This window comes from uncultured Shewanella sp., from assembly GCF_947495455.1.
Classification (GTDB): domain Bacteria; phylum Pseudomonadota; class Gammaproteobacteria; order Enterobacterales; family Shewanellaceae; genus Shewanella.
Map to the genome: position 1 here is coordinate 1 of NZ_CANLZC010000033.1, position 49,166 is coordinate 49,166.

Here is a 49,166-nt window from a genome sequence, read left to right on the forward strand (position 1 = left end):
GTTATGTGCTGTATAACTTGGCTCACTTCACAATCAGTATTCATTGTTTATGAGCCAGAAAAGTGGGGATCCCTCAGCACCCGGAATACCTTGTATGGCTGGAATCGCCACATTTCGCAGATATTCCGTAATGGTCTCTTGAGACAAAGTCTCACTGGTACTCGAAATGAATACTATGCCGCTTGTCGCGGCGGAATTAGGGTCAATTTTAAGAATTTCTGGACTATGGACCCCTTCAGGCAATTGCCACAACATACTGTTTATGCGGCTATTGACTTGAGCCAATAAACCATCGATATCACGACCGATATAAAAAGAGAGAATAATATTGCTTTCTCCCGCTTGATCGTTAGCACTCATATAGTCCAGTCCATCTAGGCCGGATAAAATACTTTGTATGGGGCGCGTCACAAAAGCAGACATCACCTCAGCGCTCGCACCGGGAAAAACCGTAGTGATGCTTATTTCATAAGCTGGTAATAATGGAAAATGACGAGAGGGCAACTGTTTATAGGCCAGAACGCCAAAGAGGAGCAATAATAAACATAGGCTAAAACTTAATATCGGCCTTTGAATAAACCTTTTTATAAACATATGGTTAACGTGACCTTATATCGATGGAAGAGGCTCTGACACTGACCCCATCGAACACTTTACGTAAACCCGCTGCAATGATAGTGTCCCCTTCTTGCACTCCAGATACGATTTCGACATTCCCATTTCGTCGACGACCGATTTTTACGGCTGTTTTTTTGGCTTTTTGATCAACAACTAAGTAAACAAAATCACCATACAAAGAAGCCATCAATGCCGTTTCAGGCACAGTTAATACTTTTTTCTTATCTTGTAATTGCAATACCGTATCGACATAACTACCGGGATATAAGTCCGTAGCTGAAAACCTTGCACGAAGCGTTACAGTCCGTGTATCTTCATTGACTAGAGGGTCAACCGCATAAACCTTAGCCCCATATTGATAAGGCGATGGTATTGTTTGCACTAAGTGCTCTCCAGAGTGCACTTGATGCATCAATTCTCGCGTGATCTTCACTTCATCACCCAATTGAATGTTGGAGCGATACTTCTGCGGTACTGTAAATTCGACTCTTAATTCTTCCGTCGACTGAAGTGTGGCAAGGGGATCGCCAATAGCCACCTCATCGCCAAGCTCCACTTGCGTCAATCCAAGTATACCGTCAAATTCAGCAATGTTAGTGGCCAAAGCGAGCTCTTGCTCAATGGTCACCAGTGCTGCTTCGTCATTATGATATTGACTTTTAGCTTGAATAAGCTTTTCTTCTGACACAGCCCCTTTTTGAAATAACTTTTGTAAACGTTCAAACTCAAATTGACTACTTTCAAGCTTAGCCTGAGCCTCATTCAATTGCGCTTTAAGCACTTCGGGATTAATTTCAAATAATCGATCCCCTTGCTTGACCGACTGACCCGATTGCAGCGGGATTGCGGTAATACGCCCCGCTATCTGAGCTCTCACCGTGATCCCTGCAAATGATTGTATTGTCCCCACTGCTGGAATTTCTGTGCCCCAATACTGAGCACTCACTTTATCTAAAATAACCGCAACGGCTGGAGTGGCTTTAAATTTAGATTGGAACGTATTTTCAATAAAAAATGATTTAGCCAAATAAATGCCTATAACACAGGCAATAATAATAAGAGTCGCAATAATTATCTTGCGTTTTTGAATCATTGCAGACTTATCACTTCGAGCCAAACAATATCCTTATCAATAGTATGCTTACATTCATAGAGTGTAGATGGGCTCCCTCAATTATCAAGATATCTTTGATTATTCAACACTAGAATCGATTATAAGGTTACTGAAAAATGGCTTTCTCAAATCAATACTTTTAGGTAATTGTGACCCATAGCCTATATTTGTAGGGCTATTGAAAGAAGGCAGTGAATAGATATTTCCACCAACAGGGAAATTGAAAAATAGAGTGCTTCATCAAAAAAGTCGTGCCCGTTTAATTTTTATCATAGCGCAACTTTCTAATACGAAATCATCAACAGGCGACCATCATTTTATGAGCTATTTTTTTAAAAAATGACTAACCAACATATTTGCGCATATTTATGTGTGTTATTTGTCGAAATTAAAGATATCCATATTTCATCACCGACACTGAAGATAGAGCAACTCACTGAGGCTTTCATCTGCTCACATCAGAAAAAAGCGAACCTCCTCATTCATTCTATAACAATATCTCTAGGCCTCATTGCATTCTTTAGTTTTTTACACCAACTATCCTTATACCTTTTTGGCTCAAATGTTATTTCGAGCATATTCATTGTTTTTTATGTGCTCTTCTTGTATTACACCACTTCCATTCATGTCGCTACAGCAAGTTGCTTTTATGTATTACCCCTATATTTTTGTACACTTTCTATTTTCTTTTCTAAGCCCAACCCAGGCCTGTTTACTCCTTATAATATGCTACCTAGTTCAAGAATTAAGTCATTATATCTATGACGTAATAACAGGCGTGAAATTTAAAGACAGCGAAAGAATAATTCAAGATCAATCAAAGTATCACAATGTGCTCATACACCAGATTTGACAATAACTCAGCTCATAAAACATTGATGCTGTTTTTGACAGAAACTAAGTTCTTCCTAACTATACAAATCACTTACCCTTTTCCCAAACTCCTTTTCAGGTGCTCAAATAATTGCTTTTTAGAAACATTATGACTCATCATTTGATTGTGTTGACAAGAAATTGGAACCACAGATATATCAGAACACACTTTTCTGAAACCTAATCCATCGGATTGAATGGCTTGATATGTATGCTTTATCTCAACACAAGGCTCAGTACATTGATATATGGTCACTTTTCCTTTATATACAGGCAGTTGTAAATTTGAATACCACTCATCCTTTTGCAGCTCCAAAGACTCATCAGAAAACCAAGACGTAACCAAGGGGTCCATCATAAAAGCATGATTGACAGCTATGCCACACGCCTGAAGTTTCACCGCAACAAAATAAGAAAGAACAGCACCGAAGCTCCATCCAAGAATTGAACAATGTCCCTCTAAACACAGATTGTCATTGATAATCGTTTCAGCCAATTCAGTCGCCCAAGTGTCAAAGTCTGTAAATCGATTCTGTCTATCTGTGTCAAATAAAACCAAATGAATATCGGATGGCATTTCTGGGATCAGGGTATTCAACCACATCTCATAACCGATGCCATTTAAAGGAAGAATAATCAGCGTTTCTTTAGCATCCACAGCTCGGTGATACTCAACCCAAAGTTTTTGATTCTGGATCATCGCGTCGGATGGAGTATGCCTTCCTCCTTGCGAACCTTGATAACATGCTACTTCAGTTACCGTTTGAACAGCTTTTTCAAATGATTCAAAGAACACCTTGCTATTTTCCTCATTCAGCTGTGAGCTAATATGGAAGCCCAACTGCCCATTGTACACTGCACCATTAATATTTAAGAGGCAATTATCATCATTTCCTTCAAACACACACTGGCCAGTGGAGTCATTGGTCAGTTGCCACAACGAATCGTCATCATGATGTTCTAGCTGTCCTAAGTAATTGAAACTTATTGGTGGTAGCCCTTTGTGATATTGTCCAGTCTGAGTAAGCGCACCATAACCAATGCCCTTGTCTGGTATCGCCCTGAGCATTTCCTTAGTATGGATAATTGTGGCTTCAACGCTATCTTTTTTCGATAAGAGCACTGGATACAGAGTGGTAAACCAACCTAAGGTACGAGAGACATCGAGGTTTTGCGCAATCACTTCCCGGCCATGCCCTTCTAAAGTGATGAGAACATGCTCACTGTTAAAGGTGATACTTAACGCAATTGACAATGCACTCAGTAATAAGTCATTAATTTGTGTGTGATAGCCTTTTGGGGCTTCTTTTAATAATCGACTTGTCAAGGACACGTCCCATTGTAGGCTGTGCATCGACCTAGAATAAGGCTCGGGCCAGCTTATGGCCATGTCTGTTATTTGCTGCCAGTAGTTTAACTGCACTTCATGTTTCGCAGCATAATCCGCTACTGCACTCACCCATTGGCGGTAACTGCTAGTCTTAGGTGCCAGTATTTGCCCTGTGATCAAAAAATGGATATCATTAGATAAAATGCGACAAGAGACGGCATCAATGATGAGATGATGTGCCATAAATACCAATCTAGCAGCCCCATCTGCACATCCATCAAGATGTACAACCCGCCACAAGGGGCCCATTTCAATATTTAGGGAAGCTTGAAAAGCTGTGAGCTGCTCACTAAGTTCCACTTCACCCATGCCTCTAACATTCAAAGTGAAGAGAGGGGCTTGGGTTGGATGTTCACAATACACTTGCTTCCAATTGTTCTCGATGTAATGATAACGCACCCGTAACATGTCGTGATGAGCGGCCAACGAGTAGAGCATTGTTTCAATTTGTGTACCTGTAACCTCAGCTGGAATACATAATACAAAAGCCTGATTAAAGTGCTGGGGCTGCGCGAATTTAGCCTCAAAAAACCACTGCTGAATGGGTAACAAATCAAATTCCCCCGTTAAGAGCCCTTGCTCACTATCAATTTCAACTTTTACAGACTCTTCAATTAATTGCATGGATAGCAAGGCAATCGTCGGCTTATCAAAAACATCCTTAATTTGAATACTAAAACCATCGCGGCGCAGCCGTGATACCAACTGAATACTCACAATAGAGTCACCACCAATACGGAAGAAATCATCCTGAATACCCACTCGTTCAAGCCCCAATACTTGTTGCCAAACCTCACATAATTGCTGCTCGATATCATTACGCGGCGCCAAATATTCATATTCTTCAGCTTTGATAAACTCAGGCTCAGGTAACGCCTTGCGGTCGAGCTTGCCATTAATCGTTAAGGGCACGCGATCAATCAAGGTAAACGTCAAAGGCTGCATATAGTCCGGCAGCATACGGGCCAACTGCTGACGAATGCGTTCCAGCTCAAGATCAGTGTTGAAATCGGTATCTGTATCAATCGAGTCTGTAATCACGTACGCGGTAAGATATTGACGGTTTTCACTCTGCTCTTCAGTATTACTCTCTTTAGCACGTTGACGATATATCACCACCGCCTGCTTAACCCCCTTGATTTGACTGAGCGCCGTCTCGATCTCACCTGGTTCAATGCGGTGACCGCGGATTTTTACCTGACTATCATTCCGCCCTAAGAATTCCAAATTACCATCGGTTAAATAACGCACCAAATCCCCTGTTTTATAAAGGCGGGTATACCCCTTATCGATATCGTCTGCGGTCGTAAACGGATTATTAATAAAACGTTCTGCGGTTAAATCTGGCTGATTTAAATACCCTCTAGCAAGACCTGCGCCGCTAATATAGAGCTCACTAGGAGTGCCGATAGGAACGAGTTGTAAATACTCATTCAACACATACATTTTGGTATTATTTATCGGGGTGCCTATATTTGTGGCAATATCTCCCTCTTTAAAGGTGTTGGTTGTCACACACACAGTCACCTCTGTGGGGCCATAGGAATTAAACACCCTAGAGATTTGACTAAAAGAAGTTAATACTCTCAAAGAAGGAGACTCTCCACCTGTAATTATCGTCTTTAACGAGGAGAACTCACTCGGTATTAATTGATTGAATATCACAGCAGGAAAAGTAGCGACATTAATGCACTCTTTCTGAATTAACTTGGAAGCACTTACTACATTTTGCTCTTGTTCACCACACAGATACCCCGTTTGTCCACTTAATAAGCTAAGAAATAACTCAGATACTGAAGCGTCAAACACATAGGATAAAAACAATAATGCCTTGTCCCTCTCTTGCGTATTAAAACGTTGAACTAAAGCCTTGACAAGGTGTACCACACTTCCATGCTCTACCATCACCCCTTTAGGTTGGCCTGTGGTGCCCGAGGTGTAAATCACATAGGATAAGTCATTAATTTTATTTATGTTAGTCGTGTTATATAAAGGCTGTGAGCTCAACGCGGTATCATTAGCCTCAATAATATGAATACCTAGCTCAGCTTCATATATCCAATCCTTCAACTGGGTTTGATAATGCGCTTGAGTAATCATAAAAGACGTATCTGTATCCTCCAACATAAACACAGTACGAGCTTGCGGGTACTCTGGGGCAATCGGCACATACGCCCCGCCCGCCTTAAGTACCGCTAAGATACTGATTATCATTTCTAGACTTCGATCTAAGTACAGTGCAATCAAGGTATCTGGCTTAAGTGGTGTGTGGAATTTATCTTGATATTGCTCCCGTAAATAATGCGCCAGCTGATTAGCTCGCTCATTTAACTCCGCATAAGTCAACTGTATATCTTCAAAGACTAGAGCAACATTACACTGTGTTTGCTCCACTTGTTCTTCAAACAATTTCTGCAAAGTCTTATCCCTTGGGTAAGCCTGCTCTGTTTGATTCCAATCATGCAATAAAGTCTGTTTTTCAGTACTGGATAATAAACAAATATCACTCAGTTGCTGTACTGGTGCCAGTAATCCCATTAATGCTCGTCGATACATACCACTGAAACGCTTGATACTCGCCTCACTAAACAAGCTTATGGCATAGCCCCACTCAATCTGCAATGATGCATGACTGTTATCAACAGACACCCCCAAATCATATGTTGCTGGTGCATATAATGCCTTATCACCATGTGTTACAGGGTAAAATAATCGCTTCATCACATCTTGTACATTCACTTCAGCACCAAATTGCTGCACACTAAACATCACCTGAAATAAGGGATGTCGAGACAATTCTCGCTCCACACTCAGCTCACTCACTAACTTCTCAAACGGGAGCTCTTGATGGATTTTCCCATCCTGTATACAATGCTGAACTTGCTCAATCAGAGCAGGCACACTTAACCCCAGATCAAGCCGTACTCTTAACGGTAACACATTAACAAAAAAGCCGATTAAATCTTGAGTCTGAGGATGGTGACGGTTATCTGAAGGCGTCCCTAAAATAATATCTGTTTGATTACTCAACTGACTTAACAGCACATAAAAACCACTCAGCATCACTGTATAAAGGGTAGTGTTATGCTGTTTCGCCAACTCACGTAACTCGGCTGATAACATAGGTGTGAGCCTTTGTGTTAATTGCGCACCACGATAATCTAACTGGCTCGGCCTAGGATAATCTGTCGGTAACTGTAAAATTTCACATCCTGCTAGCTGCTCACGCCAGTAGCTAAGCTCGCTATATAATCGATCACCTTGGAAATATTCTCGCTGCCAGTGAGCATAATCACCGTAGGTTATCGATAAGTTTGCTAAGTCTGCCTCTCTATCGTTTAGCAACGCGCTATAAATCTCAATGAGCTCCTTAAATAGCACCCCAACCGACCAACCATCAAAGGCAATATGATGTAGTATGATCAACAGATAACGTTCACATTCTCCATCCTTTGTACTGACATCATAACGGTGTAAACGCAATGGCGCCTCAGTGGATAAATCAAACGGACGGTGAAGGTGTTGCTCTATCAAAATGTCTAGCTCACTTTCTTCACTCTCTTCGATCTTAGGTTGATCACACAGCTGATAATCATCATATTGAAGCACTTGTTTTAATGGCTGCGTATACCCCTCCCCCTCAGCCGTTTCATGATAGGTACTGATGAGCACAGGATGCCGCCTAGCGATCACATTAACACTCTGTAGTAAAATAGCCTCATCGACACCTGTTCTAAGCCTAACCAAATAAGGCATATGATAAGTGTCAGTTCCTCCTTCGAAGCGCTCAATAAACCATAAACGCTCTTGAGCAAAAGACAGCGGCCAAGTCTCAACGCCTTGTTCATCTTCTGTGGAACAACTAGGCACTTTAGGAATAATAGTGTCAAGAGTATCTGTTAATTGTAACGATAACTGGGCTATCGTCGGGGCGTTAAATAATGAGGCCAGAGGCAATTCAATATTAACCACTCGCTTCACCTGCGCACTTAAGCGTGTCGCGCTGATGGAATCGCCACCGATGCGAAAAAAATTATCATGAATACCCACTCGCTGAAGGCCAAGCACCTGCTGCCAAATATCACACAGCTGAACTTCAAGCTTATTGCGTGGCGCAACATAAACATTCTTATCAATGAAATCAGGCTCAGGTAAAGCATGACGATCCACCTTACCATTTAGGGTTAACGGAATACTGTCAATTTGAGTGAAACTCAGCGGCACCATGTGATCCGGCAGGGATTGAGACAAAGCAGTACGTAACATATCATCATTCACTGCTGCTTCTCTATTATCAGTACTATGAACGGGAACGTAATAAGCCGCAAGATATTTACCCTTATCGCTTATTTTATCGCTCTCTTTATCAATAACCACCGCTTGCTTAATCCCGTCTATTTGACTAAGTGTCGTTTCGATTTCACCCAGCTCAATCCTAAACCCTCGAATTTTAACCTGACGGTCTAAGCGGCCTAAATATTCTAAGTTACCATCGGGCAAATAACGCACTGCATCACCTGTTTTATACAAACGGGTATAGCCTTTCTCTATATCTTTTTCAGTGGCAAAAGGATTAGTAATAAAACGCTCAACCGTTAATTCAGGTCGGTTTAAATACCCTCTCGCTAATCCGGCGCCACCAATATAAAGCTCACCCTCAACACCGATAGGCACCAGTTGTAAATATTGGTTTAATACATAAAGGCGAATATTGGTAATAGGTTTACCTATTATTGAATAATGCTTCTTACCGTGCTCTCCTCTATACCAATAGTAAGTCGCATCAGCACCCACTTCTGTTGAACCATATAAATTGAATAAACAGCTTTCAGGCAAACATTCAGCAAAATACTGTAATCGATTTAATTGAATCGACTCACCACTTGATATCACTAAACGCAATGATTGAAGGTAAATCCCCTTTTCATATAATAATAACTGTTGCAGTAATATAGGAACAGCCGTCAGTCTAGTCACTTTATGAGTATGAATAATACCACTCAATAGCTGAATATCTCGTTGCTCATTAAAACTGCATAATATCAGCTTACAACCAAAACTTAACGGGTGAAAAATCTCAGCTATATGATCAACAAACCCAAGAGAGGTTTTCTGACAAAATACATCATTTGAACATGATGCAAATTGAGTTTCCATCCACATGATACGATTAAGCATATTTATTTGTTTAATCATCACACCTTTAGGTTGACCCGTGGTGCCTGAGGTGTAAATAATACAGACTAGATTCTCTGAATAATTTTCTATTGTTAAATTATTTACTGATTGTATTTTAAAAATATCACAATGCAGAATAATCTTCTTATAATCGAAATCGATATAATCAAGTAATCCATTGAGCTGTTTTACATAATGGCCCTGTGTTATCACAAAAGATGCCTCTGTATCTTTAAGCATAAATATGATTCTAGATTGTGGATATTCAGGTAAAATAGGAACATAGGCACCACCCGCCTTTAGCACAGCTAAAATGCTAATGACCATCTCTAAACTGCGGTCTAAATACAGTGCAATTAAGGTGTCGGGTTGTAAGGGCTTCTGATATCGTGCTTGATATTGATTTCTTATATGATGCGCTAATTGATTGGCTTTTTGATTCAGTTCTGAGTAAGTTAATGCTTCATCATCATAAACTAACGCAATATTATTCGGTGTTCTTTCCACTTGCGCTTCAAACAATTGTTGCAGCGTTTTATCTTTAGGATAGGGCTGCTCTGTTTGATTCCACTCATGCAATAAGGTATGACGCTCATCCGCTGAAACCAGTGACATATCTTGATGTAACATAGTCGGTGATTGACTTAACTGCGCCACTATCATATGGAACTGCACTAATAACCGCTGCGCCTGAGTTCCATCAAGGTAAACACTGTCATAGGTTAATTGAACACTTAATCCTTCCGCCGATTCATGTATCATCAAGATCAAGGGATAATCCGTTTTCTCAATACTACCTCTCATCGTCACTTGCGACTGAGTTTCCTCATCTATCGCCACTGGATAATTTTTAAACACAAATAAACTGTGAAATAATCGCTCCCCACCTGTTTGTAAACTGGCCAGTGGCACGCCGCTGCAATGACTCATGCTTAGAAGGCTTTGCTGAATAGCCCGTAATATATCCGCGCAACTCCTCTCATCCTTCCAATTCACCGCTAATGGTAAAGTATTAATGTAAAGCCCCACACTGGATTCAATATCCGCAATCGGTATCTCTCGACCCGAAACTGTCACCCCCACTATCGTTTGCTCATCACCAGTATAGCTTTGCAACAACTTATGCCAAGCAAATTGCATCGCCACATTCAGCGTCACGCCTTGCTCATGACACATCACCTTTAATTGCTGTAACCCATCACCTTCTATTAATAACCTTTGTGATTCAGGTTTATCCACCTGCCTCAGCTCACTCAAGGGTGCCCGTCGACTCAACAGCAAATTAATGTCCGTTGTCCCCAACCAAGTTTCGCCCTCTGCTTGCCAATAGGTTTCCGCCGCTTGTCTATGTCTCATCAACCATGACTGCGCCTGACAATAAGCCTGCTCAGGTTCAACCTTTGACCTTATTCCTTGACATAACAACCGATAAATATCATGCACATATTGCCATAACACTGGTCCACTCCAGCCATCGAGAATACTGTGATGAGCCGTTTGCATGACGGTATAGTGACGGTCATGATGCTTAAAAAGTGTAAAACGCAACAGCCCTGGCTGGGTTAAATCAAACTCTTGCTGGCGGTCTTGTTGTTGAATAGCAATGATTTCCTCATCACGCTCAGCCTCGCTTAAATGACTTAAATCCATCACAGTAAAGTGACTGGCATTTATCGACGCGCCTTGGGTAATAATCTGTAGCGGCTCACCGTTCCAATCAAATGCCATTCTTAAGGCGGGATAACGCATTGAGGCCAACTGCCATGCCTGCTGATAAGATTCAAGGTCTAACCCATCATGGTAATCGAGCAGCAACTGCACTCGATAAGCATCATCTTGTGCTTGACTTAACACATGATAAATAAACCCTTGCTGTAAACTGTTGGCATTAAAAATCGCCTCGATATCATAACGAGACTGTAAATGCGTTAATCGCTCCATGCTTAAATCTGAAACAGGATAATCCGACGGTGTATGCACCCCCCCTTTTTTCGCCTCACTTAATGCACACGCCACCACATCCTTAAGCCCTTGCTCAAAGGCTTCCACAAAAACCTGAGTCTCTTTTTCAGTTAACCGTGAGCCGACAGAAAATTGCAGCTGTCCATCAATGATGCCACCATTAAGGTTCAACACATAAGGCGATTGATTCAGTGCAGAGATTGACTCTCCCGTTTCTTCATGAACCAATTGCCATAAAGCTTGAGGACGTGTGGTATGGTTATCAAATTGCCCTAAATAATTAAAACAAATCGGGGGCAATGCATCATGGTCAAACCCTAACGCACCAAAACCTATGCCTTTATTAGGAATGCCTTTCAAACTTTCTTTTACCGCGATTATCGTCCCTGCCAACGTATCTGCCACGGGCAAAACAACAGGGAACACAGTCGTAAACCACCCCACTGTACTTGTCGTATCAAGACTCTTATCAATCGACTCATCAATATTTTCACGACCATGGCCTTCAAGGGTAATTCCTATGTATTTCTCATCACACAACACATGAATGCCCATCGCAAGCGCACTTAAGAGTAATGCATTGATGTCAGTGTAAAAGCCTGCTGGTGCATCTCGCAGTAATTGCTCCGTTAATGTGGCTGACCAAGCTACCTTGTATGAATTATTGTGATGACCCGAAGACGATGCTGAGCCGAATGGCGTTGAGCTAGATTGATGTGCGCTTTGAGGTAAGAAAGAGGACTGTAAAAGAGTGGATTGATAAAAAGGCATAATACTGTCTAACTGCTTTTGCCAATATTCCCGCTGCCCTTGATGCCGGTGTGCATATTCTTTAACGGCATCAACCCATTGGCGATAACTGCTGGTTTTATTCAGTAACGCTTGCCCCGTTAACAGCTGATGCATGTCATTGACGATAATTCGCCAAGAGACCGCATCGATAAGCAGGTGATGCAACATAAAGCATAACCGAGCACGACCATCTTCATAGCCGGTTAAATGTACCACTTGCCAAAGCAGGTTTTCATCAATACTTAAGCTGGCTTGACACGCTGTCAGCTTGGCCTGTAATTGCTGCGCTGATAACAATGCAGTATCCACGCACAATAATGGCAGCATGGTCGATTGCTCTGTATAGCATTGGCGATAACCATTTTGGCCATCTCTCATGCAGCCTTTCTCTTTCAAGCTGACTTTATTAAAGCACACTCGCAACATATCATGTTGTTGTGACAACATCTCAAGTGCTTGGTTAATGCTATTTTTGTCAATATCCGCTGGAAGCACAAAGCTAAAGGCTTGATTATAGTGATGAGGCACTAACAAGGCTTGATGAAAAAACCACTGCTGAATAGGCAGTAGATCAAACGCCCCAGTTAATACACCTTGCTCACTTTCAATAACGCTATGTTCAATGACGCTAGCTTCACTCTCTGCCGCTAATTGCACCGATAACAAGGCAATGGTTGGCCAATTAAAAATATCCTTAACTTGTAACTGATACCCTGCACGGCGCAAACGGGACACCAACTGAATACTGACAATAGAATCACCGCCAATGCGAAAGAAGTTATCATGTATACCCACTCGTTCAAGGCCTTGCTTTTCCGGAAACAGCACTTGCTGCCAAATCTCACACAATTGAGATTCCAACTCATTGCGAGGCGCCACATAGGCATATTTATCAATCAAATCAGGCTCAGGTAAAGCTTGGCGGTCTAACTTACCATTTAGGGTCAACGGAATACGGTCAATTTGAGTGAAACTCATCGGCACCATGTGATCTGGCAGAGATTGAGACAAAGCAGCACGTAACATGGCATCATCCAGTGCTGTATCTCTATTATCAGTACCCTGAACGGGAACGTAATAAGCCGCTAAATACTTAGCCTTATCGTTTTCACTCCCTTTATCGCTCTCTTTATCTATGACCACCGCTTGCTTAATCCCCTCAAGCTGACACAGCGCACTTTCTATTTCACCCAGTTCAATCCTAAACCCGCGAATTTTCACCTGACGATCTAAACGACCTAAATACTCCAGATTGCCATTCGGCAACCAACGCACTAAATCCCCAGTTCTGTATAAACGGTTATCTCCCTTTTCAATGTCCTCATCCGTCGCAAAAGGATAAGTAATAAAACGCTCAACCGTTAATTCAGGCCGATTTAAATAACCACGTGCTAATCCAGCTCCGCCAATATAAAGCTCACCTGATGTACCAATAGGCAAAACCTGTAAACTATTATTTAAAACATACAGTTGAGTATTATTGATTGGCTTACCTATGAATGACGCAGTCACACGATTAATTGAAGAGTCATCAATCGATGAACGGTCAGTCAAAAGACAATCAAAATAGGTCACATCAATCGTCGCTTCTGTCGGCCCATATAAGTTAGTCAATGGAATATTGAGTGAATTTATGCGCTCAAAATTATCAAGAATAGTCGATGTTAACGCCTCACCACTACAGAAAATCTGCCGAACGGATGATGGCATCATTTCTTGTTCTGAAAATAAAGCTTGAATAAATCCATCAAACATGGATGGCACAAAATGCAGTACAGTTACATTTCTTGCTATCATTAATTCCGTTAACGCCATAGGATTATTATGCTGCTCAGGTAACATTATGACCAATGATGCTCCAATTTGATGCGCCCATAATAACTCCCAAACTGACACATCAAAACCATAGGGCGTTTTTTGTAAAACAACATCAGAGCAAGTTAAAGGGTATTTCGCTTGCATCCATCGCAAACGATTAACCACACTTTTATGTTCAACCATCACCCCTTTAGGTTGCCCTGTGGTACCTGAGGTGTACATCACATAGGCTAAGTCTTCTGATTGAGTGATAGGCCTCGGATTATTCAAAGACTGCATTGTTAAAAGGTCATCCTCAGCCTCTACCAAACAGGTATTAAGCTCTACTTCACTGAGCCAGTGACTTAATCTGCTAACATAGTGTGACTGGGTTATGACAAATGGCACATTAGTGTCTTTAAGCATAAATACCGTACGCCCCTTAGGGTATTCAGGCGTTATAGGTACATAAGCACCACCCGCCTTCAACACAGCTAGAATACTAATAATCATTTCTAAACTGCGATCTAAATACAGCGCAATCAAAGTATCGGGCTTAAGCAGTGTGTGATACATTTTTTGATATTGATGGCGTATATGATGGGCTAATTGATTGGCTCTTTGGTTTAATTCAAGATAAGTCAATTCTTCATCATCAAAAACTAACGCAATATTATGTGGCGTGCGCTCCACTTGCTCTTCAAACAATTGTTGCAGCGCCTTGTCTTTTGGATAAGGTGCTTCTGTTTGATTCCAGTCATACAATAGCGTGTGCTTTTCTTCTTTTGATAGTAAACACATGTCTCCCACGGTTTGCACTGGCTCCAATAACGCCATTAACGCTCGCTGATACATGCCTCTGAAGCGTTTGATGCTTTGCTCACTGAATAAACTGGTCCCATAGCACCAATCAAGGTTTAATGACTCATGACTATTATCAACAAATACACTCAAATCAAATTTTGCGGGCGAAAAAAAACTCTCCTCTAGGGAAACAGGATCAAATAACGCTTCAGTTACCTGCAACATCGTCTCTTCTGCACCAAATTGCTGCACACTAAACATCACCTGAAACAAGGGATGTCGTGACAAGTCTCGCTCAACACTCAGCTCACTCACTAACTTTTCAAACGGCAGCTCTTGATGGGCTTTCGCTCCCTTAACACAGTCTCTCACTCGCTCAATCAAAGCGGACACACTTAACCCAATCTCAATCTGTACCCTTAACGGCAGAGAATTAACAAAAAAGCCAATTAAGTCTTGGGTCTGTGGATGATGACGATTATCTGAAGGCATCCCTACGATAATATCCATTTGGTTACTCAATTGACTTAACAGCACATAAAAACCACTGAGCATCACAACATAAAGGGTGGTGTTTTTTTGCTTTGCTAATTCACGTAGCTGGCCTGAAAATTCTGGCGTAAGCCTTTGCGTTAATTGCGCGCCACGATAATCCAACTTCTCAGGCCTTGGAAAATCCGTCGGCAACTGTATGGTTTCACATCCTGCTAGCTGCTCACACCAATAGTTAAGCTCGCTATCTAATTGCTCACCTTGCAGGTAGTCCCGCTGCCAATGAGCATAATCACTGTAGGTTATCGATAAGTTGGGTAAATCAGGCGCTCTGTCCTCTATCAGCGCGGTATAGCTTTCAATAAGCTCTTTAAATAGCACCCCTACCGACCAAGCATCAAAGGCAATATGGTGTAACATCACTAACAGGTATCGCTCGTCTTCATCTTCACTTGAAGTGACATCATAGCGGTGTAAGCGCAGTGGCGGCTCATGGGATAAATCAAAAAAACGATGGATATCTTGATTAACGAGCGATTCTAGTGAGTCTTGCTCATTCAAAAAATGATAATCATATTCAAGCACTTGTTCTAATGGCTGTGTATACCCCTCCCCCTCGGCCGTTTCATGATAGGTACTAATGAGCACAGGATGCCGCCTAGCAATCACATTAAAGCTTTGTAATAACAAGCACTCGTCGACATTCGCTTTAAGCCTAACCCAATAAGGCATATGATAGGCAACACTTCCCCCTTCAAAGCGCTCAATAAACCATAACCGCTCTTGAGCAAAAGACAATCTATGCTCTATTAGCTCCTTAATATGACTAAAATCGTCTATCGAGTGGATCTGTCTCTTAAATAGAAAATATAATAGCTCACTTTTCCTAGCTTTAATTTCGGTAATAATACTGCTATCTGGTGCTTGTCCTGAATAGCCTAATTTAAGCTTTCCATTTTCCAGCCAAATTGAAATATTATAATCACTGATCTTTTTTAATAATGTCAACATAATTAAATCTCTATAATATTTTCAGGTTGCTGGGATTGAGCTAATTGTGAATGAATAATCACCTTCTCATGATTTATTGTATTTAATTCAATCGCAAGCTGAGCAATCGTTGGGTGGATAAGCAGCGAAGCCAAGGGGATGTCTATATTGGCCAACAGCCTCGCCTGTGCACTTAAGCGTATCGCGCTGACGGAATCGCCGCCAATGCGAAAGAAATTATCATGAATCCCCACTCGCTCAAGCCCTAGCACTTGTTGCCAAATATTACACAGCTGAGATTCAAGCTCATTACGAGGTGCCACATATTCATTAGTTTTGATAAACTCAGTCTCTGGTAGAGCCTCACGGTCTAATTTACCATTTAGAGTTAACGGCACGGCATCGATTGGCGTAAAGCTCAGCGGCACCATATAATCGGGCAGCACCTTTAATAACTGAGCCCGCAAAGTGTCATCATCGAGTGCTATTTTTATATTATCAGCACCTTGAACTGGAACGTAATAAGCCGCAAGATATTTGCCCTTATCGTTTTCGCTCTCTTTAGCACTTTCCTTATCACTCTCTTTATCGATGACTACCGCTTGTTTAATCCCCTCAAGCTGGCACAGCGTACTCTCTATTTCTCCCAATTCAATCCTAAACCCACGAATTTTAACCTGATTATCATTTCGGCCTAAATATTCAAGATTGCCATCAGGCAAATAACGCACTACATCACCTGTTTTATACAAGCGAGTATCACCTTTCTTTATATCCTCATCGATAGCAAAGGGGTTGTCGATAAAACGCTCCGCCGTTAACTCAGGCTGGTTTAAATAGCCTCTCGCTAATCCGGCGCCGCCGATATAAAGCTCACCAGAAATACCAATGGGAGCAAGGTTCAAACGGTTATTGAGCACATAGAAACTCACATTTGCGTAGGCTTTTCCTATTTCGTTGTCTTTATCTTGCTCGGCAAATAATGCCCCAACGGTCGCTTCCGTTGGACCAAATTCATTGATGATACACTCAGCATATTCTTGTAATTGACTAATGTGATAAGGGGTTAACTTCTCCCCGCCTAAAATGACTTGTTTTATTTTATAGTCACTGCCATCAAGCAATAACGCGGCTAAGCTTGGAGTCAGTTTGACGCTGTTTATTTGATGCCTAATAAGATGCTGCTGATAAGCTTCCACATTGAAAGTATCTTCTGAATAGACACACACTGCACCGCCAGTAAAAAGTGGGCAGAGCATAGTTGTCACAGAAAGATCAAAAGAATAGTTCGTTGAAAAATCAACACGCTCTAATCCATGAGGCAGCTTATCAACTAATGCATAAAAATAGTTAACAATGGCTCTATGTTCAATCATCACCCCTTTGGGTTGTCCTGTTGTACCAGAGGTATAAATCACATAGGCCAAATCTGTCGCTTGGCTCATAAAGGTTAAATTGTCTGTCGCTTGTGACGCTAATCGCTCATCATCAGCCCTTATTAAATTACAGGCTAAAATATCTTCATTCAACCACTCATCACTTACCCACCCACTTAACTGATCATGGTAATGTGACTGGATTATCACAAAAGGTGCGTTAATGTCTTTAAGCATAAACACTATGCGCGCCTTAGGGCACTCCGGCTCGATAGGCACATAGGCCCCGCCCGCTTTTAACACCGCCAAAATACTGATGACCATTTCCAAGCTGTGGTCTAAGTACAAAGCAATAAGGGTATCGGCTTTCAATGAGCTGCCATATTGTTTTTGGTACTGGCTGCGCAGGTGATAGGCTAACTGATTGGCTTTTTGGTTTAATTCAAGGTAGGTTAATTCTTCATCTTCAAACACCAATGCAATATTATTCGGCGTTTGCTCGACTTGTTCTTCAAACAATTGCTGCAACGTCTTTTCCCTTGAATAAGGCACATCAGTTGAATTCCACTCGCGCAATAAAGTATGACGCTCTTCATCAGATAATAACGATAAAGCCTGCTGGGGCCGTTCAGGTTTCTGACTAACTTGTCTTAAAATCAAATTAAACTGATTAAGCAATCGCGCTACTTGTACATCATCTACATTATCACCGTCATAACTTAATACTATCTCTAACCCTGCAGCACCCTCATAAGCCATCAGTGTCAACGGATAGTCCGTTTTTTCAATGCTATCTCTAATGGTTATCGGTAAAAAGTCATTGTCATTAACAGGTGTAAGGTAGTTTTCAAACACCAACAAACTGTGAAACAAACGCTCACTTTGAGTTTGTAGGCTAGCCAAAGACACGCCGCTATGACTGCTTAAACCTACCATACTTTGCTGGATAGACTGCAAAATCTCAGCACAAGTGCTGTTGTCGCTCCAATTAACCGTCAACGGCAAGGTATTAATATAAAGTCCTACGCTGGCCTCAACACCATCAACGGGAATATCTCGACCTGATACTGTGGTGCCAACAAGGGTTTGCTCATCACCTGTATAAACTTGCAGTAGCTTATGCCAAGCAAACTGCACTGCAACATTGAGTGTCACCGCCTGCTCACAGCACATCGCCTTTAATTGGATTAATTTCTCCCCAGCAACACAAAGTTTTTGTGTTGCTGGGGATGTGATAGCTTTTCGTTGGGTTAAATCGACTTTACTACTTAACAGGCTGTTAATATCATTACTGCACAACCAATGTTGACGCTGTGTCTGCCAATAAGTTTGCGTAGTTGAACTCTGCTTTGCAAGCCAAGTTTGCGCCTCAATATACGCCTGTTCAGCCTCAACATGAGGCGTTTCTCCACTCACTAATGACTGATAAGTTTCATGAACATATTGCCATAACACTGGTCCACTCCATCCATCACTGACACTGAGGTGATCTGTTTTCATCACAGTATAATGATTGTCGTGATGCTTAAAAAGTGTAAAACGCAACAGCCCTGGCTGGGTTAAATCAAACTCTTGCTGGCGGTCTTGTTGTTGAATAGCAATGATTTCCTCATCACGCTCAGCCTCGCTTAAATGACTTAAATCCATCACAGTAAAGTGACTGGCATTTATCGACGCGCCTTGGGTAATAATCTGTAGCGGCTCACCGTTCCAATCAAATGCCATTCTTAAGGCGGGATAACGCATTGAGGCCAACTGCCATGCCTGCTGATAAGATTCAAGGTCTAACCCATCATGGTAATCGAGCAGCAACTGCACTCGATAAGCATCATCTTGTGCTTGACTTAACACATGATAAATAAACCCTTGCTGTAAACTGTTGGCATTAAAAATCGCCTCGATATCATAACGAGACTGTAAATGCGTTAATCGCTCCATGCTTAAATCTGAAACAGGATAATCCGACGGTGTATGCACCCCCCCTTTTTTCGCCTCACTTAATGCACACGCCACCACATCCTTAAGCCCTTGCTCAAAGGCTTCCACAAAAACCTGAGTCTCTTTTTCAGTTAACCGTGAGCCGACAGAAAATTGCAGCTGTCCATCAATGATGCCACCATTAAGGTTCAACACATAAGGCGATTGATTCAGTGCAGAGATTGACTCTCCCGTTTCTTCATGAACCAATTGCCATAAAGCTTGAGGACGTGTGGTATGGTTATCAAATTGCCCTAAATAATTAAAACAAATCGGGGGCAATGCATCATGGTCAAACCCTAACGCACCAAAACCTATGCCTTTATTAGGAATGCCTTTCAAACTTTCTTTTACCGCGATTATCGTCCCTGCCAACGTATCTGCCACGGGCAAAACAACAGGGAACACAGTCGTAAACCACCCCACTGTACTTGTCGTATCAAGACTCTTATCAATCGACTCATCAATATTTTCACGACCATGGCCTTCAAGGGTAATTCCTATGTATTTCTCATCACACAACACATGAATGCCCATCGCAAGCGCACTTAAGAGTAATGCATTGATGTCAGTGTAAAAGCCTGCTGGTGCATCTCGCAGTAATTGCTCCGTTAATGTGGCTGACCAAGCTACCTTGTATGAATTATTGTGATGACCCGAAGACGATGCTGAGCCGAATGGCGTTGAGCTAGATTGATGTGCGCTTTGAGGTAAGAAAGAGGACTGTAAAAGAGTGGATTGATAAAAAGGCATAATACTGTCTAACTGCTTTTGCCAATATTCCCGCTGCCCTTGATGCCGGTGTGCATATTCTTTAACGGCATCAACCCATTGGCGATAACTGCTGGTTTTATTCAGTAACGCTTGCCCCGTTAACAGCTGATGCATGTCATTGACGATAATTCGCCAAGAGACCGCATCGATAAGCAGGTGATGCAACATAAAGCATAACCGAGCACGACCATCTTCATAGCCGGTTAAATGTACCACTTGCCAAAGCAGGTTTTCATCAATACTTAAGCTGGCTTGACACGCTGTCAGCTTGGCCTGTAATTGCTGCGCTGATAACAATGCAGTATCCACGCACAATAATGGCAGCATGGTCGATTGCTCTGTATAGCATTGGCGATAACCATTTTGGCCATCTCTCATGCAGCCTTTCTCTTTCAAGCTGACTTTATTAAAGCACACTCGCAACATATCATGTTGTTGTGACAACATCTCAAGTGCTTGGTTAATGCTATTTTTGTCAATATCCGCTGGAAGCACAAAGCTAAAGGCTTGATTATAGTGATGAGGCACTAACAAGGCTTGATGAAAAAACCACTGCTGAATAGGCAGTAGATCAAACGCCCCAGTTAATACACCTTGCTCACTTTCAATAACGCTATGTTCAATGACGCTAGCTTCACTCTCTGCCGCTAATTGCACCGATAACAAGGCAATGGTTGGCCAATTAAAAATATCCTTAACTTGTAACTGATACCCTGCACGGCGCAAACGGGACACCAACTGAATACTGACAATAGAATCACCGCCAATGCGAAAGAAGTTATCATGTATACCCACTCGTTCAAGGCCTTGCTTTTCCGGAAACAGCACTTGCTGCCAAATCTCACACAATTGAGATTCCAACTCATTGCGAGGCGCCACATAGGCATATTTATCAATCAAATCAGGCTCAGGTAAAGCTTGGCGGTCTAACTTACCATTTAGGGTCAACGGAATACGGTCAATTTGAGTGAAACTCATCGGCACCATGTGATCTGGCAGAGATTGAGACAAAGCAGCACGTAACATGGCATCATCCAGTGCTGTATCTCTATTATCAGTACCCTGAACGGGAACGTAATAAGCCGCTAAATACTTAGCCTTATCGTTTTCACTCCCTTTATCGCTCTCTTTATCTATGACCACCGCTTGCTTAATCCCCTCAAGCTGACACAGCGCACTTTCTATTTCACCCAGTTCAATCCTAAACCCGCGAATTTTCACCTGACGATCTAAACGACCTAAATACTCCAGATTGCCATTCGGCAACCAACGCACTAAATCCCCAGTTTTATATAAACGGGTATAGCCTTTTTCTATATCCTCCTGAGTCGCAAATGGGTTAATGATAAAATGTGCTTGAGTTAGCGCCTCTCGATTAAAATACCCTCGAGCGACACCTGCACCGCCGATAAATAATTGTCCCGAGGTGCCGATTGGCACAAGCTTTAACTGCTCATCCAATACATACACTTGAGTATTGCCAATGGGCCTGCCAATGCTCACATGCTGAGCATGCGTTAATTCAAAGGCCGTGGACCAGATGGTGGTTTCTGTTGGGCCATACATGTTAATCAGGCGAATGCTATGGCTAGAGTGCTGACTAAACGCCTGATAACGTTCCAGTAATAGCGCAGAAAAGTTCTCCCCCCCCACTAACAAATGTGTTAATTGCGCGATCCCATCGTGGGCGGTTTCGTCCTCTAATAAAAGGGTTAGCCTCGATGGTGTACATTGAAAATGAGTTACGCCATAGGTTGTTAACAATTCACCTATGGCCCTGCGTTGCAATATAGGCTGGGCATTTTCCGGTTGAGAGCGATACCTTAGATCATCAAGAAAGGGGAGATTCGAAAGCACTGTGTCATGATCCACACCAAAATCAATCAAACAGGCGACCTCATTAACACCAATCCCCTTGAGAGAGTCAATTAATGGTAGACAATCTTCTGCGGAGCCAAATAAAGCACTGGATTGATAATATCGCTTAAATGCAGCATCTAATACCTGCTCCATCGCTTCATCGGATAATTCATGAATATCAAACCCCATTGCCGCTGCAGGTTTCACCAGCAGAGCAATACTTTGTCTCAAATAGGCTTTAAAGGGTTGCTCCACTTCTTTTAAAACGAACGTTTTATCATCCGCAATAAAGGTGTGAAGCATTAAAGAAACATGTCCCTCACCAGCGTGTCCTGCTTCTGCCCAAGCGGTATGATAAATGGCAATTTTTTCAGCCAACTCTTCCACTGTTTGCCCCAATAAATGGGTTAATACCTTTAAACCTTGCTGACCCGCGACACGAAAAGCGTTTGGATTGCCTGCAATCGTCAACCAAGAGGGCAATTCATCTTGCAGGGGCTTAGGTTTGATTTGTATAGGAATAAGCTTTCCATTTGGATCAACAAACTCTCCCCCCTCCCCCCGCCAAAGAGATTGAACGATATTCACATCCTCAATTAATATCATGCTACGATCTTTAAATTTCTCGGGCGCAAGGATAAAATCATCGGGTTGCCAACCCGTTGCGAAGGCAATGCCCACACGACCACCTGATATATTATCGATCACAGACCAATCCTCAGCGACACGTACAGGATGATGTAATGGCAGCACACAACTTCCTGCTCTAATATCAATGTTATCGGTTATCGCTGCCAACGCAGAAGCCGTAACGGCAGGATTAGGATACAAACCACCAAATTCTCCAAAGTGGCGCTCAGGCGTCCAAACGGCTTTAAAGTCATGTAGATCGGCAAATTTAGCCCCTTCAAGCAACAAACGATATTTATCTTGCTCACTATTACCTTCATCACTGGCAAAATAAAACAAACTAAATGCCATTGTTTTATCATTATGGCGATGCTGAACTTGACTCATTTGGTTTTCATCAGGCGCAATAACGACTCGACACCCCTGAGTCAGTGGGCAAAGCAACTCCAAAATCGAAATATCAAAAGAAACACTCGTAGCAGCAAGCCAAGTTCCCTGAGTAAAATCCACCTTAGCCTGCATTGATTGCAATAAATTCAATAGATTACCATGTGTATTCATCACTCCCTTAGGCTGACCTGTGGTACCCGAAGTGTAAATTACATAAGCTAAATCCGTCGTTTGATTAATATAAGCTGGGTTATGTGAACTCTGTGAACATAAAGAAATATCATCAAGCTCAATGACATGGGAACTTAATTCAGCGTCATTCAACCAATCATTCAACAGAGCTTGATAATGTCTTTGAGTAATCACAAAAGGCGCGTTAGTATCTTGAAGCATAAATACCGTGCGCGCCTTAGGATATTCCAGCGCTAAGGGGACATAGGCTCCACCCGCCTTCAGCACAGCTAACATACTGATGACCATCTCTAAACTGCGATCTAAATACAAAGCAATAAGAGTGTCTGGCTTTAAGGGATCATGGTATCGGTTTTCATAATGCTTACGTATACGATAGGCCAGCTGATTGGCTTTTTGGTTGAGCTCAAGGTAAGTTAATTCTTCACCTTCAAACACCAGTGCAATATTGTTCGGCGTGCGCTCCACTTGTTCTTCAAACAATTGCTGCAGTGTTTTATCCTTTGGATAGGGCGCTTCTGTATTATTAAAAACCACTAATTGTTGGTGTTTTTCCCATTCTGATATCAGTGAAATATCTCGAATCAGTGCCTCTGGTTCCTTGATAATATTGTCGAGTAAAAACTCAAAACTCTCAGCCACACTCTGAATGCTTGATGCCTTGAATAAGTGTTTATCGTATTTCAAGAAACCTTCAAAACAATCAATCAATTCAAATAACTCCAATTCAAGTTCAAACATGCCTTCACCTAAACTCAATGATAAAGGAGTTATGCATAAATCACTTGATTGTATTTGCTTAAAACCCGTCTTCTGATTGATTACTGTGGTACGCGTATTGCGATAAGGGTCTTGTTGTAGTGAGAATGCTGCTTGGGCTAAGGTAGGTCGTGATAGATCACGTTGTAAATTCAGGCTATCAAGAATTAAAGTGAAGGGGAAATGCTGATGTGATAAAACCGCAATGGTTTTATCACGCACTTGCTTGAGCAATTCCACAAAAGTAATATTGTCAGATAAGTGAGCTCGAATGACCACAGATGAGACCATGTAGCCCACTACCCGCTTGAATTTTGGCTCTGTTCGTCCTGCCATTGGCGTGTTAATCAAAATATCTTTTTGCCCAGTATAACGAGCAAGTAATACTTGATAGCTTGCCAATAAAAGCATGTATAAACTTACCCCCTGCTCACGCGCAAAGCCTCTCAGTTTAGAGGTTAATTGAGAGGATAATCTAAAGCGATGAGCCCCCCCTTCAAACGCACGTAAAGAAGGCCTTGAATTATCGATTGGAAAGTCCAATATCGGTAACTCACCCGACAACTCTCGTTGCCAAAAATTGCGCAAAGATTGTTCATCTCTTAACAACACATCTTCTTGCCAGCGAAGATAATCAATAAAATGACTGTCGGGATCTGGTAATAAATTCCCTCCCTGTGTTAATGCAGTATAAATTTGAGGAAATTCATCAATAATCAGCCACATTGAATGACCATCACTAATAATATGATGCATAGATAAAATCAGATAATGCTCATTTTTCAACTTTGATAACAAACAAGCTCTAAATAATGGCCCTGCTTCTAAGTCAAAGGGTAACTGATGTACATCTGTTATCGCTCGATGAATGCGCTCCATTTCCCAATCAGCCACCTCAATATGCTTAAAATCAACCTCTAGATGTGAATGCACATATTGCATCCTAGACTCTGCATTTTGCTGAATTGTTATTCGTAAAGCAGGATGCCGTTCAAGGAGTATTTGAAAGGTTTTTCTCATCATTGAAACATCAATTTTTGCACGAATATACATGGAGGCGGATAAGGTATAAACCGAGCTCTGTGGCGCTAACAAATATTCATACCACAGTGCTTCCTGTCCAGAGGACAAGGGATACCAGCCTTGTACTGGTGTTTTTTTCTGATATTCAATAGTGTTATCAGCTTCCTTCTTATCACTCTTGTCTCTACTGCTCACCTTATAGTGTTCATTTATATATTCAGCTAAAGATGCAACACTCGTATTATCCAGCAGAAGATTAACAGGCACTTTGCAGTTAAACTGCTTTTGAATGCTCCCCTGTAACTCAAACGCCATCAAAGAATCCATACCTAAAGACATTAAGGGAGTGTCAGCTGACATTGAAGACTCATCAATAAGCAGTAGCCCCGCAACCTGTACAAGTACATAGGATTCGATTAATGAATACGCTTCCTCAGTCGATGCCTCTTTTACCTGTTCTAACAAGGCGATATCTTGTGCTAAATGAGGCGTTGATGAAACTTGTAGCTCACTAAATAGGGTTGACTCACGCCCACCGAACACATGACTTACCTTTTCCCAGTCAGCATCTATGACTGCAGCAAGCTGCGTCCCCTGTTGCAATAGACTCAATAAGGCCTTGTGAGCAGTACCTGCAACAACAGGTGTAAATAAGCCTAGTTTGAGTAACCTTACGGTATTATTAGGATCTTGTTGCAACATGCCGACTCCAGCCCAAGGCCCCCACTGCACAGTCAACGCAGGTAAGTTCTGGCTTTGTCTATATTGTGCAAACCCATCAAGATAAGCATTGGCTGCGGAATAACTGCTTAAATGAACAGATCCAAATAATGAATAAATTGATGAATAACAAATGAAAAAATCCAGTGTCAAATGCAAACTAGCTTCATGCAAATAATAAGTACCTAATACTTTAGGCTTTAAAATCGCTTCAAATTGCCGCCATGTGAGAGCATCGATTGACATGGTCTCAACAACACCCGCCGCATGAATAATACCTTTGAGTGGTAAATTCGAGTTTGCTTCAATTGATGAGATTAATTGCTTAACTTGAATTTTGTCTGCAATATCGGTTTGAAAAACATCAATAATCACCCCTGTCTCTCGTAACTGAGTGAGAGTGACATTAATGCTATCATCGGGGACACTACGCCCGCAAAGAACAATATGTTCAGCACCTTGTGACGCTAACCAAGACGCGGCTTCTAGCCCTAATCCCCCAAGCCCTCCCGTTATTAAATAAGTGCCGTGAGGCTTAATTATTAATGTATCAACTGCAGTTGAAGCCGATGCTACTTTCGTGTTGTTGTGACGCTTCACAGGACTAATACGTAGATCCCACCAGTGCCCATCATAAAACGCACTCTCAGTTCCCTGTACTAATTTATGATTGCATACTGCCTCACTGATTTCCGCCAAAGACGCTGACTGACCATCATAGTCGATCATTTGAAACGGGAGATTTAATAACTCAGCATTAAATGCGCGCGCTTGTCCCCATAACATACGCTGCATAGGATTAACCGAATCCCCCATCTTGATGGCCATTGCTCGGTGCGTCAACAAGGTGATCCCTTGCGAAAGCGACGGAAGATGATGGTACTCAATTGATTGGCAAAATGCTAACAGACTACCGCAATAATATTTGGCTTGAGTCAATATATCTTCACTGAGACAGCTATCATGCACATTCCAGATAACACCTGATAACGCCTCTTTATTTAAGACATTGAATAGCTCATTCCATTGATCTCTATCTGTAATATCAAGTGTGAAATTATGTTTACAATTTGTTTTAAATTGTTCTCCCGCCGTAACCACAATACTGTCACGATTCAATTTTTCATCAATAAGATTAGATAAATGTTGTGAGCGGCTATCACTATCACTCACAATCAACCAACAGAGATCACATTGAGCCACAGCGACCTTTTCTTGCATCAGGGAGGCGTTCATCTCCATTCTTTGCCACTTTTCCTCATAGAGAAGACTATCAGCCTCCTTTTGAAGACGGCTTAGCATTGCTGTTTGCGATGCCTTTTTAAGCGTAAAACCTAATACCTCCCCAATTTGACAGCCAGAGGCATCATATATTTCAATATCATACCGATAAGTTTGTGCATCCAGATCGAAACGTCCCGGCTTTGTTATCAAGGCATAGCAATGTTCTGTTGTGACTTGCTGTAAAGTGACCTTATCAACTTTCCAAGGGGCCCAAAAAACACTTTCCGTATTTTCTGCTCGCTGCTCTTCAATCATATTGGCCACCAAACGCGTCGCTGCATCTAACAGCACAGGATGCATTTTTTCACCACTCAGATCAGGAAGTAACACCTCAGGTATTCCAATCTCACCCAATGTGCCACCGTCTCCCGACCATATTGCCATTATGGCTTGTAACTTAGGTCCATATTCTATATTTGAACGCGCCCAAAATGCCTCTAGCGAAGTTGCTTCTTGAACCTGAAGATTTTGCTTGAAGGTCTTAATATTAATTTTTTTAAATGAGAAAACTTGTGCTAAGGGCTCAATAACGCCCTTTGCATGCAGTACCCAATCATGATCTGAGTCAGCTTCACGACTCAATATTTGATAGTGTCGAGTTTGACACTCAGAGGCGCTGAAGAATAATTGAATTTCACGACTCGTATCAGCATGGGGTAAAAATAGGGGCTCTTGAAAGAGGACATCACTCATCACCACATATTCCGACTCATTATTGCTTTGAAACACCATTGAAATAAAGCTTGTATTGGGCAATACAGCCCTATTATAAACGCGATGATCAACAAGCCACGGATATTGCGCCCAATTAGCCGTTTGTATATAAGCTGTTTCTCCAGTAGCCAGTTTATGGCACTCACCTAAAAACGGTATCGCCAGCGGCTTAATTTTTTTTACATTATCCTTATCCAACCAATAACGTTGACGTTGAAACGGATATGTAGGAAGAGGCACCCTCACACCTTCCCGTCCTTGATAAAATCCCGCCCAATTCACCGCACCGCCCTGCACATGATAGGCAGCCAGACTGCTTAACATCACATTCATATCATCCTGATGTTTTCGCAGTGAGGGGAAACTTAACACTTCTTTATCCGCTTTCAGACACTGCTGCGCCATACCTAGTAAAACAGGTTGCGGCCCCATCTCTATGAGCGTATTCACTCCAGCAGCCATTACCGTTTCCACCCCAGTCTGAAACTGCACCGCCTCACGAACATGCGCCACCCAATAATCGGCACTGGCCACCGTCTCATCAGCAGCTAAGCCAGTAACATTGCTAATAAGAGTTTTAGTCGGTGCTTGATAGGTGATGGTTTTTGCCACTTGCCTGAAATCAACTAACATCGCCTCCATCAAGGGACTATGAAATGCGTGGGATACCGTAAGCTGAGTGTACTTTACTCCTGCCTTTGTCAATGCGGCACAAATCCTTTTAAGATCACTCGCAACACCCGAAATAACCGTTTGTTCAGGACCGTTTATAGCAGCAATAGCCACCGTCTTAGCGTAATCATTGATATAAGGCCTTAGCCTTGCCACATCGGCTTGCACTGAGACCATGCCACCACCTGTTGGCAAGGCTTGCATCAGGCGGCCACGGGCGGCGATCAAGCACACAGCATCTTCCAAAGAGAAAACACCCGCCACACAGGCGGCTGTGATTTCCCCCACACTGTGGCCCAATAACGCGTTAGGCTTAACGCCCCATGCTTGCCACTGCTGCGCCAGCGCAAAACCTAACGCAAACAAGGCCGGTTGCGTATATTGGGTTTGCGCTAATAAGGCTACGTCACTGTCGGCATCGCTAAATAACACCTTCAGCAGCGGCACATTCAGATGCTCCTTCAATAACTGCGCGCATTGATCCAGTGCTTGTGTAAAAATGGGTTCTAGCCCATATAGGCCTTTACCCATACCCGCTAACTGTGCGCCTTGCCCCGTGAACATAAATGCGATTTTACCCACGACAGGCTTATCGAAATCGCACTCCGTCACGGTAGCTGTCACCTTGCCCTGTAGCCTCTTCTTCAACGCCTCAGCTAACGCTGTTTTATCATTAACAAGTAAGACCAGCCGCTCCTTAAAGTGACTGCGCGTTGTCGCCAAGCTATAGGTAATATCCCTCAGTGACTGCTCGGGATTCGTCGATAAATGCTCGGCCAACTGTTTAATTTGGGAATTCAATGCCGCCGTGGTTTTGGCGGATAAAGGGAGTAACTCTAATCCTCGAGTAGCAATCGAATTTACTTGTTCTCCTGTGGTATTAACTGGCGCCTCTTCCAATATCACATGGGCATTGGTGCCACTTAGACCAAAGCCACTTAACCCCGCACGGCGAGGACGTTGGGCTGTCCTCTTCCAAGCCGTCGCCTCAGTGCTAATATTGATCGCCAACTTCTCCCACTCAACCGACTGATTTAGGCTATCGGCATGTAAATGACGTGGGATTGCTTGATGCTGAAATGCCGTGAGCACTTTTAATAACCCTGCAATGCCTGCTGCGGATTCCAAATGACCAATATTGCTCTTAATACTGCCCACATATAGAGGTTGCAGATCACTGCGGGCCTGACCATATACCTGTTGTAATGCATCGATTTCTATGGGATCACCCAGCGCAGTACCCGTACCGTGAGCTTCAACATAATCTATTTCTGCTGGGGCGAGCTGCGCATTAGCTAACGCTTGATAGATCACTTTTTGCTGCGCCTCACCATTGGGTACCGTTAAACCACTACTGCGACCATCATGATTCACCGCACTGCCTCGGATCAGCCCATACACAGTCTCACCACGCGCCTTTGCATCGCTGAGCCTGCGTAAGGCCACCATGGCACACCCTTCACCACGACCATAACCATCAGCCTGTTCTGAAAATCCCTTGCAACGCCCATCGGCTGAAATGGCTCGAATACGTGACAAAGCCACATAACTTAATGGTGACAATAGCGCCTGCACCCCACCAGCTAACGCCAGATCACATTCCCCCAAGCGAAGTGCCTGTACCGCCAAGTGTAACGCGACTAATGACGATGAACAGGCAGTATCCACCGCAAGACTGGGCCCTTGTAACCCAAGTAAATAAGATAAACGCCCTGCTGAAAAGCTACTGTGTGTCCCTGTCACATCATAGGCATCGAGTTGATTTAAATTCCCACTGTGTAAATCTTCATACTCACTGGGACCAATGCCCACATAAATCCCCGTTTGACTACAACTGAGCTGTGCCGGCACAACCCCTGCCTGCTCCAGTGCCTGCCAACTCGCCTCCAGCAACAGCCTGTGCTGAGGATCGACCTTAGTAGCTTCACTCGGTGACATACCATAAAAATGGGCATCAAATAAGTCAATACCATCAATAAAATACCCCTGATAGCTATAACTTTTGCCTTCTGAGTCTGGGCTTGGATCATAATAATTCTCCCAATTCCAACGTTCTGCTGGCACGGCACTGACACAGTCCTCCTCTAGATCTAATAATTTCCACAAACTCTCAAGATCATGCACGTCACCCGGTAAGTGGCATCCCACTCCCACAATCGCTATCGGCTCATTAACATCAGTATCACTCTCTGGTGCACTGGGTGCCAATTGAACATTGTCATCACCCAAGTCCATTTGTATCAACAATTGCTCACTGAGCGCTTCAATATGTACCGCTGACACCACAGTGCTTGGCATAATGCTCACACCAAGATCCCGCTGCAACGTTTTACTCAAGGTCACAGCCATTAATGAGTCCATGCCTAACTCAAATAAACCACATTGAGTATCAACCTTAGTCGTCCCTCCCAACACCTCGGCAACCCTGCTTTGTAACCAATGAGTGAGTTTCTCTTGACGTGCGATGAGCGTCATTTTTTGTAACTGCTCAAACAGTGGACTTTGCTCAGCCGTCGAGGTGCCAAGTGTATTCGCCACTGGCAACCCTGCCAACAATGTACGAACACCTTGACTGTCATACACACTTCTGAAAAGTGGCCAATCCATATCAGTAACTATAATTGGCGGCATGCCTGTGTCTGGAGTCAATATCCTTTCCAACACATTGAGACATAATGGCAAAGGTAAGCTGTGAATACCTCTTGCTTGTAACTGCTGCTGTATTTGGGCATTCGCCATTCCCCCACCACGCCAGGGGCCCCAATTGATCACTTGTACCGAGTAAGCATGGTCACTTTGCCCCCAAGCATCCAGATACGCATTAGCAGCGCTATAGGCTGCTCGTCCATCACTACCCAACACACTAAACATACTAGAAAAGACCATAAAAGAATCGAGTTCACACTCCTTCAATACCTTCTCTAATACTTGGGTTCCGCGTATTTTTGGAGCCAAAATAGTGGAGAACTCATCCGCTTGATAGAGACTAATATTCGTGGCTTTAGTTTCAGCTAATCCCGCGGCATGGACAACTAAGCGTAAAGGTTCAGCGTCACTATTATAAGTCGCTATCACTTCAGTCATCACTGCTTCATCACACACATCGGCTTGCACAAGCCTAACTTGACAATCCATTTCTCGTAACGGTGCCAGCGCCGTCATCACCGCCTCAGTATGCGGATCACGACGACTCACTAATACCACTTGGCTCGCCCCCTGCTGGGCAACCCAACGCGCAACCTGTAATCCCAATGCCCCTAACCCGCCTGTGATAAGCACAGTATCTCGAATAGGCAAACGAGTCTCTTGCTTCGGCCATTGACTAGATACTAAACGTTGACCGAACACCCTTTGCGATCGTAACGCCAACAAGTCCTCTACAGCCTGATTTTCAAGCTTTAACGGTTGACTGAGTAATGAGCATAACGCTGCGGCATCCTCAGTACCAAAAGCGAGCGGCAAATCAATTAATCCCCCCCAGAGTGTCGGATGCTCTAAAGCCAATGTTTTGCCTAAACCCCATAAGCTTCCTTGTTCTGGATTGATGACGCTTTCTTTCTCGTTAACCGCAACCGCTCCCTGACTCAGCAGCCAACATGGCGTTTTTTGTAAGCCCTGATCACGTAATAAGTACAGTAACTGCTGCAAAAAACTGACGATTAGCCACAATGGCTGCTGTGCCTCGATAGCCACTTCGGTCAAGATCCCATTGCTATCATAAGAGGATAAATGAAGCCCCCAAGTACAGACAACACCTTGCCAATGATTCGATACCCTCTTTGATAACAGATCTTGTAACACTTGCTGTTGCTGCGTTGCATCATCAATAACCGCTAACCATTCATCCAAATATAAGCACTGTACGTTAGCCTTTTCAGCCATCATCGTCTGCTTGATACTCGCACTCACCTCACTGTTATCCAGTAATAATAAGTAATGAGCTTCATAAACAGGAACAGTCAAATCCTCAATATTTGTCAACGACTCCCACTCAAGCTGATAACAAAATGATGCCAATTTTTGTTGCTGTTGTTGACTGTCTTGAAACGCTGAAAGCTTTGCCACGACTTCGGGTAAAGTCTGCTGCGCCAACTCAGATAAACCTTGCCCCTCATCAGATCTTAATAACTCAGCAATACCTTCATCATCGCCTTGCTGCAATAAGGTCCAGAGTGAATGTTCCGTTTCTTCTGACTCACCTGCGCAGCTTTTAGTGGCCTCCTTATCCAACCAATAACGTTGACGTTGAAACGGATACGTCGGCAATGGCACCCTCACACCTTCCCGCCCTTGATAAAATCCCGCCCAATTCACAGCCCCCCCTTGTACATGATACTCAGCTAAACTGCTTAGCATCACACTCATATCGGTCTGATGTTTGCGCAATGACGGCAAGCTTAATACGTCCACATCCGCTGTCAGACATTGCTGCGCCATGCCTAGTAACACAGGTTGCGGCCCCATCTCTATCAGAGTATTCACCCCCGCAGCCATTACATTTTCAATCCCGGCCTGAAACTGCACAGTTGCGCGAACATGCGCGACCCAATAATCGGCACTAGCCACTGTTTCTTCCGCAACTAAGCCTGTAACACTGCTAATGAGGGTTTGAGTCGGTACTTGATAGGTAATGGTTTCCGCCACTTGACTGAAATCCGCTAACATCGCGTCCATCAAGGGACTGTGAAATGCGTGGGATACTGCGAGCTGAATGTACTTTATTCCCTCCTTTTCCAGTTCGGCACAAATCCTTTTAAGATCATTCGCAACACCCGAAATAACCGTTTGTTCAGGGCCATTAATAGCAGCAATAGCCACCGTCTTAGCGTAATCATTGATATAAGGCGTTAGCCTTGCCACACTAGCTTGCATTGAGACCATGCCACCGCCTGCTGGCAAGGCTTGCATCAAGCGGCCACGGGCAGCGATCAAGCACACAGCATCTTCCAAGGAGAAAACGCCCGCCACACAGGCGGCTGTGATTTCCCCTACGCTATGACCCAATAACACGTCAGGCTTCACACCCCACGCCTGCCACTGCTGCGCCAGCGCATAACCCAGCGCAAACAAGGCCGGTTGCGTATATTGGGTTTGCGCTAATAAGGCCGCCTCACTGCCGGCATCGCTAAATAACACCTTCAGCAGCGGCACAGGCAAATGCTCCTTCAATAACTGCGCGCATTGATCCAGTGTTTGAGTAAAGATAGGCTCAACACCATACAGCCCCTCACCCATACCCGCCAACTGTGCGCCTTGCCCCGTGAACATAAATGCCGTTTTGCCAACGACGGGGTTGTCGGGATCAAACTCCGTCATCGCTGCAGTCACCTTGCCTTTCTGCCTCTTATTCAACGCCTCAACTAACGCTGTTTTATCATTGGCAAGTAAGACCAGCCGCTGCTTAAAGTGACTGCGCGTCGTCGCCAAGCTATAAGCGATATCCCTCAGTGATTGCTCGGGATTCTTCTCTAAATGCTCGACCAATTGCACGACTTGGGCATTCAACGCCGCCGCGCTATGTCCTGACAATAAAATGCACTGTAGGGCTCTAGCATCGACTGTCAACGCTGATCTTTCCTTTTCGACTTTTTGCGGCGCTTCACGCAAAATCGCATGCACATTGGTGCCGCCAAAGCCGAAAGAACTCACCCCCGCCATTCGTTGGCGGGAGGGCTCATTATTAGCCACCTGCCAATCAATCAACCCTGTTGGTAACTCTATATCTATGCTATCCCAATCAATATAGGGATTGGGATTATCGATATAGCGATGTGGTGGGATCTGCTTATGTTGCAAACACAGAGCGGTTTTTATCAGACCTGCAATACCAGCAGCAGCTTCTAGGTGGCCAACATTGCTTTTGGAGGCACCTAGGATCAATCTCGGCGTAACTTTATTATGCTCGAAGTCTTGTGGTTTGCCTAAGGGGCGATAGATTTGACTCAAAGCCGTTACTTCAATGGGATCACCTAAAGATGTCCCCGTACCGTGGGTTTCTACGTAGCTAATATCAGATGCATGACATTGCGCATTCGCTAAGGCCGCTGTAATAACCTGTTGTTGAGCTAAACCATTCGGTGCAGTTAATCCATTACTCGGCCCATCCTGATTCACCGCACTGCCCTCTATTACCGCAATAATCCTGTCACCCTCAGCTTGGGCTTTCGATAAAGGTTTAAGGAACACCACACCACAGCCTTCGCTACGCACATAGCCATCAGCCGCCGCATCGAAGGTTTTACAACGGCCATCACTGGATAACATCTGAGCCTGGGCTATCGATATGGTCCAATCAGGCGCTAATATGACATTCACACCACCAACAAGCGCCTGCTCACTGGCACCTGTTCGTAAATCTTGTATTGCATAATGCAGAGCTGTTAATGAGGATGAACAGGCGGTACTCACTGCTATGCTGGGGCCATGTAAACCATAAAAATAGGACAGCCTATTGGCACTCAAACTATGTTCTGTTCCTGTCGCGGTATAAGCATCACTCGTATCATGATAATCAGCATATAATTGTCCATAATCATTGGTGCTAATACCAATATACACACCCGTTTGGCTACCGGATAATTGTTCGAGGCTATAACCTGTATTTTCTAATGCTGTGTAACTGGTTTCTAATAACAAACGCTGCTGGGGATCGAGACGCTTCGCCTCTCGCGGAGAAATAGAAAAAAACGCCGCATCAAATAAATCCACATCCTCTATAAATCCGCCCCAGCGACTATTGGTTTTTCCAAGGGCTAGTTGTTCATCATAATATTGTTCAACAGACCAGCGCGTTTCAGGCACTGGGCTTATGGCATCTTCGCCATTCAATAGTAATGTCCAAAAAGCATCAATATTGTCGGCCTTAGGAAAACGACAGGCCATGCCAATCACTGCTATGGGCTCGCGGGTCAATTGCTCAGATTTTCCCTTGCTCACAACAGGAAAAAAAGTTTTTATTAAACGTTCAGAGAAGTATGCAGTATGACTGACAAGTTCAAAAGAGAGATAAGATCCCACAAAGTATGTATTATGTTTTCCCTGTAAATCATTCAGCTCTGTTAATACACCCGTTTTAATTTTCTCGGAATTTAGCACCGGAAAATAGTTATTCCAATACTTTTGACAATGGATTACGATATCGGTAGCACCAATTGCTTGTAAATCAGCAATGAGTAACTCAGACAATTCTCGTTCGCTGAATTGAGGTTCGCCACCCATGATAGAATTGAATTGATAAGCAAGATAATATGGTTTGTCTGTGAATGCCTGCACATATTGGACCATATGACCCACATATTGTTTCTTATGATGTTGACTGAATACGGCTATATCATCACTGAGATTATGACACTCAAAAACAGTCGAGATATAATGATAAGATTGAAAAGTAGAAAAAAGTTGTTGTGTAGGCTCATTACAATCAAGGATTTTTTGACAAGCTTCTATTGGGCAAGCCATAATCAACTTGTCATAACATTCACTTTGTTGATTAGCAGCATGCAGATAAACATTAAATGCCGTTCTTGTTATTCTATCAATAGCCCTGCCTAAACGTATTTTCACTCCGTAATCTTGTATTAACTTTGAGGCTAATTGAGTCCATAACTCTTGATTGCCCTTTGCTACTTTTATCGCTCTAAGGTGATATAACGACTTAAATGCTAACAAAAAATAATAAAGGGGGACTTCTTCATCTAGGTGGCCATAGCCGCAGCCATTCCAAAGATAAGCAATACTGTCTGGTAAGGGCAATAAATCATGACGTGACAACCAACTCAATAAAGGCTCGAATAAATCAGGATGACTCGTCAAATAACTACTGTTTATTTCCTCATCTTGAGCTATGCCTACACAGCGAAAAACGGTAGACAGATAATCCATTGAAACAGTTGAACCTAGTGGATCCAATAAATATCCGCTCGATAATGCTGTTTTTAATCCTAACTGACTAATTAATTCTTTGATATTATAATCACTAAAAATAACAAGCTGGCCTAACTCACAGATTTCATTATTAATGGTTACTGACTGAACTTTGCCGCCAACTTGTTGCTCTTTTTCATAAATAACAATATTTCGATATCCACGTTGCGCTAAGGTATACGCAGACATTAACCCCGCAACACCCGCACCAACGATGACTATTCGAGTATCATGATTAACATTATGAGCGGATATTTTGCATTGACTTTCTTGCGTATTTTTATCAACATCAGTTTTATTTAATCGCATTTCAGCTAAATGCGATGATAAAGTGGAAATAGAGGGATAGTCATAAAATAATATTGGGGAAATAGAAATATCTAACAGTTTTTCCAAATCATTGGCCAACTCAATCAAGATCACTGAGGTTAGGCCATAGCTGGCAAACGACGCGTTAAGGTCAACCTCTGAGCTGTGACAATTAAGTTTATTTTTTAATCTAGATTGTAACCAAATTTGAATATCATTTTCTGTTGCCATAGTGGTAATTGGCACTTGCTCATTTAACCGAGGCGTTTTGTTCGCTTTCTCATCATACGTGTTCTCGCTATTTAATGAACCTTGTTCAATTTCATTCATGCTAACATCGAGGTGCTTGTTATCATCAAAATTCGGGCTCTGCCAAATAAACAAGCATTTTCTTTGTAATTCACCCTCATTAAATAATCGTTTGCAGGCTTGACGCTGCACTTTACCACTGGTTGTTTTAGGTAACTGTTTTTTTGACAATATAACAATCACCGACAAAGGCGCAGAATGCTGTTCCCACACTGCAGCCAGTAAAGCATCAAGCAATGACTGACGGTAATGCTGCAACATCTTGACGTCATTGACCTCCAGTGCTATACCCACAGCTTCATTCCCCTCGGGAGCATCATATGAAAAAGCAATGACGCAACCAGGCCGAATATTAACATGGCTTTTCTCTACAACAAGCTCTAAGTCTTGTGGGTAAATATTTTCACCATTGATGATAATGACATCTTTTAATCGCCCGGTAATAAATAGCTCACCATGATGAATAAATCCCAGATCCCCTGTACGTAAATATAATCGGTCATTATTATTTTTTTCACCTTGTATTTTTGCCTGAAAAATTTGAGTGGATAATTCAGGCCTCCCCCAATAACCTAATGCTTTACTGGCTGAATCAACCCAAATCTCGCCAACTTCCTGGGATTGACACCTTCTTTGGCTATCAGGATCAACAATGGCGATATCAATACTCTCATGGTTCTTGCCGCAGGAAATCAAAGGCTTTGCCAATGGAGCATCCATTTCAATAAGCTCTACTCGGTTTTTTAACAGCTTCTGCTTGTCAATACTGATACGCTGGGATCCATTCATCGTCACTCCAACAGTATGTTCGGCTAAACCATAAGCAGGGCTGAACGCATCAGTACCTAATCCTGCTGACTCAAAAGCCTTCATAAATGCATCGCATGTAACAGCTTGAATAGGCTCTGCGGCGCTCATATACACTTGTAAATGGGATAGATCCCATTGTTGGCGCTGAGCTGGGGATGTTTTACGTGCCACTAAGCCATAGGCAAAATTAGGAGCGGCAGTATGAGTGGCTTTGACTCTGTGCATGACCTCCATCCATAAGGCTGGTTTTTTGATAAAATCCATTGGCGAAATCATCCATAATTGACCATTGCCATAGATGATATTGAGAATACCACTGATTAAGCCAAAATCATGGAAATGTGGGATCCACATCACTAAACGAGACTGTGCCGTAAATCCCAACATTTCCTGATTAAGCTGGACTTGATGTAATAGATTTTTCCAACTAATACAAACACCTTTAGGGGCAGACGTTGATCCTGACGTATATTGCAATAAGGCAATGTCACCGGCGTCGGCAACCATAGGATCAAAATGACCGTTCGTAGATTTATTGGGCACTAACCAAGGAATATCGGGTATTTTTTGATGTTTTAATTGCACAAAACGTTTTAATTTCCCAGCCTTTATCGCCCAATTATATTTTTTCGTCGTCAAAATAGCGCTGGGATGACAATCGGCAATGACATTATTTACTAAAGTTAAATCCATATGCATAGGATCAGGGGGAGCAATAGGCACAGCAATAATCCCCGCGTATAAACATCCTAACAAGGTTTCAACGAATTCCAATGAAGGGGGATACACAAGTAAGACACGTTCGCCAGCTTGTATCTTATGATGAAGCGTTAAGTCATGGGCTATCCCTTTAGCATGACGATCTAATTCACCCCAGTTTAAACTCGCAGCATCTTTACCATCATCAGTCACTAAATAGAATATTTCAGCCGATTCATCGACTCCAGACAAAATCCGTTGCAAAAACAATTTTTTTTTCAGTAGCATAAATAGCCTTACAATATAAATTTAAAATAGGGCGATTTTTATACTGCTAAGGATATATCAAGATAATAACCCCAATCACCATTAAGATGACGATGTTTTTTATTATCTACCCTCTATTAAAAAACAAATATTAAATTAAAGAAAGCTTAGTAGAAAACCACCTAATGCAATAGCTTTTCACCTCATTAAGCAAATAAGATGACGGTTTATTCGAAAATGAATACCTTATTTCATGTGATCCTAAACAGTACTTTCGAACATTCGGTTAAGTGAGTAAAAGGTTCATTCACCTAGCCGTAAAAACAGTAAACACATGACCCAATACAATCAAGTTTTATACGAGCTTAATAATCAAACAAATAACCCAGCAAGAGATGGCAACCTTGCTGCCAATTAAGTATCAGAGTATGATTATCTCCACGCTGCGCATAAACGACAAAACTGTTTATTTCTGGCAGATTTTGGTTATGTAAATACCCCTTATTTTGCAAAGCTTGACGCCAATAATACTTACTATATTGTTAAAGGAAAGAGTATTTAGATGACGCCCTAAAAGGGCTTAAGTAATTGCCCAAGGCACCCTCTATATTCCAAATTCAAATTGATCCCGATGAATGTCATTTTTTTCTTGATTTCATATGTACTCTTTTATCATTTCCTTATCCAAACCAACTGTAGAAACATAATAACCTCTTGCCCAAAAAGCCTCTTCATTGAAGTTTTTTTGCCGTCCCTTAAACTGACGAGCAATTGAAATGGCACTTTTACCTTTCATAAAACCCACGACGTTAGATACTGAAAATTTGGGTGGAATACTCAAACACATATGAACATGAGCTGGCAATAGATGCCCTTCTTCGATCACAACGCCTTTTTGACGAGCTAGTTCGTGAAAGACCTCACCCAAGTGCTTTCGAATAGTGTTCTGGCCTAATCCCATCGGACACTTAATTTTGAGACAGTACCGTTAATAAATTAAGAGGTCTATATAAGTTTGAAGAAGTCACATAAGAGTTATCCGCAAGTATTTAAAGATGAAGCCGTCTTGATGGTGCTAGAGCAAGGTTACAGTGTTGCAGATGCTGCCAAGTCACTTGGCGTGGGGACAAGTCTGCTTTATACCTGGAAAGAAAAATATGAATCCAAGCAACAAGGATTGACTTTAGAAGAGTCTGAGCCTGATGAACTCAAACGATTGCGTAAAGAAAACAAAGAATTACGCATGAAGAAAGAACTCCTAAAAATACCCAAGGGGCACACCGAGGCAAGCGCCTTCTTTGCGAAAGAAATGAAGTAAAATTTCAGTTTGTTAAAAAACACGCTAATCAATTTCCTGTAGCGCTGTTATGCCGTGTGATGAATGTCAGTAAATATGGCTATTACAATTGGTATAAACGCCCTGCGAAGGTGATAAATCTTGATACGTTAATGCTTTAGCGCCGTGTTCGGCATTTATTTAAGAAAAGTCGAGGCAGTCTAGGGAACCGTGAAATGGTGAAGCGATTACGCAAAAAAGGCTATCAAGTTGGTCGTTATTTAGTCCGTAAAATCATGCGACGTACACGACTCAAGGTGACTCAACGCCAAGCTTATAAAGTGACAACAAAGCGAAAACACAGCGAAAACACAGCGATAGCGTTGCAGATAACCTGCTAAACATGAACTTTAATCCAATTTCTGCTAATCAAGTTTGGGCAGGTGACGTGACTTATCTGAAGACGGGTGAAGGCTGGATGTATTTATCTGTAGTGATGGATTTATATTCACGTCGTATAGTGGGGTGGCACATAGATAAACGCATGACGACAGACTTGATTTCTAAGGCATTAATGAAAGCTTATAACGTTCGGCAACCGCCTAAAGGCTTGGTATTTCACAGTGACAGAGGCTCACAATATACCAGTAAGCAATTTGGCAAGCTGTTATCGAGTTATGAGATCCGTGCCAGTATGGGGGATGTGGGCGCATGTTGGAATAATGCAGTCGTCGAGCGTTTCTTTGGTAGCTTGAAACACGATTGGATTTTAAAAGTTAATCAACCAACAAGAGAGTCTATGAAGAGAAATGTGGCTGACTATATGAAATACTACAACTTAGAGCGGCTTCATTCTGCTAATGGCGATCTGTCACCTGTAGAATTTGAATATTCTCAACTAAAAGTGTCCAATTTGGGTTGACCAGTACATAGCACCAAATATTAACTTACGTCTCTTTTTTGGAATAAAGACTATATGGTACTTACAATTCCAACGTGTATGAGACAAACTCTTAGGATCTCGCATAGGTTACTCTCCTGTCTTTTGGTCGAGACTTGAGCGTACCTATACCGCTGTATAGGTGAAACATATGCGAATCACCCCGGCAGAGCCGGGGGGTTACCGTTTATTTAATTATATTTATGAATACTTTAATTCTTAAGGTTCAGCTTATGAGACCAGAATAGGTTATAACGGCGAGGATGCTTAATAATAAAATGATAATTACCAAGAATCAATCTCATTTTTTATTTCTTTCCTGTTTTTTAAGAATTTACTAAGTTTAAATATTAGTGAAGGTAAGAGTAAAAAGAATAACGGTAGTAAAATTATATTAGAAAGTAAAAGTGAATACTTACTGATGGCCTCTACAGTAATATTAATTAACATAATTACAGGAGCTATAAAAAATGAGACTACTCTTCTGAATTTAATGAATTTACGGTCTGTATAATAATTTTCACAGTACGGGAATATATTGAGAACTGTTGATGTTAGGTAGAAAGGGATAGTTTTTAAAACTGGGTGTATTTGTTTTTTTAAGTGTGATAAGGCTTTATGGTATAAATCATCTTGGTTTAATAAATATTTGCAATTATTATGTGGAGCTATAATAATTGATAAAAAATCTTTGGGGTGCTCCTTGAGTAACCTCCTATAATCTGGTTCAATATTTGACCAAATTGCTAATTTTTCCTGATATTTGATAAAATCAACCAATCCACTAATTCTTTTTGATTCCAACCCAAATCTTTTATCATAATACTCTTTATCTTTTTGTATCATGTTTTCCATTATTGTCTTTGTGGGTAAGCTTATTTCATTTACAAATACTTTGGCTATGCATATTGCTTGCACTTCAGATATAGCAGTTATTGAGCCTACTATAGGCCTAGCAAAACCACAGAAAGTCAGCGTTGGATCTTTGGCATGAAAGATTAAATTGAAATTATCATACATACTGCTTATTCTAAAGGTTTTTGGTAAAAATTCAAAATATTCTTTGTATCCAGTACATAAAACAATCGCATCGCATTCTCCTGAACTACCGTCAGAAAAATGAATGATACTTCCATCACATTTATCGATATTAGATTTTGGATGTATTAAATTTAAATGTACACGGCTAATCATCTCAGCATTTTTGTTGAAAAACTTAGTTTGATAAGGTGCAGTTGTTTCCCACTCTTTTATACCATGTCCACATTTTCCCTCTTCTTGCGTGATACTTGCTGCATAGGCAGCATCATCTGTTGGATCAATTATTGTTCTCAAAACAGAAGAATATTGATCTAACGTTAATATTTGTGGATGATATACAGATTTAGTGTATTTACTGACAATCCATTGCCCATTTGGTGAAGATAAAAACAATTTATTACTGTAGCTTGAAATTTCAACGGCGATGTCACTAGCAGTTTCACCACTGCCATAAATTAAAATATTTTTGTTTATAAATCTGTCAAATCCACTTTTTAAAGTACAACTATGCATTACTTCATTCGTAAAAGAAGAGAAAAGTTTTTTATCAAGAATGTCTGTATTCGGATGTTGATGTATTCCTGAACATATAATTACAAATTTAGAATGATATAACATATTTTTTTGACATTTTATCATCCATACATTATTTTCTTTTGTAATTGATTCAACGAATGAATTTAGTTTAATGTTTTTACTCAAGTTAAAATTTTTAATGTAACTTTCTAGATAGTTAAGAATTTGAGTGTGAGTTGGAAATGGTGGAATATCATCTGGCATAGGAAAATCAGACATTTCAGTTACAGGTTTAGATGAGGTAGTTCTGGTTGAGGAAATGACACCTCCCGTTTCAGTATTACTCTCATCAAAATGCCATACTCCTGCAAAGTAATTATTTTTTTCTAAAACTAAACAGCTTAAACCATGTGCTAGCATGTATTTGCAGGCAACAATACCAGACCAACCAGCACCAACAATAATAACATCGTAATCAGTTTCTTTATTTTCCATAATTAATCTAGTAGTATAAATTCATGATTATAAACTTAGCAGTAAACTCGAAAAATGTCCGAGGCAATTAGTCCCTGTATCAGGAACAGACACCATAGGCTCTTGCCATCTGCAATCATTTCTTTCACGACTCGGTAGCCTACTACATGAGGCTGTCATGTACTCCAACCTTCCCAGACCGTCATCCAACTTTGCTATTGATTGATGCGCCCATTTAAGCTCACGTCCTGCCAAAAGATTAAATAATCGCAGACGAAAACAGAGTGTAAAATGATACCCTACAAGCCCATCTTGACAACCTCTAAAATTACAACTAACTTTCATTAACAATCTCTTTCTTATTTGAAAAATCAGTTTAATAAAAAACGAAAATGTTAGCGAAAACCAACAGGCGACGCATTACAAAAAACAACAATTAAGTTATGTTATTTCAATATGTTAGACTAAGTTCAATTGAAATATTTACGTGCAATTCAACAATAATTTCAAAGGCAGTACTGAATATAAAATAACGGATTATCATTATGACAGTGTTCGCTCTTATCAACCGAGACACTCATTTAAAAAAAAGCGCCTACTCCTATCTAATACTCGCTAGTCTCTCAGGTCTGTGTAATGCGCTTATATTAGCCATTATCAATATCACCGCAGATAATGTATCCGCAATTCAATACAACAATCAAATCCTCTATTTTCTTGTCTTTTTTATTTTTGCCGTCGCTACTTACTGTCTTGCCCAGCAACAACTAATGCTGCGGTTTAGCTCTCATATTGAGCAGATGCTAAACGATATTAGACTTACGATCATCTCCCACATACGGCAGTGTGACTTTCACGACATTGAAGAAATTAATAGTGAACGCATCTACATTACACTCAGCAAGGAACTAGAAATCATTTCTCAATCATCTCAACTATTGGTAACTGGAGGGCAAGTAAGTATATTACTGTTATTTCTTCTTCTGTACGTGCTTTGGTTATCTGTAGCCGCATTTATTGTGTTGCTTGCCTGTTTCTCAATAGGCATATTGCTCCATTTGCATGACTTAAAAAAAACGAACAATAATATTGAAACTAGCTTCAAATATGAAAATCGAATTATTGCTCGGCTTATGGATATTCTGAAAGGTTTTCGCGAAATAAAGTTAAATCGCAAACGTGCCAATGCCATCCATTCATTGTACAACAAAGACTCTGCTGCACTCACCGCATCAAGAAAGAAAGTAAAATCATCTTATATTAATAACTTTGTGATGTCACAAGCCTCTTACTTAAGCATAATTGGAACCATTGTTTTCATCATTCCCATTATATTTACGGTCGACCCAGAGACTGTTCTCAAATTAACTGTGGCACTGTTATTTATGGCAGGGCCTATTAGCATCATCATTTCGACAGTTCCAATCTATACTGATGCTAATGCAGCGGCAAAAAATATCTTTCAATTGGAAGCTGATTTGGCATCGCATCAGAAAGTTAATTCAGATGCTAATATTTTAACAGATTTTAACGAGATAAAGCTAAAAGATGTCAGTTTTAGCTATAAAAAGTCCCAAGACGAGAAGCTATTCGAGGTAGGTCCATTGGACTTTACCCTGAAAAAAGGCAAAACAGTTATTATTACAGGTAGTAATGGCAGTGGAAAAACCACCTTGATCCATCTGTTAACTGGGTTATATCACCCTAAAAAAGGGGCTATCTCTATTGATGGTAGACAAGTCATCGACGCAGAGTTAGATGCTTTTAGAAATCTGTTCACCTCTGTCTTCTCGGATTTTCATTTGTTCCAACATTTATATGGCATTGATGAATATTCACAAGAAGAAGCCGAAGAGTGGTTTGAATTTCTTGAAATCTCTGAAAAAGTTTATTTGAATAATAACCGATTTAGTAATGTAGACTTGTCAACCGGACAAAAAAAACGTCTGGCGCTATTGAGTTGTATTTTAGAAAACCGCCCTATATTTATTCTCGATGAATGGGCCGCAGATCAAGATCCGGAATTTCGATCTAAATTTTATCATCAAATTTTGCCACGACTAAAAGCGGCCAATAAAACAATCGTCGCTATTTCTCATGATGACAAATATTTTCATTTAGCTGACACTCAGATAAAAATGGCCGATGGTAAAATAATTGAGGTGAACGAATTAGATTCCGCTACCCCCACACCTTCAAACATTTCTCCCGATAATACTGAAAACAAGGACTGTTAGGTATGATAGTAGAATTTTCTGTTTTATATGTCATCAGTGTCATTATATTGGCCATTGTTGTGTTGTTTTCATTTCTATATGGGGTAATTGCTTTTTATCGAAAACGGCGCCCTGAATTTGTTGACTACTTAAAAAGACTACGTATCAATATCACCTTGTCCTTATTGACCATTGGGCTCTTAGCTTTGATCATTGTACCAGTTGTGCTGCTCCCTATCCCCTCAGGCCATATGGGAGTGCTTTGGAAAAGGTTTGATGGTGGGGTTCAGTTGGATCAAGTCTTTCCGGAAGGAACGGTTCTTGTTTTACCTTGGGACGAATTAACGACTTACTCTACTCGCTTTCAGGTTTTTGAAGAGAATGTTGAAGCCGTATCGTCAGAAGGCTTGAAGATGACACTTGATGTGATGGTAAGGTACCGCCCAATACGAGCCAAACTACCATATCTGCACAAATTGGTCGGACAGGAATATGCAAGCCGTCTTGTCTTTCCTGAACTCGCCTCCTCATCTCGGCAAATAGTGTCTCAGCACCCCGTCGAAGACACTTATTCTTTAAAGCGGGAACAAGTTCAAAATGAAATATTTGCTTCAATCGAAACTGGCGTGCATCTCAATGCAATGGACTTGCAAAATCTCGTCAAAATGGATGGTGAAGCGGCTACAGATATCATACGTTTTGTAGAGTTGGAAGATGTATTGATTAAAACTGTCACTTTGCCTGCAAAGACCAATGAGGCGATCACGGCTAAGGTTAATCAACAACATCTCGATCAGGAATATGCATTACGCCTTGAAGTCGCCAAGAAAGAGGCACAACGAAAAGAAATAGAAGCAGAGGGGATTGCGGCGTTTCAGGCAAAAGTGATTGACGGAATATCCGAAACCTACTTACGTTGGCGGGGCATTGAAGCAACCCTTGAACTGGCTCAATCACAGAATGCAAAAATTGTCTTAATAGGCGGTGGTAAAGACAGTTTGCCTCTCATTCTCAATACTGAAGACAGTACTCAAACAACGCTTGTGCCATCATCGTCAAATTCTCAGGATATTTTTGGTTTGATCGAAAACTCAGATGACTGAAGTAGACAACAGCATTATGGAACATAGCCAAAAGATCATTGGCTCTGGCTGTTTCAATCACGTTGTACAACATGTCACTGGTTTCTGCATCTTTATTATAGATATTAAATAACCAGTTCTTTTGGCCGAACACAAACTGCTTAATTGCGCGCTCAGCACGATTATTGTCAATCTAGTTGCATCACCTCTAGAAATAGGACTTGCAGGCACGGACGCTTATTTAAGCTTGACTTGCGTTCCTTGTATTTCACACTGCTTGCAGTGGTATTTTAATCTAATTTTATCAATAAGTTAAATTAGATTAATATTAATCCATACCAAATAAATCGCGAGTATAGACTTTTCCGAGCACATCCTGTAATTCCTCGTCCATACGGTTTGAAACAATCACATCCGATATTGCTTTAAAATCGGCTAATGAGTCGATAACCTTTGAATGAAAAAACGTCTTTTCCTCCATAATAGGCTCATAAATGACCACCTTAATCCCCTTAGCTTTAATCCGCTTCATAATACCTAATATTGATGAAGCTCTAAAATTATCGGACCCTGACTTCATAATCAGCCGATAGATACCAACCGTTTCGGGTCCTTTATTGATAATAGATTGAGCAATAAAATCTTTTCGAGTCACATTCGCTTCAACAATGGCTCGAATTAAGTTATTAGGCACATCTTCATAATTGGCTAATAATTGCTTACTGTCTTTTGGCAAACAATAGCCGCCAAAGCCAAAAGAAGGATTATGATAATAATCGCCAATACGCGGATCCAGCCCCACCCCTTGAATAATTTGCTTTGACGATAACTGATGTGTCTCTGCATAAGTATCAAGTTCATTAAAGTACGCTACTCGCATGGCTAAATAGGTATTTGAAAAAAGCTTAACGGCCTCAGCTTCAGTGGGATCAGTAAATAAAACAGGAATATTCGACTTACTCGCTCCTTCAACTAATAAAGCAGCAAAAGTCTTGGCTCGCTCTGAGCGTTCACCAACAATGATCCGCGAGGGATATAAATTATCATATACCGCTTTTCCTTCTCGTAAAAACTCTGGCGAAAATACAATATTATGATGACCTGTTTCTGCAATAAGTCGCTGAGTAAAGCCAACGGGCACTGTTGATTTAATGATAATAACAGCAGTAGGATTGATTTTAATGACATCTTCAATCACTGTTTCCACTAAATGCGTATCAAAATAGTTAGTATCAGGATCATAATTTGTCGGTGTCGCAACAATAATATAATCCGCCTCTTTAAAAGCGATATTTTTGTCATGAGTCGCTCTTAATGCTAAAGAGTGAGTTGCTAAATAGTGTTCAGCTTCAGCATCCTTAATGGGTGACATTCTGTCATTAACTAAATCAACCTTAAGCTTGTCAATATCATAGGCAATAACTTGATTGTGTTGCGCTAAGATAATCGCATTTGATAATCCAACATAGCCTATTCCAGCAATCGCAATTTTCATAAACTCTTTTTCCATGCTTAATCTATCAAAAAAATTGAAGACAACTTCCCTTTACCGCTATCTGCTAGCAGATTAACGAGTGACTGCTGATGTTTTAGCGTTAACTAAAGCACGTTAAAAAGCATTCAAAGATCAGCAAGCCTTTTGGTAATTTAGGTAAACAGCAATTAAGTATCTGTTTAAGATGCAGTATTTCCGTATGAATATCAAGCCTTTTGCTGGATCTTTTACTGTGAACATTTTAGGACTTATATTAGACACTCAGCCTCTTCTTTTGATAAAATCTAAATGAATATTGAGTTGTGAATTATTGAGTTGTGAATAGTTGCTTTTTTTGCGATCATAATCACTTAACTTATCCAGTGTAAAAAATTGATGAAAATATCCATTATTGGTATCGGCGCAATAGGCGGTTACATTGCAGCGCACCTCTTAAAACATCATCAAAATCAAGTACAGTTATTGGTCAAAACCGATAGTACTTTGTCTACGAGCACCCCCTTATTCGTCACTGGACTCACGCAATTGAGTGCCACAATAGATGAAGTGATCTATGACACTCACCAACTTAATGGTGATGTCATTTTTGTCACCACTAAGTCAACGGCAAATGACACGCTATTTAAGTCACTTAGCCACCTAAAACATAAAATTTTTATTATTTTACAAAATGGCATTGGCGCAGAAGCAAAACTGGCAAAATACATTGACAAAAGCAATACGATTATCGGTGCCATTTCCAACATCAAAGTGACTAAAGGTAAGCAAATTGGAGAAGTGGTATTACATAGCCACTTTCGTAATCTGGTTTATGCAGTGGTCCAGCCCAGTCAACCACCTCTTCAACAGCAGAACAAGCTAGCCTTCTTACCCACACTGTTTAAATCAATTTTTAACGATGTACACGCCCTAAAAAACATTTATCAGGTTCGATTTCCCAAACTTATGATCAATATTGCCTGCAATGCCGCTTCTATCATTCATGATAAAACCTTTTATGGACTCGCCCACAATCAAAAAAGCCGAAAAATGATCCACTCACTCTCTGAAGAAGTCCGTCAAGTGAGTCAATGTTACGGTGTAACAATAAAAGCGAATATGATGGAAGATATCATTAATAGTTTTAATGCCCCTCAGTATAAAGATGTTTATTTTAGTATGAAACAAGATTTTGATTCAGGACTTCCCCTTGAAATGAAATATGTCTTTTATCACTTTATTCAACTAGCAGAAAAAGCCAATATTCCCGTTCCAGCCACGAGGCATGCCATTCTTGAACTACGCAATCGACTACAGACTCGAGATTCAGCCCCGCTATAGCGCAATCAATATAAAATGATAGTGCTCAGCCCTTAGGTGTCCCCTTATATAAAGCAGCCACATCAAGGGTTTTGAGGTAAAATACTCCAAACAACCATAATAAGCTCA

9 protein-coding genes and 4 pseudogenes are annotated in these 49,166 nt (G+C 41.6%); 4 read left to right on the plus strand and 9 right to left on the minus strand.

Going from position 1 to position 49,166, the window contains the following annotated elements; all coding sequences use genetic code 11:
* Window positions 1-33 precede the first annotated feature (33 nt).
* The 5 genes and pseudogenes from Q0791_RS10690 to tnpA all read right to left on the minus strand — a co-directional run.
* Entirely contained in the window at window positions 34-594 is a 561-nt protein-coding gene (locus Q0791_RS10690; protein ID WP_299005909.1) for an efflux RND transporter permease subunit, read from the minus strand.
* Between the two features lie 4 nt (window positions 595-598).
* On the minus strand, window positions 599-1,645 hold the full coding sequence (locus Q0791_RS10695; protein ID WP_299005912.1) for an efflux RND transporter periplasmic adaptor subunit: 1,047 nt from the start codon (window positions 1,643-1,645) through the stop codon (window positions 599-601).
* 1,012 nt (window positions 1,646-2,657) lie between these two features.
* A complete protein-coding gene (locus tag Q0791_RS10700; RefSeq protein ID WP_299005914.1) occupies window positions 2,658-16,031 on the minus strand; it encodes a non-ribosomal peptide synthetase in 13,374 nt (4,457 codons plus the stop codon).
* Window positions 16,032-16,033: 2 nt separating this feature from the next.
* Entirely contained in the window at window positions 16,034-38,719 is a 22,686-nt protein-coding gene (locus Q0791_RS10705; protein ID WP_299005916.1) for a non-ribosomal peptide synthetase/type I polyketide synthase, read from the minus strand.
* Window positions 38,720-39,353: 634 nt separating this feature from the next.
* Window positions 39,354-39,638: pseudogene (gene tnpA / locus Q0791_RS10710) on the minus strand (IS200/IS605 family transposase); the annotation flags it as partial.
* Between the two features lie 69 nt (window positions 39,639-39,707).
* Here tnpA and Q0791_RS10715 point away from each other — a divergent pair.
* A pseudogene (locus Q0791_RS10715) lies at window positions 39,708-40,896 on the plus strand (IS3 family transposase).
* A gap of 6 nt (window positions 40,897-40,902) precedes the next feature.
* Here Q0791_RS10715 and Q0791_RS10720 read toward each other — a convergent pair.
* Together Q0791_RS10720 and Q0791_RS10725 are read right to left on the minus strand one after the other, a co-directional pair.
* Window positions 40,903-41,001, minus strand: a pseudogene (locus Q0791_RS10720) (IS200/IS605 family transposase); the annotation flags it as partial.
* Between the two features lie 198 nt (window positions 41,002-41,199).
* Complete coding sequence (locus Q0791_RS10725) at window positions 41,200-42,966, minus strand: NAD(P)-binding domain-containing protein (RefSeq protein ID WP_299005918.1); 1,767 nt, start codon at window positions 42,964-42,966, stop codon at window positions 41,200-41,202.
* 524 nt (window positions 42,967-43,490) lie between these two features.
* Between Q0791_RS10725 and Q0791_RS10730 the strand changes: the two genes are divergently transcribed.
* Both Q0791_RS10730 and Q0791_RS10735 read left to right on the plus strand, forming a co-directional pair.
* The gene (locus Q0791_RS10730; protein ID WP_299005921.1) at window positions 43,491-45,182 is read left to right on the plus strand and encodes a cyclic peptide export ABC transporter; all 1,692 of its coding nucleotides are present in this window, start codon (window positions 43,491-43,493) and stop codon (window positions 45,180-45,182) included.
* Window positions 45,183-45,184: 2 nt separating this feature from the next.
* Window positions 45,185-46,264 carry a prohibitin family protein gene (locus Q0791_RS10735; RefSeq protein ID WP_299005924.1) on the plus strand — a complete coding sequence of 360 codons (1,080 nt, stop codon included), beginning with the start codon at window positions 45,185-45,187 and terminating at the stop codon, window positions 46,262-46,264.
* A gap of 28 nt (window positions 46,265-46,292) precedes the next feature.
* On the opposite strand, the pseudogene Q0791_RS10740 reads toward Q0791_RS10735, so the two are convergent.
* Window positions 46,293-46,436 (minus strand): annotated as a pseudogene (locus Q0791_RS10740) (transposase); the annotation flags it as partial.
* A 135-nt stretch (window positions 46,437-46,571) separates the two neighbouring features.
* Complete coding sequence (locus Q0791_RS10745) at window positions 46,572-47,738, minus strand: nucleotide sugar dehydrogenase (protein WP_299005926.1); 1,167 nt, start codon at window positions 47,736-47,738, stop codon at window positions 46,572-46,574.
* A gap of 375 nt (window positions 47,739-48,113) precedes the next feature.
* Between Q0791_RS10745 and Q0791_RS10750 the strand changes: the two genes are divergently transcribed.
* The gene (locus tag Q0791_RS10750; protein WP_299005928.1) at window positions 48,114-49,058 is read left to right on the plus strand and encodes a ketopantoate reductase C-terminal domain-containing protein; all 945 of its coding nucleotides are present in this window, start codon (window positions 48,114-48,116) and stop codon (window positions 49,056-49,058) included.
* Window positions 49,059-49,166: the final 108 nt, after the last annotated feature.

Bases quoted from the DNA above. Each gene is read 5' to 3' on its own strand.
- Q0791_RS10690 (WP_299005909.1), bottom strand. From the start codon at position 594: ATGTTTATAAAAAGGTTTATTCAAAGGCCGATATTAAGTTTTAGCCTA.
- Q0791_RS10700 (WP_299005914.1), bottom strand. From the start codon at position 16,031: ATGTTGACATTATTAAAAAAGATCAGTGATTATAATATTTCAATTTGG.
- Q0791_RS10705 (WP_299005916.1), bottom strand. From the start codon at position 38,719: ATGCTACTGAAAAAAAAATTGTTTTTGCAACGGATTTTGTCTGGAGTC.
- Q0791_RS10725 (WP_299005918.1), bottom strand. From the start codon at position 42,966: ATGGAAAATAAAGAAACTGATTACGATGTTATTATTGTTGGTGCTGGT.
- Q0791_RS10730 (WP_299005921.1), top strand. From the start codon at position 43,491: ATGACAGTGTTCGCTCTTATCAACCGAGACACTCATTTAAAAAAAAGC.
- Q0791_RS10735 (WP_299005924.1), top strand. From the start codon at position 45,185: ATGATAGTAGAATTTTCTGTTTTATATGTCATCAGTGTCATTATATTG.
- Q0791_RS10745 (WP_299005926.1), bottom strand. From the start codon at position 47,738: ATGAAAATTGCGATTGCTGGAATAGGCTATGTTGGATTATCAAATGCG.
- Q0791_RS10750 (WP_299005928.1), top strand. From the start codon at position 48,114: ATGAAAATATCCATTATTGGTATCGGCGCAATAGGCGGTTACATTGCA.